Genomic DNA, 56,534 nt, shown 5'->3' with positions numbered 1-56,534 from the left:
GCTCGGCGCCGCCGACGGCGACGGGCGGATGTGGGCGACCCTGCTCACCGGACGGCCCGGCTTCCTCCGCGCCGAGGACGCCGAAACCGTCGTGATCGACGCGCGGGCGGTGCCGGGCGACCCGCTGGCCCCTCGGTTCGCCACGGGCGGCAGGGTCGGCCTGCTGGCCATCGAGCCGGCCCGGCACCGCCGGATGCGGATGAACGGACGGGCCGTCCCCGCCGGGGGCGGCCTGCGGGTCGCGCTCGACCAGGTGTACGCCAACTGCCCCAAGTACATCCAGAAGCGGGAGCCGCGGTGGGAGCCGGGCCCGCCCGGCGAGGCCACACGGTCAAGGACGCTGACGGACGGGCAGCGAACGCTGGTCGGCGGTGCCGACACGTTCTTCATCGCCACCGCCGACCGGGACGGGAACGCCGACGCCTCCCACCGCGGCGGCGCCCCCGGCTTCGTCGAGGTCGCGTCGCCGGGCCTGCTGCGCTGGCCCGACTACGTCGGCAACGCCATGTTCAACACGCTCGGGAACCTGGAGGTCGAGCCCCGGGCCGGGCTCCTGTTCCCCGACTGGCGGACGGGGGCCGTCCTGCAGCTCACCGGCACCGCCCGCACGATCTGGGACGGGGCGGACGCCGTGCCCGGGGCCGAGCGGATGGTCGAGTTCCGCGTCTCCGAGGTCGTCGAGATCCCGGGGGCGAGCCCGCTGCGCTGGACGGACCCTGTCCCGTCCCGGTTCAACCCGCCCCTTGGGTGACGAACCGGAATGGTCCATCCGTCAGGCGGCCACGGTCGAGTTCCAGGTGCCGTCCGGTGAACGACGCCCGCATGCGGCGGTCGTGGGTGACAATGACCAGCGCGCCGGGATAGTCCGTCAGGGCTTCCTCCAGTTCGTCCACGAGCAGGGGTGAGAGGTGGTTGGTGGGTTCGTCCAGGAGGATCAGGTCCGAGCGTCCGGTGACCAGGCGCGCCAGTTCCAGCCTGCGACGCTGCCCGGCCGACAGCGAGCGGACGGGCTTGGGCAGGTCGGACGGCCGGAACAGGCCCAGCGCGAGCAGCTCGTCGGCGTGCTCCTCCAGGTCGCCCGGACGCCCCTCCGCGAATGCCCGCAGGAGCGTCCCGTCCACGGCCTCCGCTTCTTCCTGGCGCAGGTAGCCGACCCTCGGGTGGCGCTGAACGCTGCCCGAGGCGGGAGTCAGCTCCCCCGCCAGGACCTGCATCAACGTCGTCTTTCCCGCGCCGTTCGGGCCGGTGACCAGCACGCGCTGGCCCCGTTCGATGCGCAGCGAGTCGACGTGCAGCCGGTCCGGGACGTCGACGCCCGCCAGTTCGGCGACCGGACCGGACGCGCCGTACGCGGCGGGCGGGGTGGTCGCGAACCGCAGCGGGTCCGGCGGCGGCGCCACCGGGTCGTCGGTCAGCTCCCGGACCCGCTGCCGCGCGCTCCGGATCCGGCTCATCGCACCGTGCGCCCGGGACCGGGCCCGGAAGGCGCCGGCGCCGCTGAAGGCGCTCGGGGCCTTGCGCGGAATCGCCGAGAGCCGGTCGATGTTCGTGTCGGCCAGTGCCTCCTGCCTGCGTTTCTCCTCCCGCCAGGTCTCGTACTCGTGCAGGCGGCGGCGCCGGTCCGCCGCCTTGGCGGCCAGGTAGCCGCTGTAGCCGTTGCCGTACCGGCGGACGCCCCGCTCGTCCACCTCGAGGATCGTCGACGTCACGCGGTCGAGGAACGCGCGGTCGTGCGTCACGGCGACCACGGTTCCGCGGTGGCGGCGCAGATGCTCCTCCAGCCAGGCGACGGCGTCGTCGTCGAGATCGTTGGTGGGCTCGTCCAGCAGGAGCAGTTCGGGGGACGCGGCGAGCGTCGCGGCCAGCATCAGCCGTGACCGCTCGCCCCCGGACAGCGTGCCGAGCGGCCGGGCGCGGTCCAGGCCGGGGACGCCGAGGGCACGGGCCGCGATCTCGACGCGGGTCTCGGCCGCGTAGCCGTCCCGCGCCTCGAACGCCGCGACGAGCTCGGCGTACTCGGCGAGTCCGGCTGTGTCCAGCCCGGCCTCGGCAGCGCGCATCCGGGCCTCCAGGTCCCGGAGGTCGGCGAGGGCGAGGTCGATCGCGTCCTGGACGGTCGCGGAGGGCGGCAGGTCGATCGTCTGGGCCAGGTAGCCGACGCCGCCGGGTGCCGTGATGCGCACGGCCCCGTTGTCGGGGTGTTCCCGTCCCGCGATGAGCCGCAGCAGGGTCGTCTTCCCGGCCCCGTTCTCACCGATCACGCCGACCCGTTCACCGGGCTTGATCGTGAGCGAGACGCGGTCGAGGACGACATGGTCGTCGTAGCGCTTGGTGACGTCGGACAGGACGAATTGGGCGGTGCGCATGGGGCGACCTCCGGATATGAGCCGGGTCAGGGAAGGCGGAACCGCGCACCGGAGACAGAGGTGTCCAGAAGAGGACCGGTCTGGGCGGGAGCGCGGCGACGCGCGGCGGAGCTACGGCTCTACGCCTCGGGCGCGTCGGTCACGACGATCACAGAGTTCCCACGTGCACAGATATACCCAGGAGGTCATTCGCCGTCAACCCCATATTGCGGACACGTTTCGCGATTGTCCGGACACAAGGAGTGGCGGGCCGGTAAGGTCCCCGACCGGGATGGGGGGATCGGACGATGGCATCTCACCGCAAACCGATCATGATTCCGCTGGTGCTGGGGCTGGCCCTGACCGGCTGCGCGTCGCCCGTGCCGTTCCACCGGCCCGGCGAGGGGCCGCCCGACGCGCCCGTGGTGGCGCTCGGGGGCGCGGCGCCGTACGTGCGTCCGCGTCCGGTGGCGACACCCCGCGCGCCGCGGCCGGCGCCGCAGCGGCTGTACGTCGCGAACGCGCGCGGGATCGACATGATCGATCCCGTGGCCGGACGCGCCGTCGGACGGCTGCCGGGCGGCGCGTCCGGCATCGTGCCCGCGTGGGACCCGGGGGGCCTGTGGGCGGTGCGGCACGGCGCTCTCGTTCCGCTCCGGCCGCCCGGCGCGCCGGTCCGGGTGGAGGGCGTCGCGGGCCTCTACTTCACCCCGGACGGACGCCACGCACTCGTCCTCGCGGGCCGCCGCGTCGAATTCCGCGACCCGCGCACGATGGCGCCCCGCGCGGCGGTCCCGCTTCCGTGCGCGCCGGGGCACGCCGCCTTCTCCGCGGACGGGACGTCCCTCATCGCCACCTGCACGCAGGCGGCGCGTCTGGTGCGGGTCGACCTCGCCCGCCGGAAGGCGACCGGCGCGGCCCGCCTGCCCGGCCGCGCCCGGCCGGGCGACCTGCGCCTCGCCCCCGACGGCGCCACCCTGTACGTGGCCGACCCGGGGGCCGGCGGGGTCCGGGTCCTGGACGCGCACCGGCTCACGCAGCGCGGTCTCGTCCGAGCCCCGGCGGCGCGGAGCCTCGCGGTCGCCCCGGACGCGCGCCACCTGTTCGTGTCCGGCGGCTCCACGGTCACGGCGATCGATCTCCGCACCCGCCGCCCGTCGGCCCGGTGGCGGCTCGACCCGCCGCCCCGGGCGGGCGTGACACCGGCCGGTGACCGCCGCACCGCCGCCGCTCCGGGCGGCCGCACTCGCTCCCCGGCTCCCGGCCGCGTTCCCTCGGGGCCCCGCGACCCGGCCTCGGCGCCCGGACCCGGCAGCGGTGCGCCGGGCGGCGCGGCGCCGGGCGGCCGGGAGAGCGATGCTCCGGTGCTGGGCGGTTTCTCGCCGGACGGGCGGCTGCTGTGGCTCGCCGACCCGCGCGGCCTCGTCTACGCGATCTCGACGCGCACCGGCCGCGTCCAGCGCAGGATCTGGGTCGGCGGACGCCCCGCGGGCGTCTGCGTCCACCCCCAAGCCGGTCGCCGCTCCCTGGGCGGCACCGGCCAGTACCGCTGAGAGCCCGCGCGGCTCTGTGCCCGGCGCGGCGCCGGGCGGCCTTCCGGTCGCCGGACCGGGCGGGAGCGCTAGCGGGTCGTCGCGTGGGTCCAGTCGGGAAGCAGTTCTTCCACCAGGGCTTCCGTCTCCGGCTGCAACTGGTCGAGGTACGGGTCGCGGCCCACGCGGTTGCGCAGTTCGTCCACCGCCACCCGCACCTGGGCCGTGTCGCCGGTGGCGTGGGTCGCGCGGAGCAGGTCCCGCCAGAGGCCCTCGTCCTCCGGGGCCAGGCGCAGGCCGGCACGGGCCGCGCCGACCGCGCCGCGCGGGTCGCCCTCGTCCAGGCGCAGGACGACCAGGCAGTGTGCGACGTCGATGACGCGGGCCGTCGACTCGTACTCCAGGGTGTGGGACGCGAGCCATCCGTAGCGGCCGCGAGGGCGGTCGGCGAGGAGCGGGCCGCGGACGAGGTCCAGCGCGTACGACATGTACGCCATCTCGGACGCGGGTTCCGCCGCCGACCGCCACACCAGCCAGCGGAACACGGCGAGGTCGACGCGGACCTCGGAGCCGAGCCGGATGCGGCCCCGGTCGTCGTAGTACAGGTTGGGGCGGCCCCGGGTGTCGCGGCCGAGCCAGTCGGAGACGCGCGCGACGGTCGCGTCGCGGACGCCCGCGGTGACGCCGCGCGGCCAGATCGCGCCGCCGAGCACCGTCGGGTGGACGCCCTCCGGGTGGGCGGCGAGGTAGACGAGGACCTCGGTGCAGAGGGCGCGACGGCTCTCGTCGATCGGGCCGGGCGCGTCCACCTCGATCGGGCCGAGGATCCGGATGTCGGCGGACGACCGCTGCGCCGTCGGCGGCTCCACGGGCGAGGACGGGTCGGGCAGCGGCACCGACTCCAGGCGGGAGGCGGTGCGGAACAGCTCGAACACGCCCCGGTACCGCTCGTCCGGGACGAGCTGCGCGTCGACCTCGAAACCGAGGACCCCGGCGGTCAGCCGGCCGTCGGCGGTGACGTCCCAGGTCCAGGTGGCGCCCTGCACGTCACCGGGGACGATGTATCCGGCCGCCATCCGGGTTCCGGTGCGGGCGAGCGCGACCAGGCGGTCGGCCTCCTCGTCGGTCGGGCGGTCGGCCATGATCAGGTAGTGCGGCATCCACGCCTCGCCGAACACGCCCCTGCACCGCCCGGTGAGGACCGAGTCGACACCGGACGCGGCGAGCGCCTGCCGCACCTCCGCGCCGCGCGCCTCCAGCTCGGGCAGCGCGTCCGCGAGCGCAGGCACCGACCGGACGCGGTCGGGCGCGATCTCCGCGAGGCCCTCGCCGAGTTCGGCGCCGAACCCGACGAGCGTGATCCGCATGTGGTCGGACCAGCGGTTCGTCGCGAGTTCGAGGGCGAGCGCGGCGAGCGCGGCGCGGCGGGTCTCCTCGGGGCCGCGGAGCGCGATCAGCCCGTGCGCCGCCTCCAGGTCGACGAGGATGCGGCCGTTGTCGTTCGTCCCGATCGACACCAGGCCGGGGTAGGGCGCGAGGACGTCGCCGAGGTCGGACGACTCCAGCCGGGCGAGCACGTCGGCGCGCAGCCGCCAGACCTGGCCGTCGTCGAACGCCTGCCAGGGCGCGGGCGGGTTCTGGTCGGCGGGCGCGATCCACAGGTCGAGGCTGCCGCGCCCGAGGTGCACCCCGTAGACGGTGGGCAGGGCGCGCCCGCCCGCGGCGAGGGACTTCGACAGGTGCCGGAGCCCGCGGTCGAGGAGCTGCGCGGCGTCCTCGTCGGCGCCGAACCGCAGCTCCGCCTCGGTGGCCGCGGCGGCCCCCTCCGGCCGGACGATCATGTGCCCGAACGCGCGGTGCCACATCTGGGCCCGGCGGCGGCGGCCGAGGGCGCTGAGCAGCCCGGCGGCGAGCAGCGACGCGGCCGCGAGCCCGTGCGACCAGTCGAGGTCGATCCGCTCGTCGAGGGCGGCCTCGTTGCCGGTCATGCCGTGGCCGGGGAGGGTGTGGCCCGGACGCGGCGTCTCGGCGGGCGGTTTCGGCTGTGCCTGCGCGTTCTCCGAAGGCGCGGGCGTGCTCGGCGCCTCGGTGGACGGCCGCGGTTCCGGGCTCTGCGCGGGCGCGGTCGGTTCCTCCGCGGACGGCCGCGGCGCCGGGCTCTGCGCGGGTGCGGGCTTCTCCGGTTCCGGTTTCGCGGGTGCGGGCTTCTCCGGTTCCGGCTTCCGCGGCTTCGGGTCGGGCGCCGGATCCGGGTCGGGGGCGGCGTGGCCGTAGCGGAAGTAGTCGTCGAGGTCCGCCGACGGGACGATCTTCGCGTGCTTGGCGTCCGCCGGCATCTCCAGGATCCAGCCCGGCCGGATCAGGCTCGCGATGTGCAGCTTCGACCCGTCCGGCTGCACGCGGCCCTTGTTGAGCGAGTAGATCTCCTTGTAGCGGCGGCCCTCGCCGAGGCACTTCTCGGCGATCTCCCAGAGGCTCTCGTGATGCCGCCCGTCCGGTGGCCGCACCTTGTAGATCTTGGTGGTGGCGGCCTTCTCGGTGGGGTTCGCCGTGAGCTCGGTGGCGATCCGGTCGGCGGCGGCGTGCAGGTCCGGCGCGTCCGGGATCCGCTGGTACTCCTGGGTCTGCGGCCGCGGCGGCCCGTAGGGCTGCGCGGCGGCGGGCCGCTGCTGGCTGAGCCCGCCCGACAGCGCGGGCACGATCACGGACGTGGCGGTGAACAGCAGCAGCGCCGCCACGACGAGCCGGTGGACGAGCGACTGCGTGCCCCCGGCGAGCGGCACCCGCGCCGGGACGCCGACGCCGCGGATCCCCGCGTACACCTCGACGACCACGCACGCGGCGAGCTGCAGCCAGGCCAGCCAGACGAGCGTGACGAGGATCGTCATCAGCGCGCCCGGCCCGATCCGCCGGGTCAGGTCGGACGCGGCGGGCAGCGCGTCCGGGACCGGTGAGCCGAAGAACGTGAGCAGCGCGTACGGGACGCCGATGAGCAGGGCCGCGAGCGCCGCGAGCGCCCCCACCCCGGCGAGGACGTCGCCGGGGCTCCGCCCGCTTCCGAGGCGTCCGCCCCGCACCTTGACCGGTGTGCGCCGTCCCTGCCGCGTCACCATCGCTCCCCCAGAGGTTGCGAAGCCCGATTCATCGTAGACGCGAATCTTCTGGCGGTCATGGGGTGTCTGCTCCGGTCACGGGGTGGGCGGTGGCGGACGAGGTCATCGTGAACTCCCCGAAGCCGGGGATGATGCCGAGCAGTTGCGGCCGCACCGTGATCTCGACGGTGACCGCGACCTCCTCCTCGGTGGCGTCGCAGTTCGCGCCGGTCACGTCCGCGTCGTAGGCGCTGAGGAGGTCGCAGGCGGCGGCGCGGGCACGGCCGGGGTCGATGACCGGCTTCCCGGTCTCCCGCAGCGCGGCGGTGTCGATCTCGTTGGCTCCGGCGCGCGCGGCCTGCTCCGCCATGTCGGCGGCGCGCTGCCGGGCGTGGATCGCGAGGCCGCCGTCCACGAGGAGCCCCGCGAGGAGAAGGACGGCGGGGGTGAACAGCACGACGTACAGGGAGACGGAGCCCCGGTCCCTCATTCCAGACCTCCTCCGTCGCCGCCCCGGAAGGTGAACGTGTCGATGGGCGCGAGCGCGTGGCCGCGGAGCCGCTTGGTGCCGGGCAGGCCGATGAACGACAGGTCGCCGAGGTCGACGTCGCAGGTGATGGTGACGCCGACGCGTCCGCCGGGCCCCCAGTCGGTGACGTCCGTGACGACGGTCGGTCCGCCCGCGCACCAGCTCGTCCCGCGCAGGTTCGCGGCGGCGGCCTCGTCGGCGAGGATCTGCGCGGACGACGGGCCGCGGGCGATGGACGCGGCGCGCACCGCGTCCCGGGCGGCGCCGTCCATCTGGCTCTGCGCGTCGACCATGCGCCCGGCGCCGGCGAGGAGCAGCAGGAACGCGACGAAGATCGGCGTGACGAGCACCATCTCCAGCGACATCGACCCCCGGTCGCGCACATCTGCCGCGTCGCCCCGCGTCATGGCGCGCCCTCCTCGCACGCGGTCCCCGGACCGACGTCCGGGCGGAAGCACTCGATCGGTCCCTGCGACCGCTGCCGGACGGTGAACGTCATGAACGGGATGACCCGCACGGCCTGGCCGCTGACCTCGACCCACCGCTCGTCGTCGGCCTCGCCCGCCGCCACGTCCAGGCCCGAGATGAGGTTCGGGCCGATCTTCCGGACGTCGCCGGTGGCCTTCGTGACGGCGGCGTCCTGCCAGCCCCCGCCCGGCGGCTGGGTGCGCGCGACCCGGGCACCGGACTGCGCGGCGGCGAGCGCCACATGGCGGGCGTGGAACACCATCGCGAACTGGACGACGACGAGCATCACGAGGATGAGGACCGGTGTGAGCAGCGCCCACTCCATCGACGACGCCCCCCTGTCTCCTGGGCTGTCTCCTCGGGGGCGCCGGAACCGTTCGCGCGGCATCGGAGCGGTCAGCCCGTGTTGATGCTGTTGGCCTTGTCCTGGATCTTCTTCTGGATCACGGCGCCGATCGTGATGGCGATCAGCGCGAGGATCGCGGTGATGATCGCCCATTCGATGGCGGACGCGCCGCGGCTGCGCTCCTCCTCCGACCGCAGCAGGTCGAGCCGGACGCCGAGCATCGCGCGCAGGTACACGACGGACGGATGGTCGAGGGGGTTCATCGGATACCTCCAGGGGGACGGGGTCACGAGGCCAGCACCCGCATCAGGGCCGGGTACGCCAGGAAGATCAGGAATCCGGCGCAGAGGAACAGCTGCGCGACCAGCATCGACTGGGACCGCTCGCCCGCCTTGCCCTCCAGGTCGGACAGTTCGCGGCTGCGCATGGACGCGGCGCGCGCCCCGAGCGACGCGCGGATCTGGGCGCCGTCGTCGGCGACGAGGGCGAGCGCGCCCGCGAGGTCGCGCAGTTCGGCGATGTCGAGCTCGTCGCCGAGCCGGCCGAGCGCCTGCCAGGGGGTCTGGCCGGTGATGCGGGCGTTGGCGAGGGCGTCCCGGATGCGGTGCATCGCCCAGCCCTCGCCGACGTTCGCGGCGGTCATCAGCGCCTCGGGGACGCCGCGTCCGCCCGCGAGGTTCATCGAGACGAGGTCGAGGAACGCGCCGACGACGTGCCGGAAGTCCTGCCGGCGGGCCTGCGCCTCCTGCTTCAGCTGCATGTCGGGGAAGAAGAAGAACAGCACCGCGAACAGCACGCACAGCCACGCCGGGATCTGCACAGACGAGCCCAGGCCGAGCACCGCGAAGTACGCGACGATCAACGGGATGAACAGCAGCGCGGCGGCCGGGAGCAGGAACTTCGTAGCGAGGAACGCCTCCAGCGACCGCTCCGTCAGGGCGAGGTCGGCGCGCACCGACCGCAGCCGCCAGCCGCGCGCCTCGCAGAGCCGGACGAGTTCCCCGCCGACGCGGGCGCGCATCCCGCCGACGCGCTCGAGGGTCGGGGAGATCCGCCCGGCGGCCTGCGTCTCGGCGAGGTCGCGGCGGCGCGCGGCGTCCAGCGCGGCCATCCGGGCGGCGAGGCCGGGACGGGCCGGGAACAGCGCGCGGGCGAGGACGTACAGCCCGAGCCCGACCACGGCGCCGGCGGCCATCGCGCCCGTCATGACGGACCGCCGCCCTGCCAGCCCGCGACCGTGCTCGGCACCTCGCCCGGAACGCCGGGCCGGGCCTTGCGGGGCTCGCTGAGGAACCGTCCGGGCAGCTCGTACTTCGACAGGCGCCGCAGCCACAGGAACGCCGCCCCGTACAGGGCGACGACGACGCACAGGACGAGCTGGCCGAGGAAGTCGTCGTACGGCTCGACGTAGGAGTGGTTGAACACGGCGAGGGCGAGGGCCGTCCCGACCGACACCCCGACGACGATGCGGACGCTGCGGCGGGTCGAGCGCCGGTCGGCCTCGACGCGGCGCCGCATGTCGAGCTCGGCGCGGGCGGAGTCGGCGAGCGCGCCGAGCATGTCGCGCAGGCCGGGGCCGCGCAGCTTCGCGTTCAGGATCAGCGCCGCGATCACCAGGTCGGCGGACGGGTCGTCCAGGTCGTCGGCGAACCGTCGCAGCGCCTCGGGCATCGGGACGCGGGTGTGCAGCCGGTCGACGAGCGCGCGCAGCGGCTGGCGGAGGGCGGGCGCGGCCGCCCGCTGCGACGCGGGGATCGCCTGCTCCAGGCCGACGGCGCCCGCGATCGTGTCGCGGAGCGATTCGGTCCAGCCGGCGAGGGCCTCCAGGCGCGCCATGCCGGTGCGCTCCTCGGCGGCGCCGCCCGCGAGGCCCTCCCAGGCGAGGACGAGGACGGCCGTCCCGGCGGCGGCGATCGGCCAGCGGGTCACGACCAGCACCGCGACGCCGACGATGACCGCGACGGCCGTGCGGGTGGTGAGGGTCTTGACGATGTCCTCGCGGCTGCGCCCGCGCGCCGGGCGGCTGCGCACCGGCATCCCGCGCAGGGCCGCCGCGAGCAGCAGCACCCCGCCGCCCACCACGGCGCCCGCGATGACGGCGAGCAGCACGTCCGGCGGGAACATCACCAGCCTCCGGCGGACGGATCGTAGCCGTGGTCGGCGAGGTCGGCGGCGCACGCGATCGGCGCGTGCGGCACCGCGACGCCCTCGGGGCCGAGCGCGAACACCTCCGACGACAGGACGCGCCCGTCCACTCCGGTGACCTCCCGGACGGACGCGACGAACCGCCGCAGCCGCCCGCCGCGCGCGTAGTCGTTGCGCTTCTCGATGAACACCACGAAATCGATGGCGCCCGCGATGAGCATGTGGGTCGCCTCGACGGGCAGCCGCTCCTCCGACTGGATCGCGTACGTCGCGATGCGGTTGAACACCTCCACCGAGGAGTTCGCGTGGATCGTGGACAGCGACCCGTCGTTGCCCTGCGACATCGCGTTCAGCATCGTGACGATCTCGTCGCCGAGGACCTCGCCGACGATGACGCGGGAGGGGTTCATGCGCAGCGACCGCCGCACCAGCTCCGCCATCGAGATCGCGCCCTGCCCCTCCGAGTTCGGGAGGCGCTGCTCGAACGCGACGCAGTTCGGATGCAGCTCGGGGAACGCGTCCAGGCCCAGCTCGAGGGCGCGCTCGACGGTGATGAGCCGCTCGACGGGCGCGATCTCGTTGGCGACGGCGCGCAGCAGCGTGGTCTTCCCCGCGTTCGTCGCCCCCGCGATCATGATGTTCTTGCGGGCGTGGACGGCGGCCCGGAAGAACCGCCCGAGTTCCTGGCTGATCGTCCCGTTCCCGACGAGGTCGGCGAGGAACACCTTGCCGAGCCGCGCCCGGCGGATCGACAGCGCGGGCCGGACCGTCACGTCCATCACGGCGGACAGCCGCGAACCGTCCGGGAGCCGCAGGTCGAGCTGCGGGTTCGCGGTGTCGAACGGCCGCGACGACAGCCCGCTGTAGGCGGCGAGGATCTGGATCAGCTCGACGAGCTCCTCGTCGCTCTCGGCGACCGGCTCGCCCATCACCTCGCGGCCGTCGGCGTAGCCGATGAACACGCGGTCGCAGCCGTTGATGTCGATGTTCTCGATCTCGGGGTCCTCCAGCAGCGGCTGGAGCCGCCCCACCCCGAACAGCGCGGCGTGGACGCCCGCGGCGAGGGCCTCCTCCTCCTCCGCGTTCGGCGGGCGCCGCCCGGAGGTGATCTCGCCGCGCGCGAACTCCTCCAGGACCTGGCCGATGAGCGCGCGGGCGAACTGCCGCTCGTCCTCGCCCGACATCGGCGGCAGGCCGTGCGCGGCGTCCAGCCGGCGCTGCTGCGCCAGCCGGTCGCCGACCTCCTGCCGGAGCCGCTTGACGAGCCCGTGATCCACCTACCGGTCCCCCTTCTCGTACGCCGGGACGGGGTCGCCGGGCGGGACGGGCCGGTCGTGGGGCACCGCGGGTGCCGGGCGGGTCGCGGCGAGGCGGCCGATCAGGTCGGCGGCGACCTCGCGGGCGGAGCGGATCAGCAGCGACCGGTCGAGGCGGCCGCCCCAGCCGCCCGACAGCAGCTCGGCGCCCTTCGGGTCGAGGGCGAGGCCGCCGAGGACGGTCACCGGCGGCTGCGGACCGGCGCCGCGGTCGTCCGGCACCGGGTCCCGGCCGCGCCGGCCCGCGCCCGCGACGATCCGGTCGACCTCGGCGATCGAGCCGCGGAAGTCGCGCGGGTCGGCGAGGACGAGCACCCCGATCGGCGGGCCGCCGCGCAGCTCCGCGGTGAGCGCCGCGACCCGTTCCCGCAGGTGCGCGACCTGCTCCAGGGTCGCCCGCGTGAGCAGGACGACGAGGTCGGCCTCGCGCAGCAGGTCGAGCAGCGGGGTGCCGGCGCCGAGCCGCCCGCAGTCGACGATCACGTCGACGGGGGCGAGGCCGGCGAACGCGCGGCCGAGCGGGCTCCACAGCCACGTCATCGCCTGCGCCTGCTCCGCGTTCGTGATCCCCACGAGGACGTCGAGGCCGCCGACGAGGCGCTGGCAGTGCTCCGCGATCTGCTCGGGGCGCAGGCCGCGGCGGGCCGTCGCGGCGAGGCTGAGCAGGCCGCGGGACGGGTTCAGCAGCCCGCCGTCCCCCGCGCCCTCCGGCGCGGCGGCGGGGAGGCGGTACACGAGGTCGCCGCCCGCCTGGTCGCATTCGGCGACGATGACGGGGCGCGGCCAGACGGCGCCGAGGGCGACGGCGGCGGTGGTGACGCCCGGCGCCCCCTTGTCGGCCGCGAGCGCGATGAGTGCCACGGTCAGTTCCCGCCCGGGCCCGGAGTCCGGGGGCCGCCGCTCGGGGGCGGCTCCTCGCCCTGGCCCGGCGGGGTCGCCCCGCCGGGCGGCGGCGCCGGGTTCGTGCCGTCCGGAACGAGGGCGAGCGCGACCGTCCCCGCCGACGCCGCCTGCGTGACGAGCGGCGCGTCGGCGGGCGGGACCGCGACGTCCACGGTGGTCTGGTCGGAGCGGAGCCGGTCGCCGCCGGCGCGCCCCACGTTCACCACGATCGCGTCGGACGACAGGACGGTGCCCGCGCGGGGACCGCCGCCCGTCCCCCCGCCGGCCGCGTACAGCGCGACCCGCTTGCCGATCTCGACGTCGCGGGCCGGGACCTGGCCGGGCTTCAGCGCGAGCCCGACCACGACGCGGCCCTGCGCGGCCTCGGCCGTCTTGCTGATCATGCCGTTGGTGAGCAGCGCGCCCTTGACCAGCGGGACGGCGGAGTAGTACTTCGTCACGTTCACCCGCTCGGACCAGTCGAGGAACTGGATGCCGGTGGCGCCGACCTGGACCTCCTCCAGCGCGCTCAGGGGGATCCGCTGCCCGGCGGCGACCGGTTGCGCGATCCGGATCGCCGACACGCGCTGCCCGCTGGCCATCACGAGATAGGCGCTCGCGAGGGCGCCGCCGAGGATGAGCAGGACCGCGAGCGCGGCGAGGGCGGGCTTGCGTTCGCGCGGCGACGCGGGCAGCCGCTGGCCCCCGGACGCGCCGAGACCGGAGCGGCCGAGACCGGCGGCCCCCGCCTGCGCACCGCCGGCGACGGCCGACTGGTTGGACTTCATCGGACTGGCCACGCGCCCCTTCCCCGCCCGCCGCGGGAGTCCCGCGGCGAATCACCGAGCGATCCATGCTTGCGGGCTTACCGGGTCACGTCAATGGATTCCCGGCGCCCGTACCGCCCCATTCCGCACGCGACCCTTTTGACCTGGGAATTTCTGGATCACTCCCGTACTTACCGGGAGTCACTTACGTCACTCCAGCGTGACGGGGCACGCGCACTGAACTGCACGTGTCCGACATGAGGGATGTGCTCGACTGATCGTCGGAGAATCCGGGGCCGCGGGGCGCGGCGTCTTCGCCGGTTCTGACAGAGGGAGTAATTAAGCTGGCCCGAGCGATGGCGCCGCCCGGCCCGGGGCGGCGCGTTCTGGAGGGGCTCGGATGCGGATCTCGTTCACGGCGCTGACCGGCCAGGGGCCGCGGGACGTCGTGATCAACGTCGATGCCGAGGCGACCGTCGACGGGGTCGCCCGGTCCCTCGCCACCGTGCTCGACGGAGGAAGGCCGGGGCTCGACACGATCCCGGGCGGCGCCAGGCCGCCGGCTCCGCGGTTCTCCAAGGACGCGCTCGCCGCGGCGCGCGCCCCGGAGCGACCCGCGGAACCCCGCGTCCTCTGGCTCGACGGCCGGATGCTCGACCCGCAGGCCCTCGCCGTGAAGGAGCTGCGCGACGGCGCCGTCGTCGCGGTGGAGCGGCGGGGCGCGCCGGCCACGGTGCTCGCGGAACCGTCCGGGCTGATCGAGGTGCGGGTCGTGGGCGGGCCCGCCGCCGGGTCGGTGCACCGGATCGGGCTGGGGACGAGCACGCTCGGGTCCGGCGGTGACGTCGACGTCCGGCTCGACGACCCGTCCGTCCCGTCCCGGTCGCTGCGGATCACCGCGGGCGTCGACGGGGTGCGGATCGAGGCGTCCAACATGACCCTCGAGCGCGGCGCCGCACTCGACGGAGAACCGCTGACCGGCCCGGTGGCCTGGCCTTTCGGCGGAATGCTGACGATCGGCGACAGCGTCCTGACCGTCGCGACGAGCGCCGCGCCGGACACCCATCTGGAGCCGCTGCCGGAAGGCGGGCTCGCGTTCAACCGGCCGCCGCGTCTCAATCCCGGGGACCGCGTCCGCAAACTGGACGTTCCCAAAAGGCCCGAACGGAATCCGAAAGAACGGCTGCGGCTGTTCGGTGCCATCCTTTTCTCCGCTTTCGGTCTCGTCATGGCGTTCGCGCTCGGGCAATGGTGGTGGGCGCTGTTCGCGCTCGCCTGGCCGCTGATGACGGTCGGCGAATGGGTCGGCGACCGGCTGCACGGCCGCAAGTCGTACAAGAAGGCGCTGCAGGAGTACCACCGCAAGGCGGGCGAATTCGACGGCGAGCTCGACCGGCTGCGCCGCGCCGACCAGGCCGAACGCCGCGCCCTGCACCCCGATCCGGCGGAGGTCCTGCTCACCGCGACCGGCCCCCGCCGCCGCCTGTGGGAGCGCCGCCGCGACGACGCCGACACGCTCCACCTGCGCCTCGGCCTCGCCGACCTGCCCGCCCGGATCGAGCTGACCGGCGACGAGGACGGCGAGATCCCGATCCCGTCCGCCCGGCAGGTACCGGTCGCGCTGCCGCTCGCCGACCTCGGCGTCCTCGGCGTGACGGGGCCGCGCGCCGCGTCCCGCGGCCTGGCCCGCTGGCTCGTCGCGCAAGCCGCCGCCCTGCACAGCCCGCGCGACCTCGCGATCGTCGTCCTGTCCGCCGGCCCGGAGGCGGGCGAGGAGTGGAACTGGGTGCGGTGGCTGCCGCACTGCGCGCCGCGCGAGGGCGAGGAGTGCACGGCCCTCGTCGGCGGCGACCCCGAATCCGTCGCGCACCGCGTCACGGAGCTCGCGATCCGCGTGACGGAACGCCGCCGCTCCGCCCAGCCGGACGCGGGCTTCCTGGGCCGCGCCAGGAGCGCCGAGAACGTCCCGTACAACATCCTGATCGTCCTGGACGGGGCGCGCGCCCTCCGCCGCGTTCCGGGCATGCCGATGCTGCTGTCGCGCGGCCCGGAGTTCGGGCTGCACGCCATCTGCATCGACGACGAGGAGCGGCTGCTGCCGGAGGAGTGCCGCGCGGTCGCCGCGTGGGACCCGCAGCACCCGTCCCGCCTCCACCTGCGCGGCCAGGGCCTGGACGCCCTGGGCCCCGTCCTGGCCGACCAGGTGTCCCCCTCCTGGACGGACCGCGTGGCACGCGCTCTTGCGCCCGTCCGCGACGTCTCCCGCGAGGATGCCGAGAGCGCTCTGCCCGCCATCGTCCGCCTTCTCGACCTGCTCGACATGCCCGCCCCCACACCGGAACACGTCCTCCAGTCCTGGCAGCGCACCGGAGGACGGACGACGCGCGTCCCCATCGGCGTCGGCGGCGGCAAGGGCTCGTCCCGGATGTACGAGATCGACCTCCGCGCGGACGGCCCCCACGGCCTCATCGCGGGAACGACGGGCGCGGGCAAGTCGGAACTCCTCCAAACCCTCATCGCGTCGCTCGCCCTCGCCAACCGCCCGGACGAGATGACGTTCGTCCTCATCGACTACAAGGGCGGCGCCGCGTTCAAGGACTGCGCGCGCCTCCCCCACACCGTCGGCATGGTCACCGACCTCGACGGGCACGCCACCGAGCGCGCCCTCGAGTCCCTCGCCGCCGAGCTGCGCCGCCGCGAGGAGATCCTCCTCGACGCTGGCGCCAAGGACATCGACGACTACAACGACCTGCGCCCCTCCGACCCCGGCCTGCCGACGATGCCGCGGCTCGTCCTCGTCATCGACGAGTTCGCCGCGATGGTCACCGAGCTGCCCGACTTCGTCACCGGCCTGGTCGACATCGGCCGCCGGGGCCGCTCCCTCGGCGTCCACCTGATCCTCGCGACGCAGCGGCCCGCCGGCGTCGTCACGGCGGACATCCGCGCCAACACCAACCTCCGCATCGCGCTCCGCGTCACCGACCCGGACGAGTCGACCGATGTCCTGGACGCGCCCGACGCCGCCCACATCTCCAAGACGACCCCCGGCCGCTGCTACGTGCGGTCGGGCGCGGCGGCCCCGCACGCCGTCCAGTCGGCCCGCATCGGCGGCCGCCGCCCCGGCGCCACCGGCCGCGAACCCCTCGTCCTCCCGCTGCCCTGGCAGGGCCTCGGCCGCCCCCTCCCCGCGCCCCGCGAGGCCGCCGACGACAGCACCGTCACCGACCTGTCGACCCTCGTCCAGGCCATCGACGAGGCGGCCCGCCGCGCCGGGATCGACCGGCAGCCGTCCCCCTGGCTGAACCCGCTGCCCGAGCAGGTGCGCCTCAGCCCCCGAACCGCCGCCGGCGGCTCAGTCGTGGACGTCCCGCCCATCGCGTTCGGAATCACCGACCTGCCCGCCATCCAGTCCCGCGAGGAACTGGCACTCGACCTACCGTCCAGCGGCCACCTCTACATTGCGGGCTCGGCCCAGTCCGGCCGCTCGACGGCCCTCCGCACGATCGCGGGTTCCCTCACCGGCGCCGTCTCCCCCTACGACGCGCACCTGTACGCGATCGACTGCGGCGCCGGAGCGCTTCTCCCCCTGATCGGCCTCCCGCACTGCGGCGCCGTCGTCACCCGCGACCAGCTCGACCGCTGCGAGCGCCTCCTCACCGCCCTGACCGCCGAGGTCGCCCGCCGCCAGCAGCTCCTCGCCGAGGCGGGCTTCGCGTCCCTCGCCGAGCAGCGCGCCGCCGTCGCCGCCACCGACCGCCTCCCCTGGATGGTCCTGCTCCTCGACCGCTGGGAGGGCTTCCTCGGCGCGTTCGAGCACTACGACTACGGACGCCTCGTCGACCAGACGCTTCGCCTCCTGCGCGAGGGCGCCGCCGTCGGCCTCCGCGCCGTCTTCACCGGCGACCGCTCCGGCCTGGGCGGCCAGGTCTCCACCGTCTTCGACCGCCGCCTCGTCCTGCGCATGGCCGACCCCAACGACTACGGCTACGCGGGCCTCCAGGAGAAGCAGATCCCCGCCGCGATGCCACCGGGCCGAGCCCTCGAAGCCGCCGCACCGGGCGCCCCACCGGTGGAGTCCCAGATCGGCCTGCTCGGCGACGACCCGTCCGGCACGTCCCAGGTAGCGGCCCTCCAGGAGATCGCCCGCGCCTGCGTCGCCCGCTACGGCCGCCTGCCCCGCAAGCAGCGCCCCCTGCATGTGGACGAGTTGCCCGTCCGCGTCACCTACCGCGAGGCGATGACCCTCGACCCGGAGTTCGTCGCCCCGTCCGCCCTCTGGGCACTGGTCGGCGTCGGCGGCGACACCCTCGCCCCGATGGGCATCGACCTCCTCAACGACGGCCCCGGCTTCGCCGTCGCGGGCCCACCCCGCTCAGGCCGCTCGACAACGCTCCGCACGATCGTCCACTCCCTCCTGGACCCCGCAGTGGGCGGCGGCCAGGTCCCGGTCGTCCTGATCACCCCCCGCCGCTCCCCCCTCCGCCTCCTGGAAGGCCACCCGGGCGTCCTGGGCCTCCTAACAGCCGACTCCGACCAGGACGACCTGGAGAAGGCCGTAGGCGAGGAGAACCGCTACGTCATCGTCGTGGACGACGCCGAACTTCTCGACGAATCAGACCTGGACGACGCCCTGACCACGGCCCTCCGCACCGCCCGCGACGGCGAACACGCGGTGGTCATCGGCGGCACCACAACAGACCTGGGCCGCGGCTACCGAGGCTTCCTCTCCGACACCCGCCGCTCGCGCAGCGGCGTCCTGCTCTCAGTGGAAACCCCCGACGACGGCGACCTCTTCGGCCTGCGCCTCCCCCGCAACGCGCCCCTCGGCGGCCCCACCGGCCGAGGCCTCCTGGTGACCATGGGAACCCCCACCCAACTCCAGGTAGCGCTTCCCCCCACCACCGACTGAGCGCGCTTCGGTCCTGACGTGATCAGCCGGTCCGCGCCGCTTGTCGGCGAACTGCACACCGCAGACACGACAGGCCGTCCCGTCAGTGAGCCCTTTGTCCGAAAACCAACAAGTTGCACAAGCAATCGTTTGTTGAGGGTGAAGTCACCACGTCCCGCCGGGCGGAAACTCATGGGCACCCCTGCCACCCCGAGAAGGGAAACCCCGATGAGAAGGCTCCCTGGGCTTCGCCAGCTGCCGGCGGCCGTGGCTCTGGCCGCCGGGCTCGCGCTGGCCACGCCCGCACAGGCGGCCCCGGCCAATCCGTACGAGCGCGGCCCCGCACCGACCGAGGAGAGCATCACCGCCGAGCGCGGCCCCTTCGCGATCGCGCAGACCACAGTCCCTCGCAGCAGTGTCCGCGGCTTCGGCGGCGGCACGATCTACTACCCGACCGACACCAGCCAGGGAACCTTCGGGGCGGTGGCGATCTCGCCCGGATTCATCTCCCCGCAGTCGGCGATCGCCTGGCTGGGGCCGCGGCTGGCCTCGCAGGGCTTCGTCGTCATCACGATCGACACGCTCAGCCTGTTCGACCAGCCCCGCTCCCGCGGCGACCAGCTCCTGGCCTCCCTCGACTACCTGACCGGCCAGAGCACGGTCCGCAATCGGATCGACGGGAGCCGCCTCGGCGTGATGGGCCACTCCATGGGCGGCGGAGGAACGCTGGAGGCGTCCAACAAACGGCCGTCCCTCCAGGCGGCCGTCCCGCTGGCACCGTGGAACCCGACCAAGTCGTGGCCGGGGGTGGCGGTCCCCACAATGGTCATGGGCGCGGACAACGACACCATCGCCAGCGTCGCGGCCCACTCGGAGCCGATCTACCAGGGCCTCACCGCGACCCCGGAGAAGGCGTACCTGGAGCTGCGGAACGCCGGCCACATGACCTTCAACTCGCCCAACAGGACGATCGCGAAGCACAGCATCGCCTGGCTCAAGCGCTTCATCGACGACGACACCCGCTACGAGCCCTTCCTCTGCCCGCCGCCGCCCAGCGGCCCGACGATCGTCGAATACCGCGACACCTGCCCCACCGGCTGACCCGATCGCCATAGATGGCGGCCGCCACAACCGGCGGCCGCCATCTCGCAACCCTTCTGCACCTATATAACTAGAAACTGGCCAATGGGCATTCTTCGAGGGACGGGTGAGTTCGAGCATGTGAAACTAGCAGCGTAGCCAGATGACGCATCCGCGCAGATGGAGCCCGGCCTGGTAGCTGTCGGGTGTCTTGTCGTAGCGGGTGGCCAGCCCTCGCCATTCCTTGAGCTTGTTGATGCAGCGTTCGACGGTGTTGCGGTCTTTGTAGAGCTCGGTGTCGTGACCGACCGGGCGGCCGCCGCGTGGTCCCTTCTTCTTGCGGTTGGCGGCCTGGTCGGCCTTCTCCGGGATGACCGCTTTGATATGGCGTCTGCGCAGGTAGGCGCGGTTGGCGCGGGAGGAGTAGGCCTTGTCGCCGGCGGCCGCGCGCGGCCGGGTGCGGGGGCGGCCGACCGGTCCACGCACCCGGATCTTGTCCATGACGGGGATGAAGCGTGGGCTGTCGGCTGCCTGCCCGGGGGTGAGCACGATCGACAGCGGGCGGCAGCGCCGGTCGGCCGACAGATGCATCTTGCTTGTCAGCCCGCCTCGGGACCGGCCCAGCTCAGCGGCCTTCAGCCGGGCCTTGCGGCGTCGGCGTACTCGGCGCCGCCGCTCCCGTTCGGGGTCGGGCTCATCGCCGGGCCGCTGGTTTACGGGCCCGGTTTGCCCTTTTGGCGAAGCCCCCTTTCCTCGGCCACGGCCTGCTCCAACTCCTCCAGCCGCTCGGGCGCGACCACCATGCCGGCGGCGTGGTGATGGGCGCGGCAGACGCTGGAGTCCACGCTGACCAGGTCCAGGTCGACATCGCCCCGGACTGCGGCCTCTTCGATCATCGCGTTCATCAGGTTCTCGAAGATTCCCTGGCTTGCCCAGGTCCGGAACCGGTCATAGATGGTCGACCAGTTGCCGTAGGTGGTGGGCACGTCCCGCCACGGGCTGCCGGTCCGGAACCTCCACATCACCGCGTTGAACTGATTGCGCAGGTCAGGGATGGGTCCAGACGCTCCCAGCGGCAGGTGAGGCTCGATCAGTTCCCATTCTGTGTCGGTCACATCACCGCGCGTCATGCACCGGTGATACCGCCCGCCCCCGATCCGGCGTGGGTGAATCACTCGATTGTGACCAGCGGCAACTGATCCAGACTACGAACAGGCCCTAGAGCCCATCACGCTTCAGGGAAACCGACATTAGGCATCAGACGGATACAAAGACCGCACATACAATGCGCGCGGCCCCATGGCGACATCTCGTCCGTCGAGCTGAATGCGGTCGTCCGTGGACACGGTGCGCTTCGCCGGGTGGTCCACGGCATCCGGGCCATCACCAGAGTGGACGAGGCTGCGCCCGTCCTACCGGAGCACGCGTGGAAACTGGCAGGAGGTGGCTGCCATCTGCGGACTCAGCCGACTCTGTGTGGCAGCCGTCCGGCTGCGGCGCGAGTGGTGGAACGGCGGAGGCCGCGCGACATCCTCTGACGAGGTGACGCTCCGGGCCTTGGGGCCACCCTGCCGAGTACGAGTCGGAGGCGTCGGCCATCGGGAATCAGTGAGGTGCGGGGACCGCCTTCATGGCGGTGCGGAGGGCTGCGCGGGTCAGCAGGAGGACAGGGCCGTCCGGGTCCTTGCTGTCCCGGACCGCCACCGCACCGGAAACCCCTGCCAGTTCGACGCACTCAGCACCATTGGAGGCGCTGCGACTGCTCTTGCGCCACTTGGCGTTCGTCAGGTCCATCGCTCTTCAGCCACCTTTCTGATCAGCTCACGCGTCATGTCTTGCGTGAGCGTCCGCGAACGTAGGTCGACCAGCGTCCGGGCCAGTATTGAGAGGTCGGTGGGGTCGTCGGTCGTGATCGAGCGTACGGCCGTCTCGGCATACGCGATCTCGCTCCGATCGTCCATCGTCGCGAGCACGAAGTCTCCCGTGTTGCCGTCGTGCTCGCCGCTGCTCAACACTACTTGAACCGTGACGTTCGGCAGCATGCTGAGCTCGATCAGGTGTTCCAGCTGCCTTTTCATCGTCTCGTTCGTACCCACCTGGTGGTAGAGCACGGGCTCCTCGATAAGGAAGACGACGATGACCGGACCCCGGTCGTTATTCCTGGCGAGGATGGTTTGGCGGTTGATTCTGACATCTGCGGTCTCCTGGTTGCCACCCACGATGGCAAGTGCGTATTCGGGGGTCTGAGCGAGACCAGGGATTACAGAGTGTTGCCAGCAGATCAGCATCGCTGCTTCGGCCTCGATCTTGGGCCAGTCGAACCAGATCGGCACCGGGTGGCCGTCCTTGTTCAGGTCCTCCCAAAGGTTGATGAGTGCGCCGCCCGCGTCCAGGTGATCGTCGACGATCTCCACGAAGGCGCGGGTGGCTCGCCTCTTGCCGTTCTCGATGCGGCTGATCTGGGCGCCGCTCATCTTCGTGATGTGGGCGATGGTCTCCTGCTTGACCTCCTTAGCTTCTCGCATTCGGCGCATTTGGCGACCGAAGGCCACCAAGGCGGGGGACTCGCGAGGGCGCTGACGCCGTGGCGGCATGGGGGCTTACCTCTCGTTGGAAGCTGCCCAGCGTGATCACCAGCTTCCCGAAGCTTTCCAATCACGCTTGGTAGGCAAATCGTAGCCCGGGAAGTGGCTCAATGTGTGCTGAACGCCACAGACGGTGAGGGGGGATCATGGGCGAGACGGCGCACAACGAGATGGTGGTGAAGCAGGACCTCAAGGTCGTTGCGGAGGTTCGGCGGTTCGTCCGGCTGGTGACCGGTCAGTGGGAGGTGGACGACTTCGTGCCGTGCTTGGTGGCGAGCGAGCTCGTCACCAACGCCCTTCGGTACGGGTCCGCGTCCGACGATGACGTGATCCTCCGCCTCGGCCGCGCCAAGGACGGCACCGTCTGGCTGGAGGTCCAGGACGCGACCCCCGACACCCCGCACATGCGCGCCGCCGACACGACCAGCGAGTCCGGCCGTGGACTCTTCCTCGTCGACCAGTTCGCCCGCAACTGGGGCGTCCGCCCCTTGGCCGGTGACGCTGGCAAGGTGGTCTTCGCCGTCCTCAACCCTTGATGCCGACCTGTCGATCTACTGGCCGAGCGCGGGGTGCTGCTCGGCGAGCCGTACACCCCCCAAGCTCCGTGGGAAGCTGCGGGAGTTGCGGTTCCATCTGCACCGTGAGGCGGTAAGGATCACGTACTGGATCGCTCCGGGAGGCGGATCATCATGCTGACGGTGTTCTGCAAGCAGCGGATGCGTGAGCCGGCCGAGGTCGAGCGTGCGTGGCGGGTCTTGCAGCGATGTGTCGCTGAGGCCCGCACTGCGGAAGAGGAGTGAGCGGCATGGCGGAGCGCAGGACTTGGGCGGGCAAGAAGGCCGACATCATGAGCCGTCCCGGTGCGGGAGCAGCGTATGAGGCGGCCAAGATCCGTTTTGAGCTCGGCGAGGCGGTGCGAGTGCGGCGCGAGCAGCTCGGGTTGACCCAGACGGAGCTGGCGGAGCGTACCGGGCTGAAGCAACCGGCGGTGGCGAGGTTCGAAGCCGGCGGAACGATGCCGACGATACCGATGCTGGGAAGGCTTGCGGAGGCCCTCGAGATACGGCTGAGCGTGCAGTTCCAGCCGCTGCAGGAAGCGAGCTGATTTCGCCGCGGTGACGTGTCCGGAGGCGATGGCCGTGGGCTCCTTCGCAGTTGCGTCCGGCTCACGGAATGACGGTTCAGCCCTCCCAGTCGCCGGCCCCGCCCAGCGCCTCGATCCTCTGGGGCGAAAGGCCGGTCAACATCGCCACACTTTCGGTCAGCGAACCGTCCAGTACCTTGAGCGACTCGACCACCCCGCGCCGGGCCTCCTCCCGACGCTGCTCCATGTGCGCTCGCGCAGCCTCGGCCACGAAGTCCTTCTCCGTCAAGATCTCCTCCTGCGTCGATTGACCTCATCGGCGTCCGTAGTACCGCTTGTCGATCGTCCCGAACGACGGATCCATCCAGTTCTCTGACGGGTCCACCAGCTGGGGTCGGCGCCGAAGCGGCCCGGACCGAGCCCGTGGTGTCGTGCTCGCCACGATGAGGAACACGATCGTGAAGCCGAGAGCGATGGTCTGTCCGTGCTCGGCCACGGCCTGCGTCTCGAAGCGGCGCCCGGGGTCGGCGATGAACGCGGCGATCAGCACGTTGGTCACCACTCCGGACGCGCACGCCGCGACCGCCGTCGGACGCGTCCCCGCCGCACCCGCTGCCACGCCCAGCAGCATGGTCAGGATCAGCACCGGATAGAGCAGGAGACCCGCGCCGCTCATCCCCTCCGCCGTCGTCACCTCCCACAGGGAGTACCGCTCACGTCCCCGCTCCAGCCAGGGGATGATCGTCCATCCGAACAGCGCTCCTGTCGCGGCCAACGCCCAGACCGCGACCTGCACACGCCGATGCAGCTCGGCCATGAGAATGGGGACCGGAGGCCACATCATGAGGCCCTTGGTGTGCATTTGTGGAGCTCACCGAATCGCTTCTGCGCGATCCGCATGAAGGCGAACATGTCCTGTACCGCGTCCCTCCCCCGCGTCACTGGCGCGAAGTCGATTCGAATCCATGGCCGATCTTCGCCACAGGTAAAGACCGCTATGACGTAGTTCGGTCGTGCGATCGCACCGGCCGTTGGCTTGACTACGGCAAGTCCCTTTCCCAGTTCCGGGGGAAACGGGTGGGTCGGCTGCTTGCTCCAAGTTTCCTGCTGGAATCGGATGGTCTTGTCCCCGTCGTTGTAGGACCAGTTCACTCCGAGAGAACCTTCGTCTCCGGACACTCCCGCCAAACAAAGCCCGTTGTCGGTTTGCGGTCCCGCCCACCCATCCGATACATGGGCCGCAATACCGGTCACCCTCCGGAAGGAAGACTCGGGAACGAGGTCGCAGAGGTAGGGAGGCTCGTCTGCGACGGGCCGCAGATCAGCAGGTGCATCTTCGATCCGCGACTCTCCTTTGCAGCCGACAGCGAACAGCGCCAGGGCCACCGTTACCAGACAGAAGAGCCTTGCTTCCGCGCTCACCGCAAGCTACTCGGAGGAACGCTCTTACCATCGGCCGATCTATAGTGTCCTGCCGTCATCCTTTGCCCGTTCTCGATCCCTTGCTGCGCTTCGCCGGTCGCGAGATCAATCTTGAACTTGTCACTTGCCCAGCTCAGGAACCGTTCTAGAGCGACAGCGTCCATGGAATTGAGCGGACGCACCCTTGAAGGAGTACCTTCCGTTGCGAAGGGTTTCCCAGCCAGATCCGTCGAGGGAATCTCACGATGAGCCACCATGGAGCTGGCGATCATCTGGTTGAAGAGGCGCTCTACCGCTTCCGTCTCGGTGTGGGGTGCTTTGATGGTGGGTGATACCTCGTCGGCGAGCTTTTTCGCGAACCACTTCGTCAGGCGTCCGGAAAGCTGGCCGACACCTTCGGTGTAGAGCTTGCCCACGACCGGGACGGCGCTGGCCCTCTGGTCGTCCAGCGGGAGGAGACCGATGCCGAGACCGACGAACTTCTCCATGCGCGCCTTGTCCTCGGCGAGACGTCCTTCTTCGGCCCCGACCGCCTGGTGACGGGCTTCCAAGAGGTGGCCGAACATGCGGCCCTCGCCGGCGATGGTGTTGGACAGATCACCGCCCTGTCTGACCGTCCGGTCAACGGCGAGCTTCGCATGGGCGATCTGGCCCAGGAGGAGCTTCTCGTAGGCGGCGGAGTCGCGGGTGAGATCGAGCAGGAGGTAGTCCAGGTCCTCGCCGGTCAGGCCGGTCGAGCCCGCCTTCTCGGTGAAGCCGGAGAGCCGCACGATGTCGTGCAGCTCGTCCATGTGCACGACGAGGACGGTCGCCATGCCGGGACGAAGGCCCGACAACTCGTCATAGTGCCGCGGACGGGAGATCGCGTCTCCTAGATCTCCATCCTTCAACTCGTCGAAGGGCCCCTTCTCGCCGGTGGTGACCTTGCCTTCCTTCACCACGTAGATCTTGCGGGCGTCGTCGGCGAGGATCTTGCTCACGGCGAAGGCGAGCGCGGTGGACTCCTTGTCCTGACCGGTCGCGGCGATCTGGATGGCTTTGCCGAGCGCGGCGCCGTGGTCGCCTTCGCCCCAGACCGGACGGCGGTCGTGCAGGAGGTACTTGAGGTTCGTCGTCGTGAGCTGGGACGGGGTGCCCTTCTCGAAGGGGCCCGCCACCGGACGATGATTGAGGAGGGTCTGCGACGCCTCCTTGCCGGAGTTCGCCGCCGCCAGGAGAAGCGGGACGAGGAAGTCCGTCTTGCGGTCGTCCGGCTTCACCTTCGTCGTCGACGGGTCCAGGGCGTTGCCCAGCCCGGCCTTGCCGGCCAGGTCGGGTAGAGGCAGCTGTCCCAGGTCCTTACGGAGGGCGCCGTCGTAGGCGATCATGTCGTTGCCGACGATCTCCATGAAGCGGGTGGAGAAGCGGGCGCCTCCGGCCGACCCCAGCAGGGTCGCCAGCGATTGGTAGCCGGACGTGCCGTTCGGCGGTTGGCTCAGCGGCGGGAGGTTCGTCCGGCCGGCAAGGCGGAGCGCTTTGAGGTAGTCGTCGCCCACATAGCCCCTTTTGCCGGGGTTCGTAGCCAGAGCGAGACTCCCGCTGAGAAGCGCCAGAATCGCTCGGGTGACGGCGGCTGAGGCGTCCACGCCGTCGCGGTGCTGCCTGACTTCTCCCGCCAAGCGCTGGACGAGGGCCATCGGCAGCTTCAGCAACTCCTCGGGCCCGAGCGCTTCCAGGAGGCCCTTCGCGAACGCCGGAGTGAGGTCGTCCGAGGTCATGCGGCGCAGCGCACTGACGGCGGTGGCGTCGCCGGACGCGGCGCGGCGGAAGAGGTCGGCGGTGCGGCGGCCGTTCGCGTTCGCGACCTGGTCGGTGTAGCGGTCGGGGAGCTTCAGGTAGTTGCCGTCCTGGCGGCACACGACCATGGCGGTCTTCTGGCGGTCGAGGTCGTGGGCGAGCCTGCTGCGGCGCCGGAGATCGGTGGCGGCGCGGTCGGCCCAATCGGCGATCCGCTTGATCTCCATCGCCGGCGCCGTGGATGCTCCGGCGCCGTGCAGCGCCTGCCAGAGGGCGTCGGCCAGGTCGGCGAGTTTCGGAGCCGCCGTCGACATCTGGCGGGTCATGTGCTCGAACTCAGTGAGCTTCACGCCGCAGGTGTCCGGGCCGAGCCAGCCTTCGTCTCCCATGGCCGTCCTCTATTGATCGATGGGGTCTACAGGAGCGGGCCGCGGTTCTGCTTCTCCCGAAGAAGCCGCAGCGCCTTGCGGAGTTCGGCGTGCAGAGCCGCGTCGTTGCGTTGCAGCTGAGCCGCGAAGACCTTGGCGGACGGGCCGACCCAGGCGTGTCCGTCCATGGCCTGACGCGATGAGGTGAGCAGGTGCCAATATTCGTCCGAAAGTGTCTGAATGCGACTCAAGAGCAGCCGGAGCTGTGTGTCGTTGGGCGCTGTCACAGCGTTCCTCAGGCGTGGGGGAAGGGTGCGGGTCCCGACCTCGGGGGGATGGGTCGGGACCCGCTGCTCTGGGGAGGACGCCTCAGCGAGTGGCGGCCTCGATGTTCTGCTGCGACTTCTTGATGTCCTGGCCGCCCTGTTCGAGGGCGATCGCCATCTTGTCGAAGGCCGTCTTCGCCTCGGCCCAGGCGGCGCGGAAGCGGTCGGCGCCGGGGCCCCACCAGGCGTTCGTGCTGCTGACCGTGCGGCCGTTCAGGTCCTTGATCAGGGCGTCCAGGTTGCGGGAGTGCTTGCTGAAGATCCTGGAGAGTTCTTCGAGTTCGCCGATGTTGGCGCCGCGCTTGTCTCCGCCCATCGCCTGGCCCTTTCGTCTTCGCTGGGAGTTCCGACGTACTGCCGTTGCTGCGAAAGAATGGCGCCAGCCTACGCCTCGGCGTTCACTGTGATCCAGCCGTACACCGCTGATCCGTATCCGAAACGACCATAATCCAACCATTGCGACTTGTCCGGATGTGGCCACCCACCTGCGATAACGGTATTTATGACCGTCCGGTCAAGGGCTTTTCAGCGGGTCGGGGCGTCGGGATCGTTCACCGGGCGGGCGCCCGGGTCGAGGACGTGCTCGGCGATGAGGGTGATCTGCTCGCCGCGCGTCGAGAAGTCGAACCGGCGCCGCACCTGCTGGGTCAGCTTGCCCGTCCCGTAGCGGACCTCGGTGTGCTCGACCGCCTCCAGGGTGATGCGGTCGCCCTCGCGGGTGGCGCGTCGGGCGTCGAGCCGGGTACGGGCCCCGGTGTAGGCGGGGCCGCCCTGGACGGGCGCGCGGTTGCGGTGCTCGAGTTCGCGGACGGCCCGCTCCTGCACCCGCGCCACCCCCGGCGCGATCCTCACGCCGAGGATCTCGGTGGGGGCGCGGCGGTCGCGGTGGTGCTGCGGGACGAGCGCCTGCGAGCGGTGTTGAAGAAGGGTGTTCGCGGCGATGGTCAGCTGCCGCGTGGTCGCGGCGTCCACGACGGGGGAGGCCTGCACCGCGGACGACGAGGGCGGCAGCGCGCAGCCCGCCAGTACGGCCGCCAGCACGATCCGGCGCTTCGCCATCGCCCCTCCTCCCGACTCAGACGCAACATACACGCCGCGGAGGCCCGTATCCGGCGGATGCGAGCCTCCGCCTCAGCCGGTGCCGCTCGTGCTCCGCCGAGAGGCGCGCTCAGCGGGCGGCACGGGCCACCACCGCCGGGATGACGATGGCTGCGCGGGCTCGGCGCGCGGTCCGGCGGGGCTCTCCGCGCGCGTCCCCTCGCGCCCATCCCATTCAGTGAGACCGTCGGTTACTGGTCAGGAACCCCTTACAGGCAGGGGATTCCCCCTATATGGAGGGGGTTTGCGAAATCGCGGACCGCCGATTATCTAGACTGCGCGTGCGAGGTTAGGGAGGAGACCCACGTGCGCAAGGTCCTGATCGCCAACCGCGGTGAGATCGCGGTACGTATAGCCCGTGCCTGTCGTGACGCTGGGTTGGCCAGTGTGGCGGTGTACGCCGAACCGGATCTGGACGCGCTGCATGTTCGGGTCGCCGATGAGGCGTACGCGCTGGGCGGCCAGACCGCGGCAGAGAGCTACCTGGACATCGAGAAGCTGCTGAGGATCGCCGCGGACGCCGGGGCGGACGCCGTCCACCCCGGTTACGGTTTTCTCGCGGAGAACGCCGATTTCGCGGCGGCGGTGGAGAACGCCGGGTTGACCTGGATCGGTCCGCCGCCCGCCGCGATCGTCGCGCTGGGCGACAAGGTGCAGGCGCGGCACATCGCGCAGAAGGTCGGCGCGCCGCTGGTCGCCGGGACGAAGGACCCGGTGTCCGGCGCGGACGAGGTGGTGGAGTTCGCGAGGGAGCACGGCCTGCCGATCGCCATCAAGGCGGCGTACGGCGGCGGCGGCCGCGGGCTGAAGGTGGCGCGGACGCTGGAGGAGGTGCCGGAGCTGTACGAGTCCGCCGTCCGTGAGGCGGTGGGCGCGTTCGGGCGCGGCGAGTGCTTCGTCGAGCGGTACCTGGACAAGCCGCGGCATGTGGAGACGCAGTGCCTGGCCGACCGGCACGGCAACGTGGTCGTGGTCTCGACGCGCGACTGCTCACTGCAGCGCCGCCACCAGAAACTGGTGGAGGAGGCCCCGGCGCCGTTCCTGTCGGAGGCGCAGCTGGAGCTGCTGTACACCTCGTCCAAGGCCATCCTGAAGGAGGCCGGGTACGTCGGCGCGGGCACCTGCGAGTTCCTCGTCGGCCAGGACGGGACGATCTCGTTCCTCGAGGTCAACACGCGCCTCCAGGTGGAGCACCCGGTGACGGAGGAGGTCGCGGGCGTCGACCTCGTCCGGGAGATGTTCCGGATCGCGGACGGCGAGGAGCTCGGCTACGGCGACCCGGAGCTGCGGGGCCACTCGATCGAGTTCCGGCTGAACGCCGAGGACGCGGGCCGCGGGTTCCTGCCGGCGGTCGGCACGCTGACCGCGTGGGAGCCACCGTCCGGCCCGGGTGTGCGGCTCGACAGCGGCTATGTGGCGGGGCAGACGGTCCCGCAGGCGTTCGACTCGCTGATCGCCAAGCTGATCGTGACGGGTGCGACCCGGCGGCAGGCGGTGGAGCGGGCCAGGCGCGCGCTGGACGAGTTCGTCATCGACGGCATGCCGACCGTGCTGCCGTTCCACCGGACGGTCCTGGACGACCCGGCGTTCGTCCCCGCCGACGACGAGACGCCGTTCTCCGTCCACACCCGGTGGATCGAGACCGAGTTCGACAACACGATCGAGCCGTTCGCCGCGCCGGTCGCCGGTGAGGAGGACGAGGCGGGCGAGCGCGAGCGCGTCACCGTCGAGGTCGGCGGGAAGCGCATCGAGGTCGTCCTGCCGGCCGGGCTCGGCGCGGGCGCGGCTCCGGCGGCGGGCAAGGCGGCCCCGGCGAAGCGGCGCGGCGGGAAGAAGGGCGGCGGCGCCCAGGCGTCCGGCGACTCCCTGGTCAGCCCGATGCAGGGCACGATCGTGAAGGTCCTCGTCGAGGACGGCGCGGACGTCGCGGCGGGCGACACGATCGTCGTCCTGGAGGCGATGAAGATGGAGCAGCCGCTCACCGCGCACAAGGCCGGGACGATCACGGGCCTGGCGGCGGAGGTCGGCGCGACGGTCTCCAGCGGTGCGGTCCTCTGCGAGATCAAGGATTCCTGAGCGAGATCCCAGACGCCTCCGTCCACAGCCCTGTGGACGGGGGCGTTCCGCGTTCACCCCCTGGAACGAACCCCGGAACGAGAGCGTCAGAATGGGATAGAGGGGGCATGTTGCCATGATGAGTTCACGAACCGTCGCCGGCCGCGGGGTTCTCGCGATCCTCGCCGCCGCCGTCCTGGTGCTGCTGTCCGGCCTCGCGGCGCCCGTGCGCGCGGACGACACCGTCGGGCAGATCGCCAAGGGCCTCACGGGCTCTCGGCTGTACGTGACCTCGGGCGCGGGGTCGCCGCTGTCGGCGGCCGAGCGGACGCGGGTCGAGGCCGCCCTGGCGAGCGCCGGTGACGCCGACATCCGGGCGGTCGTCATCAAGAACGACGCCACCGGGCCGGCCGTCGGCCGGATGCTGGACGCCGTCGCCGAGCGGGTCGGCAAGGGCAAGACGTACGTGGCGGTCACCGCCGACGGTCGGCGGATGGGCGCGATCTCCAAGGAGCTCGACCGGGCGGAGATCAACCAGTTGATCACCCGGACGAACGGCGCGTCCCTCGCGGACCGGCTCGTCCAGTTCGGCGACCTCACCGAGAAGAAGGTGGACGACAAGGCCCGGTCGGGCGCGGTCGCCGGATTCGTGGTGCTGGGGCTCATGGTCACGGTCGCCGCCGGGATCATCGGGGCGCTCCTGCTCGTCCGGAAGCGGAACCGCGGCCGTCAGGCGCAGCAGATGGCGGAGCTGAAGAGCGGCGTGGAAGAGGACGTCACGCTCCTCGGCGAGGACATCGCCCGCCTCGACCTCGACGTCATGGACAAGGACCTCGCCCCCGAGATCCGCTCCGACTACGAGCACGCCATGAACTCCTACGACGCGGCCAAGACCGCGACGGCCCGCGCGGCCCGTCCGGAGGACATGCAGGCCGTCACGGCGGCACTGGAGGACGGCCGCTACCACATGACCGCTACCCGGGCGCGGCTCGCCGGTGAGCCGGTGCCCGAGCGGCGCGCCCCCTGCTTCTTCAACCCGCAGCACGGGCCGTCCGTCCAGGACGTGACGTGGGCGCCGCCGGGCGGGGCGGCACGGTCGGTGCCGGCGTGCGGAGCGGACGCGCACGCCGTCCTGAACGGGATGGACCCGGATGTCCGGATGGTGCCGTACGGCGGCGGGCGGCGCCCGTACTGGGACGCCGGGCCCGCGTACGGGCCCTACGCCGGTGGCTACTACGCCCCCTACGGCGGAATCGACCTGATCAGCGGCATGATGATCGGCACCATGCTCGGCTCGATGATGGGCGGCTGGGGCGCGGGCGGCGCCGGACAGGCCGTCGGCGGCGGGTTCACCGGGGACGGCGGCGACATCGGCGGCGGCTGGGACTTCGGCAGCGGCGACTTCGGCGGCGGCGGGGACTTCGGCGGCTTCTGACGGCCCGCGATCAGTACGCGTGCTCGGTCATCAGGCGCCGCGACGCCTCCGTGATGCTGCCCGACAGCGACGGGTACACCGCGAACGTGTGCGCCACCTGCTCGACGGTGAGGTGCTGCTGGACGGCGACCGACACGCCGAGGATCAACTCGCTCGCTCGGGGCGCGACGATGACGCCGCCGAGGACGATCCCGGTGGACGGGCGGCAGAACAGCTTGACGAAGCCGTCCTCGAAGCCCTGCATCTTGGCGCGCGCGTTCGTGAACAGCGGCAGCATGACCGTGCGGGCGTTGACCTCGGCGGCGTCGACCATCTGCTGGGTCACGCCGACGGAGGCGACCTCCGGGTCGGTGAAGATGTTGGACGAGACCCACCCGAGCTTCAGCGGCTGGACCGCCTCGCCGAGCGCGTGCCACATCGCGATGCGGCCCTGCATGCCCGCGACGGACGCCAGCATCAGCACACCGGTGCAGTCGCCGGCCGCGTAGATGTGCGGGACGGACGTCCGGGACACCTTGTCGACCTCGACGAAGCCGCGGGAGTCGCAGCGGACGCCGACGTCCTCCAGGCCGATCCCGGCCGTGTTGGGGATCATGCCGACGGTCATCAGGCAGTGCGAGCCCTCGACCTTCGTGCCGTCCTCCAGGGTGACGACCACGCCGTCGCCGGACCGCTCCACCCCGGCGGCCCGCGACCGCGACATGACGTTCATGCCGCGCCGCAGGAAGACGTCCTGCAGGACGGACGCGGCGTCGGCGTCCTCCGACGGCAGGATCCGGTCGCGCGACGACACCAGCGTGACCTTCGAGCCGAGCGACAGGTACGCGCCCGCCAGCTCCGCGCCCGTCACACCCGACCCCACGACGATCAGGTCGGACGGCAGTGCGGGCAGGTCGTACAGCTGCCGCCAGTTGAGGATGCGCTCCCCGTCCGGCTCCGCCCCCGGCAGGACGCGGGGCGTCGCCCCGGTCGCGAGCAGCACGATGTCGGCCTGCATGCGCCGGTCGCCGACCGCGACGACGTGCGGCTCCACGAGCCGCGCCGCACCGCGGACGATCTTCACTTCCTCGTAGGCGAGGCGCTCGGCGACGTCGAACGACTGGGCGCGGGCGAGGTCCTTCACCCGCTTGTTGACCACGGCCATGTCGGCCTCGAGGCCGCCGACGATGCCGTCCGGGCCGCCGCTGAACCGCAGGCCCAGGCGCTCCGACTCCGACATGACCGCCATGCGGGTGGACGTGGCGATGAGCGTCTTGGAGGGCACGCAGTCGGTGAGCACGCACGCGCCGCCCGGGCCGTCGCGTTCCACGACGGTCACGTCCGCGCCGAGCTGCGCCGCGACGAGGGCGGCCTCGTAACCGCCCGGGCCTCCTCCGATGATCACGATGCGGGTCACGTCGTCCATTGTTTCCTACTCGGGGCACTGGCGCGTCCCGGCCACGGTCCGTGGCGTACCCTTGGCGAACGTGGCACTGTACGCGGCGTACGCCTCCAACATGGACCCGGACCAGATGGCGAGCCGGGCCCCGCACTCGCCCATGCAGGGGACCGGCTGGCTGACGGGCTGGCGGCTCACCTTCGGCGGGCAGGACAAGGGCTGGGAGGGCGCTCTCGCGACCGTCGTCGAGGACGAGAAGGAGCAGGTCTTCGTCGTCGTCTACGACGTGCCCGCCTGGGACGAGAAGGAGCTCGACGCCTGGGAGGGCGCCGAACTCGGCGTCTACCGCAAGATCCGCGTCCGGGTGCAGACCCTCGACGGTGACGCGCTGTGCTGGTTGTACGTCCTGGACGACTACGAGGGCGGGCTGCCGTCCGCGCGCTACCTCGGCATCCTGGCCGACGCGGCGGAGCGGGCGGGCGCGCCGGACGACTACGTCAAGGATCTGCGCAACCGCCCCTGCGCCTCCCTCGGCGACTGACCCGAGTTTCCGGATCACGGCCGAGGGTTCACCTGACCAGGGGACACCCGGCGGTAGTGTCGCGATGTGAGCAACGACGCTTTTGCACAGGCCGGCGCCGCCGCCGACGAGCTGCGCGCCCGCACGTCCTTCGACTCCTTCGACGTCGCCCTGGTGATGGGGTCCGGCTGGGTCCCGGCCGCCGACGCGCTCGGCGCGCCGGTCGCCGATATCGCGGTGACCGACCTGCCGGGCTTCGCGCCGCCCGCCGTCGAGGGGCACGCGGGACGGATCCGGGTCGTCGAGGTGGGCGGCCGGCGCGCCCTGGTCTTCCTCGGCCGCACCCACCTGTACGAGGGACGCGGCGTCGCCCCGGTCGTCCACGGCGTCCGCACGGCCCTCGCGGCCGGTGTCCGGGCGGTCGTCCTCACGAACGCCGCCGGGGGGCTGCGGCCCGAGCACCAGAGCATCGGCGACCCGGTGCTGATCTCCGACCACATCAACCTGTCGGGCGCGAACCCGCTGACCGGCGCGACGTTCCTCGACCTGTCCGAGGCGTACTCGCCGCGGCTGCGGGCGCTGGCGAAGGACGCCGACCCGACGCTGGCGGAGGGCGTGTACGCGGCGTTCCGCGGCCCGACATACGAGACCCCGGCCGAGATCCGGATGCTGCGGACGCTGGGCGCCGACATGATCGGCATGTCGACCGTGCTGGAGGCGATCGCGGCGCGCGAGGGCGGCGCGGAGGTGCTCGGCATCTCGCTCGTCACGAACATCGCCGCCGGGCTGTCGGACGAGCACCTCGACCACGAGGAGGTCCTCGCCGCGGGCAGGGCCGCCGCCGGACGGATGGGGACGCTGCTCGGCACCGTCCTCGCCAAGGTGTGAGGACGCCATGAGCGATCTTCGCGAGTACGCGGAGGACTGGCTGTCCCAGGACCCCGACGCCGGGACCCGCGCCGAGCTGCGCGCGCTCCTGGACGCGGGCGACGACGCCGCCCTCGCCGCCCGGTTCGGCGCCCGGCTGGAGTTCGGGACGGCGGGGCTGCGCGGTGAGCTCGGCGCGGGCCCGAACCGGATGAACCGGGTGACCGTCATGCGAGCCGCCGCCGGTCTCGCGGCCGTCCTGCCGCCGGGCGGCCGGGTGATCGTCGGGTTCGACGCGCGGCACGGGTCCCGGCGGTTCGCGCAGGACACGGCGGCCGTCCTGAGCGGCGCGGGGCTGCGGCCCGAGGTGTTCGCCGATCCGGTGCCGACACCGGTCGTCGCGCACTTCGCCCGGACGTTCGACGACGTCGTCGCGGGCGTCATGGTCACCGCCAGCCACAACCCGCCCCGCGACAACGGCTACAAGGTCTACTGGGCGGACGGCGCGCAGATCGTCCCGCCGACCGACGCGGTGATCTCCGCCGCGATCGACGCGGTCGGCCGGGTCGACGAGCTGCCGCTGGGCGCGGAATGGCCCGTCCACACGTCCGTGGACCTGTACCTGGACGCCGTGTCGTCGCTGGACCTCGGCGCCGACCGCGACATCTCGATCGTCTACACGCCGATGCACGGCGTGGGGCGGGACGTCCTGCTGGAGGCGTTCTCCCGGGCCGGGTTCGCGGTGCCCGCCGTCGTCGCGGAACAGGCCGAGCCCGACCCGGACTTCCCGACCGTCGCGTTTCCGAACCCGGAGGAACCGGGCGCGCTGGACCTGGCGCTGGCCCTGGCCGCCGAGACGGGCGCCGGCCTGCTGATCGCGAACGACCCGGACGCGGACCGCTGCGCCGTCGCCGTCCCCGGCCCGGACGGCTGGCGCGCCCTCACCGGCGACGAGGTCGGCGGCCTGCTGGCCGAGCACGTCCTGCGGCACACCACCGGCGAGGACCGCCTGGTCGCCACCACGATCGTGTCGTCGTCGCTGCTGCGGTCGATCGCCGCGGCGCACGGCGTCCGGTTCGCCGAGTCGCTCACCGGCTTCAAGTGGATCATGAAGGCGGGGGCGCCCGGCGACCGGCTCGTCTTCGGCTACGAGGAGGCCCTCGGCTACAGCGTCGGCGACGACCGCGGCGTCCTCGTCAACGACAAGGACGGCATCGGCGCGGCCCTCGCGATCGCCGCCCTCGCCGCCGAGGCCGCCCGCGACGGCCGCACCCTCCTCGACCTGCTGGACGACCAGGCGCGCCGGTACGGACTGCACGCCACCGCCCAGCTGTCCGTCCGCGTCGAGGACCTGTCGCTGATCACGGCCGCGATGGCCCGGTTCCGCGCCACCCCGCCGACGTCCATCGCGGGCTACGCGGTCGAGGCGTTCGACGACCTCGCCGTGCCGTCCGGCGGCCTGCCCGCCACGGACGGGCTGCGGTTCCGCCTCTCCGGCGGCGCCCGGGTCGTCGTCCGGCCGTCCGGGACGGAACCGAAGCTGAAGTGCTACCTGGAGGTCGTCCTGCCCGTCGAAGGCGACGACGTCGCCGCGACCCGCGTCCGGGCCGCGCAGGCCCTGGAGGCGCTCCGCACGGCGCTCGCCGCGCTGATCAGCTGACGGCCGCGACGGCCGCCAGCACCGCCAGCGCGACCAGGGGCACGCCCAGCGCGGCCAGGGCGGGGACCGACCATGTGACGGTCCCCGCCCCGGTCGGCGCGGGCCCGGCGGTCCGGCCCGTGGGGCGCTGCCGGTCCCACAGGTCGTTCAGCCGCTCCGCCGCGTAACCCGCCGGCGTGCGGCCCCGCACCAGGTGCGCCCGCCCACCATGCAGGCCCGCCCGCCGCTCCGCCTTCGCCTGCGCGCGCGGCGACGTCTGATGCACCCACGCGCGCGTCTTCCGCTCCGCCCCGTCCGGCCCGGCGAACCGCACGGCGAGCACATGCGTGCCCTCGATCGCCCGGACGGCCGGCCACGGCGCCCGCGTGTCCCGCAGCGGGTTGCGGATCACGACGCCCTCGTCGTCCCCGACGATCGCCGGACGCAGCCCGACCGCGTACGCGATCCCGCAGCCCAGCAGCAGCACCACCGCGATCGACACCGACAGCACCGACAGCCGCGCCGTCCCGGTGATCCCGAAGGCGAGGTCCACCAGGTTCAGCACGGTGATCGCAAACCAGACGTACGCGGCGATGCGTGCGCCGGTGGCGCGGATGTCGATCATGCGACCGGCCGGGCCTTGTTCCACCGCAGCTGCGCGAACCCCGGCTTGATCACGCCGTTGATCAGCTCCAGCCGGTCGGTGAACGGCGCGAACGCCGACTTCATGGCGTTCACCGTGAACCACTGGAGCTCGTCCCAGCCGTAGCCGAACGCCTCCACCAGCTTCGCGAACTCCTCCGACAGCGTCGTCCCGCTCATCAGCCGGTTGTCGGTGTTGACCGTGACCCGGAAGCTGAGGTCGCGCAGCAGCCCGATGGGGTGCTCCGCGATCGACTTCGCCGCGCCCGTCTGGATGTTCGACGTCGGGCACATCTCCAGCGGGATCCGCTTGTCCCGGACGTAGTTCGCGAGCCGCCCGAGCTTCGGCACGTCCCCATCGGTCTCGATGTCGTCGATGATCCGCACCCCGTGCCCGAGCCGGTCGGCGCCGCACCACTGGATCGCCTGCCAGATCGACGGGAGCCCGAACCCCTCCCCCGCGTGGATCGTGAAGTGCGCGTTCTCCCGCTGCAGGTACTCGAACGCGTCCAGGTGCCGGGTAGGCGGGTACCCGGCCTCCGCGCCCGCGATATCGAACCCCACGACCCCCGCGTCCCGGTACCGGACGGCCAGCTCCGCGATCTCCATGGACCGCGCCTGGTGCCGCATCGCCGTCACCAGGGTCCCGACCCGGATCCCGTGCTCGCGCCCGCCCCGGTCGAACCCCGCCAGGACGGCCTCCACGACCTGCTCCAGCGACAGGCCCGTGCTCGTGTGCAGCTCCGGCGCGTACCGGACCTCCGCGTACACGACGCCGTCCTTCGCGAGGTCCTCGGCGCACTCGTAGGCGACCCGCGTGAGGGCCTCCTCCGACTGCATCACCCCGACGGTGTGCGAGAAGGTCTCCAGATACCGCTCCAGCGACCCCGAATTGGACGCCTCCGCGAACCACGTCCGCAGGCTGTCCGGATCCGTCGAGGGCAGCTCCCCGTACCCGGCGTCCCGGGCGAGCTCCACGATGGTCTCGGGACGCAGCCCGCCATCGAGGTGGTCGTGCAGCAGCACCTTGGGTGCGCGCCGGATGTCGTCAAGCGTCGGCCGATCGTCCATCCTCTGAAACTACCGCCCCGGACGGGTACTCTCACCTCGCATTTCTCCGGCACGGTCCCCGGCGCCGGCCCGCCGAGGGGCCGGCGCCCGGCGGGATCAGTAGCTGAAGGTCGTGGCGCCCTCGTCGCCGATCCACTCCCACATGGGGATGGTCCCGGCCAGCTCCGCGCCGTCGATCAGCCGCTCCTTGTCGAGCTTCCTGGCATCGAAGCAGATCGGGCAGACGAAGTACCGCCCGCCCGCCTTCGCGTACCGCTCGACGAGGTCGGCGAGCTGCGGGCAGCCGTCGCACGCGACGGCCGTCGCCACCCCGTCCAGCGCGAGCCGCACGGCCTCCTTCGTCAGGAACATCAGCGTCGGACGCCCCGTCTCCGCGGCCCCGACCGCGACCAGGAACGCCACGGTGACGCGCTCGGTGTCCTCCATACCCGTCGTCAGGCTGACGACTGCTTTGCCTGGCATGTCATACCTCCTCGGTGTCCGCCCCAGACTGCGTGACGGGCTCGCCTGCGCCCAGTACGTTTTCTGTAGTGCCGAGGGGACGAGGGCCATGAAGCGCTACCACCAGTACTGCCCCGTCGCGCGGGCGGCGGAGATCCTCGCCGAGCGCTGGACGCTCCTCGTCGTCCGGGAACTGCTCGACGGCGAGGCGCGGTTCAACGCGATCCAGCGCGGCGTCCCCCGAATGTCGCCGTCCCTGCTGGCCACGCGCCTCCGCGAGCTGCAGCGGACGGGGATCGTGGAACGCCGACTGGTCGACGGCGAGCCCCGCTACCGCCTGACCGAGGCCGGCCGCGAGCTCGAGCCGGTGTTAAGGCAGATGGGCGCCTGGGGCGTCCGGTGGATGCAGAACCTGCGCCCGGACGAGTTCGACCCCGTCCTGCTCATGCTCGACATCCGCCGCAACGCCTCCCCGGACCGCCTGCCGGAGAAGGCGGCGACCGTCCAGGTGCTCTTCCGGGACGCGCCGTCCGGCAGCGACCGCTGGTGGCTCGTCCTGTCCCGCGCCGGCGGCGCCGAGGTGTGCGACGTCGATCCAGGCCACCCGGTGACCGTGTGGCTGGACACCGACGTCCCGACCCTGACCCGCGTCTGGACGGGCGACCTGCCCTGGCCGACGGCCCTCCGCGACGAGGCCGTCCGCCTGCACGGCGACCGCCCCGCCTGCCGGGCCCTGCCTGAATGGCTCGTCGGCCCCTTCACCCCCGTCCCCCGCGCCGAGAACCCCCTCCCCCGCTAGGCGTCATGCGCTGATCCACCGCCGCGCGATTCCGGCTCCTCCAGCCGTTGCTGGCGACGGCGGAGTCCTCCCTGACCGAGCCCGTATCGACCTCGTCAGGGGCCGCCGACCAGAGGATCGACACCTGTAGAGTCGGCGCGGAAGGCCGGTCGGAGAGCATGGGAGTACCAGTGGCGAAATGGCAGGCGCCGGTCGGTCGCGTGTTCCCCGAAACCCGGCGGCGTGCGATGGAGCTGGTCGTCGAAGGCAAGCTGATCCACGCGATCAAGCTGGTCCGAAAGGCGACGGGAGCCGACCTCGTGTCCGCCAAGCAGTACGTCGACGGGCTGCAGCTCGAACTGCTCGTGCAACGGGTGCCGCCCGAGGTGGCGGACCAGGCACGTGCCCTGGTCGCCGGCGGCGACCCTAAAGCGGCGGGCGAACACGTGAGGAAGGCCGCCGGCCTCTCCCGGTCCGAGGGCAGGCAGTACGTCGAAGCACTGCAGACGGGTGTCCTGCCGGCAGAACCGCCGGTGGTCGGAGACCTCGGCAGGCCCCTCTCAGAACGGGTGCGGAGCTTCACCGCGGCAGGGGACCGGCCATCGGCGGTCGCCCTGGTCCGAGCCGAGACCGGCCTGGGCCCCGCCGAAGCGGAACGTTTCGTCGATGCGCTGGAGCAGGACGGGCCGTGAGTCAGGGCATCCCGCACCCGGCGGCTGCGGCCGACGGCGGTGATGCCTTCCTCCCGCGACGGCGACTTCGAGGCCCTGACGTCGCGTTCCCCACACCGCCCCGGCCCTGGTGAACGGCGCCGTAGGCCTGGTCATGGCCCCCCGAGGCCACCTGCGCCTGGCCCCTTCCTTCACCATCGAGCACGACACGATCACCGCGATCGACGTCATAGCCGACCCCGACCGCCTCAAGACCCTGGATCTCTGGCCCTCCTGGACGCATGACAGGCCCGAGGCGGCCCGTTACCGGCCGAAGAGGCCGGTGACGGCCTTGTCGACCTGCGTGGCGCGGGCGGCGTCCGTCCTGGCCTTGAGGATGGGCAGCACGAGGAGATAGCGCGCGGTCTTGTCGAGCGACTCGAACCGCGCGGCGGCCTGTGGATTCGCTGACAAAGCCGCTGCCAACTCGGGTGGGACTGGGGCGTCGCGCTGCGCGGCGTAGGCGGCGTCCCAGCGTCCGTCCGCCTGGGCGGCGGCGACCGCGGCCAAGCCCGGCGGACGCATCCGCCCCGCGGCGGTCAGGGCCTCCACCTTCTCGACGTTCACCCGCGACCACGGGCTCGTCTTGCGGCGCGGCGAGTACCGCTGCAGGTACCAGTGCTCGTCCAGGCCCTTGCGGTGGCTGTCGATCCAGCCGTGGCACAGCGCGGTCTCCAGTGCCTCCACGATGGTGAGCGACCGGACGGACGCGCCCTTCTTGGCGATCTTGAGCCAGGCCCCGCCCGCGTCCCCGTGATGCTCGGCCAGCCACGCCTCCCATCCGGCGACGTCCGGGAAGTGCAGTGTCGGCTCGTCCTGCGCCATCGCCGGTCCTCCGTCGGGTTCGGGGTATACCCCCGACGATAGGGGCCGGTACTGACACTTCCTTGACAGCGGCGGGACGCGGAGCGCCGACGCTCCCGTTCCGTCAGCGGACGTCCACGTAGTCGGTGGCTCGCGCCGGGAAGTCGGTCTTGTTGCTCTCCGGGCCGGCGTAGTGGTTGAGGTAGTACGCCATCCAGGTCGCGTCGGCGGGCGTCTTGCACTGCATCCGGAACCATCCGGAACCGTCGGTCGCGTCGCCACCGTTGGAGCAGTACGGGTCACGCCACGTCGTCTGCCCCTTGAGGCGGTATTTCGCGGAGACCCACTTGTTCTTGATGGGAATCCAGCCCGTCGACGCCGACCACCGCATCAGCCGGCCCTTGAGCGTCAGGTACCGGCCCTTGCGCGCCGGTTCCGGGGAGGCGTTGAAGCCCGTGATCGCGGTTTGGTAGAACGAGCGGAAGGGGTACCCCGAGTCGACCTTGCTGTATGTGGCGTCACCCGCGTAGCCGGTGCGCAGCCACCCGTCCTTCCACGCCGTCAGCCGGATCACCACCCGCCCGTTGGCGTCGGTGGTCCCCGAACCGACCTGCTTCCACCCCGTCTTCGGGTAGGCCGTGCTCTTGGGCGCGAACCACAGCGTGACCTTCCGTCCAGGCAGAACCTCGCCGCGCGCCGCCCTCAGCGTCCGGCGCACCTCGAACGCCTTGCCACGGAACGGGTAGGCCGGATTGGTCTCCTGATCGCCCCGCGCGTGGTCGATGTGCAGCCGGCTGAACCAGCCGACGACCCGAGTCGAGGTCTCCAGGACCTGCCCATATCCTGCGACCCGGGCGATGATGTTGCCCGGCCCGGGATCGAATGTGGCTTTGAACCGCCCTCCGGTCTGCACCGTCGCCGTCGCGTCCAGTTCCGCCCTGGGGTCGTCGAAGTGCACCACGAGCCCCGCCGGGGCCGCCACCCACCCCGCTCCGCGATCTTGCTGGACCTGACCGGTCACCGTGATGTCCTGATCCCAGTTATGCACCGTCACCGGATCCACCACGATCCGCTGCGGAATCTGCACCTGCTCCGCCTGCGCCGGGACGGCCGCCATCCCCGCCACCGTCGCCAGCACCCCGCTGGACGCCACCAAGAGCACAAGGTTCTTCATATTGCGAAACACCAACCATCGAGCGACGGATCTCCTGAGGGGACCGACCGCACGCGACTCAGTCTTCCCATCGAGTCCGACGGGCTGCTTCGCCGCTGACGACCTCGTCGGGAGAACTGGTACGAAGCATTTGCAGGGCGCCTATCACGCACAGGGACTCACGGACGTGATGAGCATGATCAGAGCCAGCCAAAGATAACGAGATCAACTCTGGCGCGGAAGATCACCACTTCCCCGAGCACATGTGATTCGGCGCACAAAGGTTGCGGCTCTGGTTGAGGGCGCTCCCTACGGCGCGGCCGGTGAGTTTCCGGGCTCGCCGGCCGCGTTCGTCAGCGGCTCAGGTGCTGGTAGCGGCGGACGGCGAGGGGCAGGAAGATCGCCGTGAGGACGATCGGCCAGATGACGGCCATCAGCAGGGCGTTCTGCTCTACCCAGGTGTCGCCCACTGCCGCCGGGTTGCCGAAGAGTTCGCGGGACGCCGTGACCGTGGCGGAGACCGGGTTCCACATCGCGATCGTGCCCAGCCAGTCCGGCATGAGGGACGGGGCCACGAAGGCGCTGGAGATCATCGCGAAGGGGAACGCGAGCGCGAAGAGGCTGCCGGCGGCCTCCTCGTTCGGGACGAGGAGGCCGAGGAGGACGCCGAGCCAGATCAGCGAGAAGCGCAGGAGGAGCAGCAGCCCGAAGGCCGCCAGGGTCCCCAGGACTCCGCCGCTGGAGCGCCAGCCGATCGCGAGGGCCGTCAGCGCCAGGACGGTCAGGTCGACGGTCGCGGCGATGAGGTCGCCCACGCCGCGTCCGGTCACCACGGCGGACGGGGCCATGGGCATCGAGCGGAAGCGGTCGGTGACGCCTCGCGTGCTGTCGTAGACGACCACGTAGGAGGTGTTCATGAAGCCCATCGCCATCGTCATGCCGAACATGCCGGGCATCAGGAATTCGCGGTAGTCGCCGCCGCCGGGGACGGACATCGCGCTGCCGAACACGTAGCCGAACAGCAGTACGGAGACGATGGGGAAGCCGAGCTGCCAGGCGATGTTGCTCGGTTGGCGGATGTAGTGGGTCAGGCCGCGCAGGACGATCGTCCAGCAGTCGGCGACGGCCCAGCGGAACCGCTCGCGGAGCGTCTCGTCGGCGGGTGTCTTCGTCAGGGCGGTCATGCCTTCTTCTTCTCCTCCTCGTCGGCGGTGTGGCCGGTGAGGCGCAGGAACACCTCGTCCAGGGTGGGGCGCCTCAGGCCGATGTCCTCCACCGCGATGCCGTCGTCCTGGAGGGTGCGGGCGACCTCGGTCAGGGCGGCCACCCGGTCGGTGACCGGGGCGTGGACACGGGCGGCGGTCTCGTCGATGTGCGGTTCGGTGGACGCGACGCGCGCCACCACGGCGGCCGTCGCGGGGAGGGTGGCGGGGTCGCGCACCACCACCTCGATGCGGTCGCCGCCGATCAGGCGCTTCAGGGCGTCCGGGGTGTCGTCGGCGATGACGCGGCCGCGGTCCAGGACGGCGATGTGATCGGCGAGCTGGTCGGCCTCGTCCAGGTACTGGGTGGTCAGCAGGACGGTCGTGCCCTGCGCCACCAGCGCGCGGACGGCCTCCCACACCTCGTTCCTGCCGCGCGGGTCGAGGCCGGTCGTCGGTTCGTCCAGGAAGAGGATGTCCGGTGCCAGGATCATGCTGGCGGCGAGGTCGAGGCGGCGGCGCATGCCGCCGCTGTACTCCTTGACGCCCTTGTCGGCCGCCTCCACGAGGTCGAACCGTTCCAGGAGCTCGTCGGCGCGGGCGGCGGCCCGTTTCTTGCCCAGGTGGTACAGGCGGCCGAACATGCGCAGGTTCTGCCGCCCGGTCAGGACCTCGTCCAGGGCGGCGTGCTGGCCCGCCAGCCCGATCCGGCGGCGCACCTGCCGGGGCCGGGTGGCCACGTCGATCCCGGCGACCTCGGCTCGTCCGCCGTCCAGCCGGACGAGCGTGGTCAGGATGCGCACGGCCGTCGTCTTCCCCGCGCCGTTCGGACCGAGCAGGCCGTAGACGGCGCCCTTCGGGACGGCCAGGTCGAAGCCGTCGAGCGCGCGTTTCTCTCCGTAGTTCTTGCGGATCCCCGCGGCGAGGATCGCGTTCTCGGTCATCGTCGCCCCTTCGCGTATGGCATACGCTATTTAACGTACACCATACTCTAAGTGGGCGGACGCGGCTCGGGGACGGGGCGGTAGCGTCGGGTGGCGACACAGGGAAAGAGCAGGGCACGGATGACGACCGACGAGCGGGACCTGGGGCGGAGCCTGAAGCTGCTGTGGGGCGGCCGGACGCGCCCCGGCCGCGGACGGCCGCCCGCGCTCAGCCTCGAGCGCATCGTCGCGGCCGCCATCGAGGTCGCCGACGAGCTCGCCCTCACGGAGGGCTTCGAGGCGCTCTCGATGCGCGCCATCGCGCAGCGTCTCGGCGTCGGGACGATGTCGCTGTACCGCTACGTCCCCGGCAAGAGCGAACTGCTCGATCTGATGCTCGACCACGTCATGGACGTCCCGGACGAGACCGGAGGGCCGGACCGGGGCTGGCGGGAGATCCTCTCGGCGGCGGCCCGCCAGCACTGGCGGCTGTGCCTGGACCACCCCTGGTACCCGTTCGTCGACCAGAGCCGCCCCCTGCTCGGCCCCAGGTCGATGCTGGGGCTCGACCGGCTCCTCGCCCTGCTGCGCCCGTCCGGCATCGACGACCGGACGCTCCTCATGATGATCAGCGTGCAGAACGACCATGTGGAGAGCGTCGCGCGAAGGTACGTCAACGAGCGCCGCGTCGAGCGCCGGACCGGCGTCACCACCGAGGAGTTCTGGGCCGCGCAGGCGCCCACCCTGGAGAAGGCCATGAACAGCGGCGACTACCCCGTCATGGCCGACCTGGCCGACGACACGTTCGACTTCTCCTACGAGCAGCTCTTCGAGTTCGGCCTCGCCCGGCTGCACGACGGCTTCGCCGCCCACGTCGATCTCTGATCGGGGCGGCGCGGGCGGCCGAACGCGTCAGGCGATGCGGTCGATGACCAGGGGCAGGAGGTCCGGGGCGCCGCTCGCCTCGACCTCGTAGGCGCCCTCCAGGGACTCCAGGGCGCGGTCGAAGCGGGACGGGTCGTCCGCGTGCAGGGTGAGGAGGGGCTGGCCCTCCTTGACCTCGTCGCCGGGCCTGGCGTGGCAGGTGATGCCCGCGCCGAAGGAGACGGGGTCCTCCTTGCGGGCGCGGCCCGCACCGAGGCGCCAGGCGGCGACGCCGACGCCGAACGCGTCCAGCCTCGTCAGGGTGCCGGAGGAAGGCGCGAAGACCTGGTGGGTCTCGTTGGCCGTCGGCAGCGGGGCGTCGGGGTCGCCGCCCTGAGCGGCGATCATGCGGCGCCAGACGTCCATGGCGGAGCCGTCGCGGAGGGCGTCGGCCGGGTCCTTGCCCGAGATCCCCGCCGCGGCGAGCATCTCGCGCGCCAGGGTGAGGGTGAGTTCGACGACGTCGGACGGCCCGCCGCCGGCCAGCACCTCGACCGACTCGGTGACCTCCAGGGCGTTGCCGACGGCGTTGCCGAGGGGGCGGTCCATGGCGGTCAGGAGCGCGACCGTGCGCAGGCCGTGGTCGGAGCCGATGGCGACCATGGTCTCGGCCAGCTCACGGGCCTTCTCCGGGGTCTTCATGAAGGCGCCCGAGCCGACCTTCACGTCCAGCACCAGCGAACCGGTGCCCTCGGCGATCTTCTTCGACATGATCGAGGACGCGATCAGCGGGATCGACTCGACCGTGCCCGTGACGTCGCGGAGCGCGTAGAGCTTGCGGTCGGCCGGGGCGAGGCCCGCGCCGGCGGCGCAGATGACCGCGCCGGTCGAGCGCAGGACGTCCAGCATCTCCTCGTTCGACAGCGACGCCCGCCAGCCGGGGATCGACTCCAGCTTGTCGAGGGTGCCGCCGGTGTGGCCGAGGCCGCGGCCCGAGAGCTGCGGGACGGCCGCCCCGCACGCGGCGACCAGCGGCGCCAGCGGCAGGGTGATCTTGTCGCCGACGCCGCCGGTGGAGTGCTTGTCCGCGGTCGGACGGGAGAGGGCCGACCAGTCCATGCGCTCGCCCGAACGGATCATCGCCTCCGTCCAGCGGGCCACCTCCGGGCGGGTCATGCCGTTCAGCAGGATCGCCATCGCGAGGGCGGACATCTGCTCCTCGGCGATCGCGCCCCGCGTGTAGGCGTCGACCGCCCAGTCGATCTGGGCGGGGGTCAGCTCGGCGCCGTCCCGCTTCGCGCGGATGACATCGATGGCGTCCACGGAAGGTCCCCTCAGGCTCGGTCGATGAGGTCGTCGGGGCCGAACGCGTCCGGCAGGACCTCGGTCATGGGCAGGATGCCCCGGACGGTCTCCAGCAGCATCTCGGGCCCGCCGTGCTCCCAGAGGAGCTGGCGGCACCGCCCGCACGGCATGAGGGGGGCGCCGTGCCGGTCGACGACGGACACCGCGACGAGGCGCGGCCGCTCCGGCTTGCCGGGGCCGTGCAGGGCGGAGACAAGGGAGCACTCGGCGCACAGGCCGACGCCGTAGGAGGCGTTCTCGATGTTGCAGCCGGTGACGATCCGGCCGTCGTCCGCGAGCCCGGCGGCCCCCACGGGGAAGCCGGAGTACGGCATGTAGGCGCGGGTCATCGCCTCCCGCGCGGCGGCGCGCAGGGCGTCCCAGTCGATCATCGGGCCTCCCCCCGGCGGTAGATGAGGCCGTCCGCGGCGGGCATGCGCAGGCGCTGGCTGGCCAGGGCCAGGACGAGCAGCGTCGTGAGGTGCGGGGTGAACGAGACGAGCTCGCCCGCGACCTCCTCGCTGCCGAGGAACCAGACCAGGAGGGCGGCCGCCGCGACGAGGGACAGGACGGAGCCCAGCCAGGCGTTGCGGATCTCGCGGCGGGTGGCGTCCGTGACGATCTGCGGACGGATCCGCATGGCCCGGACGGCCTGCCACACGGCCACGCCGACGAGCAGGATCGCCACGAACAGCAGCAGGGCGTGGACGGAGCCGCCGCCACCGCGCGCGTTCATCGCGTCGGTGTACCCGAACAGCAGGGATCCGGCGGCGAGGCCGCCGGGCCGCCAGTTGCCGAAGATCATGGCGGCGAGGCCGATGAAGCCGCGGCCGCCGGTCTGGCCGTCCTGGTACAGGGGCGCGGCGACGGTCACGAGGAACGCGCCGGCGAGGCCGGAGCACGCACCGGAGATCGTGACGGCCGCGTACTTCATCCGGTAGACGTTCACGCCGAGGGACTCGGCGGCGTACGGGTCCTCCCCGCAGGAGCGGATGCGGAGGCCGAACGCGGTCTTCCACAGGACGAAGAACGTCACCGGGACGAGCAGCAGCGCCACGAGGGTCAGCAGCGACATGCCGCTGGTCAGACCGCGCAGGATGCCGGCGAGGTCGGAGACCAGGAACCAGTGGTGCTTCTCCAGCGAGCCGAGCCAGTCGGGGCTCTTCCAGCCGCCGATCTGCCCGCCGGACAGGACGGGCAGCGTCAGCGTCGCGATCGGGTCGATCGGCGGCGACTGGCGGGGGCCGCCGCCGAGCGCCTTCGCCTCGCCGGTGTTGAAGATCAGCCCGGCGAGGAACTGGGTGAGGCCGAGCCCGAGGATGTTGATCGCGACACCGGAGACGATGTGGTCGACGCCGAACGTGATGGTCGCGAACGCGTGCAGGAGCCCGCCGAGGGCACCGCCGATGATGCCGGCGAGCACGCCGATCCAGGGCCCCCACTGGTAGCCGGCCCAGGCGCCGGTCCACGTGCCGAGGATCATCATGCCCTCGAGGCCGATGTTGACCACGCCGGCGCGCTCGGACCACAGGCCGCCGAGCCCCGCGAGGAAGATCGGGACGGCGAGCCGGAGCGAGGCGCTGACCGTCCCGCTGGAGGTGACGTCGTTGGCGTCGTCGAGCGTCCGCACGAACGACAGCAGGACGAGCAGCCCCGCGCCGATCAGCAGGTAGTGCGGCCAGCGCAGCCGGCCGCGGGTCACTCTCGCCTGCACCGAGGCGACGGCTTCGGTCGCGGTCACGAGGCACTCTCCTCACGGGCCAGGTCGCGTCCGGTGGCCAGCTCGGCCGCCACCGTGTGCTGCTGCAGCCGGATCTCCCACCGCCGCACCAGCTCGTAGACGATCACGACGGTGAGGACGATGACGCCCTGCATCACCCCCACGATCTCCTTGGGGACGTCGACCTCCTGCAGCACGTCGGAGGTCTGGTCGAGGAACGCGAACAGCAGCGCGGCGAGCGCGATGCCGACCGGGTGGTTGCGGCCGAGCAGTGCGATCGTGATGCCGGTGAAGCCGAGCCCCGCCGGGAAGTTCAGCGAGTACTCGTAGGACTCGCCGAGCAACTCCGGCATGCCGATCAGCCCGGCGGTCGCGCCGGACAGCACCATCGTGGCGACGATCATCTTGGGGGCGCTGATGCCGCTGGACTGCGCGGCGGACGGGGACAGGCCCGACACCTTCAGGTCGAACCCGAACCGGCTGAAGTTGATGACGATGTAGAAGACGATGCCGACGACGATCGCGAGCGGCAGCAGCCCGTACATCCGGCCGGGCAGGTCGATCCCGATGGAGGCGAGGAACCCGTTCAGCGGGTCGACCCGCCCCGACTCGGGGATCTTCGGGGTGGCGACGTTGTTGCTGCCCGGCCGGACGTCGGCGAGCCGCTTGTCGTTCAGCAGGTAGGCGACCAGGCCGGTGGCGATCGCGTTCAGCATGATCGTGGAGATCACTTCGCTGATCCCGCGGGTCACCTTGAGGATGCCGGCGATCGAGGCCCACAGGCCGCCGATCAGCATCGCGGCGAGGATGGTGAGGATCTGCCCGAACGGCGCGGGCAGGGTGAGCGCGCCGCCGAGCGCGGCGGCGAGCATGGCGGCGAGCCGGTACTGGCCGTCCACACCGATGTTGAACAGCGCCATCCGGAACCCGATGGCGACCGCGACCGCGGACAGGTAGTAGCGGGTGGCGCGGTTGACGGTGTCGACGATCGAGTTCTCGGTGGTGCCGTAATCGATCATGCTCTGCACGGAGCTGACCGGGTCGGCGCCGGTGATCCGCAGCAGGATCATCGTGATGCCGAGGGAGATCAGCAGCGCCAGGACGGGGGCGCCGATCTTCAGGCCGAGCCCGCGCGGGCCGAGGCCCCGCAGGATCGCCTGCCATGCCGGGACCGGCTCCGGCGCCGCGGGCGGCTTCGCCGCCGTCCCGGGCTCCTTCGGCTCGCTCATTGCGTGCCTCCGGCGCCCGTCATGGCGGAGCCGAGCTCCTCCGGGGTGACCGTCCGCGGATCGACCTCCGCGACCAGCCGGCCCCGCAGGATCACGTGCAGGGTGTCGGACATTCCGATGAGTTCCTCTAGATCTGCGCTGATCAGCAGGACGGCAAGCCCGTTCGCGCGGGCCTGCCGCAGGTGGTCCCAGATGGCGGCCTGGGCGCCGACGTCGATGCCGCGGGTCGGATGCGCCGCGATCAGCAGCTTCGGATCGCCGGACATCTCCCGCCCGACGATGAGCTTCTGCTGGTTGCCGCCCGACAGGGAGGCGGCCAGCACCTCGATGCCGGGGGTCCGGACGTCGTACTCCTGGACGATCCGGGTGGTGTCGCGGCGGGCGCCGCGCCGGTCGATCCAGGGGCCGCGGACGTTCGGCCGCTGCGTCTGGTGCCCGAGGACGCGGTTCTCCCAGATGGTGCCCTCGAGGATGAGCCCGTGCCGGTGCCGGTCCTCGGGGATGTAGGCGATGCCGGCCTCGCGGCGCCGCCGCGTCGACCACTGGGTGATGTCGTCGCCGCCGTAGACGACGGTCCCGGCGTCGGCCTGCCGGATGCCCATGATCGTCTCGATGAGCTCGGACTGGCCGTTGCCCTCGACGCCGGCGAGCCCGACGATCTCGCCGCGCCGGATGCGCAGCGACACGCCGTCCACGATGGTGCGGCCCTCGGGACTGCGGACGGTCAGGCCGCCGACGTCGAGTTGGACGTCCTCGGTGACGGTGGACTCGTGGAGCTCCGGGGTGGGCAGCTCCGAGCCGACCATCAGCTCGGCGAGGCGCCGCGAGGTGACCTCGGACGGGTCGAGGCGGGTCGCGACGGTGGTGCCGCGCCGGATCACCGAGATGGCGTCGGCGACGGACAGCACCTCGTCCAGCTTGTGGGAGATGAACAGGACGGTGAGGCCCTCGGCGCGGAGGTCGCGCAGGTTGCCGAACAGCTCGTCGACCTCGTGCGGGACGAGGACGGCGGTCGGCTCGTCCAGGATCAGGACGCGGGCGCCGCGGTAGAGGACCTTGAGGATCTCGACGCGCTGCCGGTCGCCGACGCCGAGCATCTCGACAAGCAGGTCGGGGTCGACGTGGAGCCCGTAGGCGTCCGACATCTCCTTGATCCTGGTGCGGGCGGCGGCGAAGTCGATCCGGCCCCGCTTCTTCGGCTCCGCGCCCAGGATGACGTTCTCCAGGACGGTCAGGTTGTCGGCCAGCTTGAAGTGCTGGTGCACCATGCCGATGCCGCGCTCGATCGCGTCGGCGGGCGTCTTGAACGACACCTGCTCGCCGTCGATCTCGATCGTGCCCTCGTCGGGCCGCTGCATCCCGTAAAGGATCTTCATCAGCGTGGACTTGCCGGCGCCGTTCTCACCGACCAGCGCGTGCACCTCGCCACGCTCGATGGTGAGGTTGACGTCGCTGTTGGCGACCACACCGGGGAACCGCTTGGTGATCGATGTCAGCCGCACGGCCGGCGCCTGATCGGGCACGAGCCCTCCTCCTGCCTCGTCATTAAGACAGCACAGCTCTTGGACAGCACAAGCGTCGCGACAGCGCAGCACGGGGACGGCTGCGCGGCGTGACGCGCACGCCAGGCCCTTCCGGGCGCGGCGCGCGCGTCACGCCGGTCGGACGAACCGGGTCAGGGCTTCGTCGGAACCGTGATCTTGCCGCCGGCGATGTCGGCCTTCAGCGCGTCCAGCTTGGTCTTGATGTCGTCGACCTTGCCGCCGGACGTCGAGTAGCCCACACCGTCGTTGCTGAGGTCGTACTTCTTCGTGCCGCCCTGGAACGTGCCCTTGGCGACGGCGTCGACGAAGTCGTACACGGCCACGTCGACGCGCTTCAGCATGGAGGTCAGGATGTAGTCCTTGACCTCGGCGACCGCGGGCTGGTTGTACTGGTCGGAGTCGACGCCGATGGCCCACGCCTTCGCCGCGCCGGCGGTCTTGATGACGCCGATGCCCGCGCCGCCCGCCGCGTGGTAGATCACGTCGGCGCCCGCGTCCAGCTGGCCCTTGGCGGCCTCGTTGCCGAGCGCCGGGTTCTTGAACCCGTCGAAGTTCGGCGGCTGGGTCAGGTACTTCGCCGGCAGGATCTTGATGCCGGGCTTGGCGGCCTTGGCGCCCGCCTCGTAGCCGGCCTGGAACTTGTGGATCAGCGGGACGTTCACGCCGCCGATGAAGCCGATCGTGCCGGTCTTCGACTTCAGCGCCGCGGCGGCGCCGACGAGGAAGGAGCCCTGCTCCTCGGAGAAGCAGGCGCCGAGCACGTTCGCGCCCTCGACCTTGCACTGGTCGGCGTCGACGACCAGGAACTTGGTGTTCGGGAAGTCCTTGGCGACCTTGACGATCGAGTTGGTGTAGGCGAAGCCGACACCGATGACCGGGTTGTAGCCCTTGTTGGCGAGCAGCCGCAGGCGCGACTCCTTGTCCGAGTCGGGCTCGTCCGGCTTGGCGGAGATCTCCTCCAGCGTGACGTTCAGGTCCTTCTTGGCACGGTCGAGACCGGCGGCGGCGGAGTCGTTGAACGACTGGTCGCCGCGTCCGCCGATGTCGTACGCGAGACCTACCTTGACGGTCTTCTTGTCGCCGCCGGCGTCACCGTCGTCGGCCTTCTTGCCACCGCACGCGGAGGCGCTGAGCGTCAGCGCCGCCCCCGCCACGGTGACGAGCGAAATCTTGAGTCCACGGCGCACTGCTGCGCTCCTTCCGTTCCCCACCCACGGCACGGTGGCCGGACCGACCACCGAAATCCAGCAGACGCTATCCCGCCGCAAAGGTAAAAGATCCGGATTGCACTATTTCGCAATAGGTCCGTTACCAATGCGTAGGCAAGTCGCCACAGGTCAGAGCCATGGTGCCGCGATCATGGGGAGAGCGCTCACCGGCGCGCCGTCAGCCGAGCGTTTCGCTCTCGATCCGATCCTCGTCCCCCGGGCGTCCCGCCTCCCACAGGGCGGTCAGCGCGGTCCCCGTCAGGACGCGGACGCCGACGGCGATGCACCGCTCGTCCACGTCGAAGTCGCCCCGGTGCAGGTCGTACTCGCCGGGCGAGCCCGGCGTGCGGACCCCGAGCCGCGCCAGCGCCCCCGGGACCGACTCCAGGTACCAGCCGAAGTCCTCGCCGCCGAGGCTCTGCGGGGTCGGCACGACGCCGTCCTCCCCGATCACCTGGACGGCGGCGTCCCGGAACATCTGCACGCTGGCCGCCTCGTTCACGGTCGGCGGGACGCCCCGGACGTAGTCGAGGGACGCCTCCACGTCGTAGGCGGAGGCGACCGACTGCAGCAGCGACTTCATCATGTCCGGCGCCCGGTGCCACGCCTCGTCGTCCAGGCAGCGGACGGTGCCCTCGGCGATCCCGTCGTCGGGGATCGCGTTCGCCACCGACCCCGCCGACACCCGCCCCCACACCAGCGACAGGCTGGAGCGCGGGTCGACCCGCCGGGACAGCGCCGCCGGCAGCTCCGTCACGATCTTGGCGAGCGCGTAGACGAGGTCGGCGGTCAGATGCGGCCGGGCGGTGTGCCCGCCGGGGCCGGTCACCTTCACGAACACCTTGTCGCAGGCCGCGGTGATCGGGCCGGTGCGCAGCCCCAGCTGCCCCACCTCGATCCGCGGGTCGCAGTGCAGCGCGAACGCCCGGTCGACGCCCGCGATGCCGCCCGCCGCCATCACGTCCAGGGCCCCGCCCGGCGTCTCCTCGGCGGGCTGGAACAGCAGCCGGACCCGGCCGGGCAGCAGCCCCGCCGCCGCCTGCTGCGCGAGGAACAGGCCCGCGCCCAGCACCATCACGGTGTGGACGTCGTGCCCGCACGCGTGCGCGACGCCCGGCACCGTCGACCGGTACGGCACGCCCTCCTTCTCGTCGTGCAGCGGCAGCGCGTCGATGTCGGCGCGGAGCGCGATCGTCGTGCCGTCGGCCGGGCCGATGTCGCAGAACAGGCCGGTGCCGCGCGGCAGGACCCGCGGCTCCAGGCCCGCCGCCATCAGCCGCTCGGCGAGCAGCTTCGTCGTCCGGTACTCGTTGTAGCCCAGCTCGGGATGCATGTGCAGGTCGCGGCGGAACGCGATCAGCTCGTCCTCGGCCGCGGCGAGGAACGCGTCCAGCTGCGGCTGCAGCGCCGCGCCCACGGGCTCGGCGACGGGACCGGCCGGTCCGGACGCCCCTCCGGGCCGTCCCGGCGCCGGCACGCCGGCGCCGTCCAGGGACGGCACATCGGCGGCGTCCAGGCCGGGCACGCCGGCGGCCTCCGGGGACGGTGCGGCCGAGATGGCCGGGCCGCCCCCGGCGGTGGATGGTTCCAGACCGGGCATCACCCCGGGTCCCGGATGGGTCATGTGCGCCCCCTGCGCGATGGCGGAACAGGAAATGCCCCGTTCCCTGGTCGAGTCGTTCTCCGGGCCGGGCTCGGTGCCCGGCGGTGCGGCGGGTCCCGCGGCCGACTCGGCGGCGGGTTCCGCGGCGGATTCGGTGGCGGGTTCACGGACGGATCCGGCGCGGGGCGGCGGCACGTCGCCGCCCGCCCGGCCGGCGGGCCCGTCAGCGTCCGGCATGCGCCACCTCCCCCAGCGTGACGAACCTGTCCTCGGCGAGCTCGGTGACCGCCGCGTCGACGACGTCCTCCAGCGTCCCGCCGGCGGCGCGGATCGCGCGCTGCCGCTCGTAGGGGGCGCCGTGCTCCAGAACCTCTCCAGCCACCTTCAGCTCCTCCGCGCAGCCGAGCCGGTCGGCCACCGGCTCCAGTTCGCGGACGAGCTCGTACAGATCATCGCGCAGCGGGACGGTGTGCCCGCCGTCGTCGGTGATGACGACCGCGTCGAGGCCGTACCGGGTCGCGCGCCACTTGTTGTCGCGCACCACCCAGGCGGCCGGTCGAGGCAGGGTATAGCCCCGGTCGAGCTGCTGCTCGAACAGCGTGACGAGGCTTTGGCAGAGGGCGGCGGCCATGCCCACCTCCCGCATGGTGGGAATGCCGTCGAACATCCTGATCTCGATGGTGCCGAAATCAGGATGCGGGCGGATGTCCCACCAGACCTCCTTGATGCTCCGGATGGTTCCGGCGCGCATCAGCGTGTCCATGTAATCCTCGAACGCCGCCCAGTCGTCCAGCAAGTGGGGAGGACCGGCCGTCGGCAGCTGGCCGAAGACGACGGCCCGGCTGGACGCCAGGCCGGTGTCGGCGCCGCTCCAGTACGGGCTGGACGCGGTCAGCGCGAGGAAGTGCGGCAGGTAGGAGGACAGCGCGTTCACGATGGGGATCGCCTTCGCCACGTCGGACACCCCGACATGGACGTGGACGCCGAAGGTCTGGATGCGGCGGGCCAGCCACTGCATCTCCTCGACCAGCTCGGCGTACCGGCTGGACGGCGCCATCACCGCGTCCCGCCAGTCGCTGATCGGGTGGGTGCCGGTGCAGGCGAGCCGGAGACCGCGCTCGGCGGCGGCGGCCCGCAGCGCGGCGAGGCTGCCGCCGAGGTCCCGCTTGGCCTCGCCGACCGTGTGGCAGATGCCGGTCACGACCTCGACCGTCGACTCCATCAGCTCGTGCCGCAGCCGCGGGTTGTCGTTGCCCTCGCTGAGGGACGGCAGGGCGGCGAGCACCTCGCGCGCGTCCTGGCGCAGGTGCCGAGTCTCCGCATCGACGAGCTGGATCTCCCATTCGACGCCGAGCGTCGCGCCGTTCGATGCGTTGAAGTCAATGGCCACCGCCAACCTCCGTCCACAATCCTTGCAGGTCGCTGCGTGGCACGTGGCGCGAATTCCGCCAGCGGGTCGCTAAGCGTGGACCAATCCCGGGTCCGGCTCGTGTTTCGCTCTCATGATGGCGCCGTGCCCCGCGCCCCCGCCCGGACTCCATGCCCCTCGTGGATCAATTGACTCTTCCGGGCCGTGATGGACCGCCGCCCGACCCGTATCGCGGTCATGCGGGACCATCCGATGGAACTAGTCAGCCGTTCCACGGCGTGCGCGCCGACGGACGGTCACCCGTATCGTCCGTCTCATACGCTCCGTTAGCACCATACGCCCTATGCGCCCCGCATGTCCTCGGGATCATGCTGTTGGGTTCCGGGTACCTTCTCTCCGGATACGTCGTTTGCTCTCGGGGATCCCGGCGCACGGAACCCGATGGATCGAGGAGCGTCAGAGCTTGCGTCCAGTGCGAGGAAAGCACGCCGCCGCCCGCCGTCTCGCGGCGGCCGCCGGCGCGCCGCTGCTGTGCCTTCCGCTGCTTGCCGGTCCCGCCGTCCCCGCCGCCGCGCCCGCCGCCGCGGCGGCCCCGGGCGAGCCGGTCGGCGGGACGCGGCTCGGCGAGCGCGGCATCGTCGTCGACACGACGACCACGGGCCTGCCAGCGCTTCCGAAGATCAAGGCCGCGTCCTATCTGATCGCGGACGGCGGCACCGGCGAGGTGCTGGCCGCCAAGGACCCGCACGGCCGGTACCTGCCGGCGAGCACGCTGAAGGCGCTCACCGCCCTCACCCTCGTCGCGAAGCTGGACCCGGACCGGCGCGTCCGGCCCACGCAGCACGCCTGCGACGTCGAGGGCACCAAGGTGGGGATGACCCCGAAGATGGAGTACCGGGTCTCCGACCTGTTCCACGCGCTGATGATGATGTCGGCCAACGACGCGGCCGTCGCGCTCGCCGAGGCCAACGGCGGCATGAGGAAGACCCTCGCCGACATGAACGCCGAGGCCCGCCGCATCAACGCGCTCGACACGCTCGCCGGCTCGCCGAACGGCCTCGACGTGGACCTCGGGCTGAACGTCCGGACGCAGCACACCTCGTCGTACGACCTGGCCCTCATCCTGCGCGAGGCGATGAAGAACGCCGAGTTCCGCGGCTACGTGCAGAAGCTGTCGCACCCCTTCCCGGCGCCGCCCACCAAGAAGCAGCGCAAGAAGGGCAAGAAGATCGGCGGATACCCGATCTACACGCACAACCGGATGCTGCCGGGCCAGCCGTTCGCCTACCAGGGCATGCTCGGCGGCAAGAACGGCTACACGATCGCGGCCGGCCAGACGTTCGTGGCCGAGGCGCAGCGCGGCGGCCACACGATCATCATCGCGCTGATGAAGGCGGACCGCCCCCCGTCCCGCTACGCCGCCGCGCTGCTGGACTGGGGGTTCGCCGCGCGCGGCAAGGCCAGGCCGGTCGGTGTGCTCGTCCCGCCGGGCGATCCGGAGGCCGCGAAGAAGGACACCGGCTCGCCCGGCCTGCTGCCGGACGCGCCGCTCGCCACCGACGACTCCACCCGCCGGTGGCTGCTCGTCGGCGGCGGCGCCGTCGGCGCGGTGCTCGCCGTCACCGTGCTGACCCTGGTGCTGCGCAGGCGCCGCCGGTACTCCGCACCGGCCGCCCCCTCCGCACCACCCGTCCCGCCCGTTCCGCGGGAGGACACCGGGCCGTGACCGGGGTCTCGGCGGGGTGCCTGGCCCAGCGCCCGCCACCCGGCATACGCTCGTGGTGAGCGCCGGTTACCTCGCCACCGCCCGCCGGACGGCGAACCGGTGCAGCATGGAGGCATCGCCATGCACACCCTGCAGACCATGGAGAACCCGAGGCAGCGCACCGGGCACCTCGGGCAGTGCACCGAGCATCCGAACGTCCTGCTGCTCGAGGACGGCTACACGGCCTTCGCCAAGGGGGACATGGAGATCATCCGGTCCCT

At 72.0% G+C, this 56,534-nt stretch carries 52 protein-coding genes and 1 pseudogene (2 of these 53 only partly in view); 16 read left to right on the top strand and 37 right to left on the bottom strand.

From position 1 onward, the window contains the following. Positions 1–751 carry the 3' portion of a pyridoxamine 5'-phosphate oxidase family protein gene (locus IE99_RS0123360; protein ID WP_030174820.1) on the top strand. 140 nt of this gene lie to the left of the window's left edge, so the window shows 751 of its 891 coding nt (coding positions 141–891); its start codon lies off the left edge, out of view; its stop codon occupies positions 749–751. Here the strand turns inward: IE99_RS0123360 and IE99_RS0123355 are convergent. Then, positions 732–2,366: a TlrC/CarA/OleB/SrmB family ABC-F type ribosomal protection protein gene (locus IE99_RS0123355; RefSeq protein ID WP_037559955.1), complete on the bottom strand. Its 1,635-nt coding sequence runs from the start codon at positions 2,364–2,366 to the stop codon at positions 732–734. The genes IE99_RS0123360 and IE99_RS0123355 overlap by 20 nt on opposite strands. 287 nt (positions 2,367–2,653) lie before the next feature. Here IE99_RS0123355 and IE99_RS29670 point away from each other — a divergent pair, with 287 nt between their 5' ends. Next, entirely contained in the window at positions 2,654–3,898 is a 1,245-nt protein-coding gene (locus IE99_RS29670) for a YncE family protein (protein WP_169744472.1), read from the top strand. A gap of 68 nt (positions 3,899–3,966) precedes the next feature. Here the strand turns inward: IE99_RS29670 and IE99_RS0123345 are convergent, their stop codons facing one another. The 10 genes from IE99_RS0123345 to IE99_RS0123300 all read right to left on the bottom strand — a co-directional run bounded on the left by IE99_RS0123345 (position 3,967) and on the right by IE99_RS0123300 (position 13,455). After that, a complete protein-coding gene (locus IE99_RS0123345) occupies positions 3,967–6,990 on the bottom strand; it encodes a BTAD domain-containing putative transcriptional regulator (protein ID WP_030174811.1) in 3,024 nt (1,007 codons plus the stop codon). Positions 6,991–7,045: 55 nt separating this feature from the next. Then, positions 7,046–7,459, bottom strand: coding sequence for a pilus assembly protein TadG-related protein (locus IE99_RS0123340; RefSeq protein ID WP_037559953.1), 414 nt, complete (start codon positions 7,457–7,459; stop codon positions 7,046–7,048). Then, positions 7,456–7,905: a TadE/TadG family type IV pilus assembly protein gene (locus tag IE99_RS0123335; protein WP_030174806.1), complete on the bottom strand. Its 450-nt coding sequence runs from the start codon at positions 7,903–7,905 to the stop codon at positions 7,456–7,458. Before IE99_RS0123335 ends, IE99_RS0123340 begins: the two co-directional genes overlap by 4 nt. Further along, on the bottom strand, positions 7,902–8,291 hold the full coding sequence (locus IE99_RS0123330; protein WP_245623317.1) for a TadE/TadG family type IV pilus assembly protein: 390 nt from the start codon (positions 8,289–8,291) through the stop codon (positions 7,902–7,904). Before IE99_RS0123330 ends, IE99_RS0123335 begins: the two co-directional genes overlap by 4 nt. Positions 8,292–8,362: 71 nt before the next feature. Then, positions 8,363–8,575, bottom strand: a complete 213-nt coding sequence (locus IE99_RS0123325; RefSeq protein ID WP_030174800.1) for a Flp family type IVb pilin — start codon at positions 8,573–8,575, stop codon at positions 8,363–8,365. 23 nt (positions 8,576–8,598) lie between these two features. Further along, positions 8,599–9,519 (bottom strand): type II secretion system F family protein, encoded by a 921-nt coding sequence (locus tag IE99_RS0123320; RefSeq protein ID WP_030174797.1) that lies wholly within the window; start codon positions 9,517–9,519, stop codon positions 8,599–8,601. After that, on the bottom strand, positions 9,516–10,436 hold the full coding sequence (locus tag IE99_RS0123315) for a type II secretion system F family protein (RefSeq protein WP_051713089.1): 921 nt from the start codon (positions 10,434–10,436) through the stop codon (positions 9,516–9,518). The genes IE99_RS0123320 and IE99_RS0123315 overlap by 4 nt, the downstream gene beginning before the upstream one ends. Next, on the bottom strand, positions 10,436–11,734 hold the full coding sequence (locus IE99_RS0123310) for a TadA family conjugal transfer-associated ATPase (protein WP_030174791.1): 1,299 nt from the start codon (positions 11,732–11,734) through the stop codon (positions 10,436–10,438). The genes IE99_RS0123315 and IE99_RS0123310 overlap by 1 nt, the downstream gene beginning before the upstream one ends. After that, the gene (locus IE99_RS0123305) at positions 11,735–12,634 is read right to left on the bottom strand and encodes a hypothetical protein (RefSeq protein ID WP_051713087.1); all 900 of its coding nucleotides are present in this window, start codon (positions 12,632–12,634) and stop codon (positions 11,735–11,737) included. A gap of 2 nt (positions 12,635–12,636) precedes the next feature. Further along, the gene (locus IE99_RS0123300; RefSeq protein ID WP_084219847.1) at positions 12,637–13,455 is read right to left on the bottom strand and encodes a hypothetical protein; all 819 of its coding nucleotides are present in this window, start codon (positions 13,453–13,455) and stop codon (positions 12,637–12,639) included. Between the two features lie 367 nt (positions 13,456–13,822). On the opposite strand from IE99_RS0123300, the gene IE99_RS0123295 reads away from it, so the two are divergent. After that, the gene (locus IE99_RS0123295) at positions 13,823–18,331 is read left to right on the top strand and encodes a type VII secretion EssC family protein (protein WP_030174783.1); all 4,509 of its coding nucleotides are present in this window, start codon (positions 13,823–13,825) and stop codon (positions 18,329–18,331) included. A gap of 207 nt (positions 18,332–18,538) precedes the next feature. Then, positions 18,539–19,411 carry an alpha/beta hydrolase family protein gene (locus IE99_RS0123290; RefSeq protein ID WP_157610457.1) on the top strand — a complete coding sequence of 291 codons (873 nt, stop codon included), beginning with the start codon at positions 18,539–18,541 and terminating at the stop codon, positions 19,409–19,411. A gap of 126 nt (positions 19,412–19,537) precedes the next feature. On the opposite strand, the pseudogene IE99_RS31450 reads toward IE99_RS0123290, so the two are convergent. From IE99_RS31450 to IE99_RS0123275, 3 genes and pseudogenes are all read right to left on the bottom strand, one after another. Then, positions 19,538–20,520: pseudogene (locus IE99_RS31450) on the bottom strand (IS5 family transposase). Positions 20,521–20,995: 475 nt separating this feature from the next. Then, complete coding sequence (locus IE99_RS31445; RefSeq protein WP_084219845.1) at positions 20,996–21,184, bottom strand: DUF397 domain-containing protein; 189 nt, start codon at positions 21,182–21,184, stop codon at positions 20,996–20,998. Beyond that, positions 21,175–21,984 (bottom strand): helix-turn-helix domain-containing protein, encoded by an 810-nt coding sequence (locus tag IE99_RS0123275; RefSeq protein ID WP_084219843.1) that lies wholly within the window; start codon positions 21,982–21,984, stop codon positions 21,175–21,177. The genes IE99_RS31445 and IE99_RS0123275 overlap by 10 nt, the downstream gene beginning before the upstream one ends. A 137-nt stretch (positions 21,985–22,121) precedes the next feature. Here IE99_RS0123275 and IE99_RS0123270 point away from each other — a divergent pair, with 137 nt between their 5' ends. Beyond that, complete coding sequence (locus IE99_RS0123270; RefSeq protein WP_051713081.1) at positions 22,122–22,511, top strand: ATP-binding protein; 390 nt, start codon at positions 22,122–22,124, stop codon at positions 22,509–22,511. A 269-nt stretch (positions 22,512–22,780) separates the two neighbouring features. Next, on the top strand, positions 22,781–23,080 hold the full coding sequence (locus tag IE99_RS0123260; RefSeq protein WP_030174767.1) for a helix-turn-helix domain-containing protein: 300 nt from the start codon (positions 22,781–22,783) through the stop codon (positions 23,078–23,080). 76 nt (positions 23,081–23,156) lie between these two features. On the opposite strand, the gene IE99_RS0123255 is transcribed toward IE99_RS0123260, so the two are convergent. From IE99_RS0123255 to IE99_RS0123230, 7 genes are all read right to left on the bottom strand, one after another. Beyond that, positions 23,157–23,348, bottom strand: coding sequence for a hypothetical protein (locus tag IE99_RS0123255; RefSeq protein WP_051713079.1), 192 nt, complete (start codon positions 23,346–23,348; stop codon positions 23,157–23,159). A gap of 24 nt (positions 23,349–23,372) precedes the next feature. Continuing rightward, entirely contained in the window at positions 23,373–23,876 is a 504-nt protein-coding gene (locus IE99_RS0123250) for a hypothetical protein (RefSeq protein WP_157610456.1), read from the bottom strand. Between the two features lie 23 nt (positions 23,877–23,899). Further along, positions 23,900–24,481, bottom strand: coding sequence for a hypothetical protein (locus tag IE99_RS32105; RefSeq protein ID WP_157610455.1), 582 nt, complete (start codon positions 24,479–24,481; stop codon positions 23,900–23,902). After that, entirely contained in the window at positions 24,478–26,646 is a 2,169-nt protein-coding gene (locus IE99_RS0123245) for a hypothetical protein (protein ID WP_030174759.1), read from the bottom strand. Before IE99_RS0123245 ends, IE99_RS32105 begins: the two co-directional genes overlap by 4 nt. A gap of 26 nt (positions 26,647–26,672) precedes the next feature. Then, a complete protein-coding gene (locus IE99_RS32100) occupies positions 26,673–26,813 on the bottom strand; it encodes a hypothetical protein (RefSeq protein WP_157610454.1) in 141 nt (46 codons plus the stop codon). Between the two features lie 181 nt (positions 26,814–26,994). Next, positions 26,995–27,267, bottom strand: coding sequence for a WXG100 family type VII secretion target (locus IE99_RS0123235; protein WP_030174756.1), 273 nt, complete (start codon positions 27,265–27,267; stop codon positions 26,995–26,997). 209 nt (positions 27,268–27,476) lie between these two features. Further along, positions 27,477–28,010 carry a hypothetical protein gene (locus IE99_RS0123230; RefSeq protein ID WP_030174753.1) on the bottom strand — a complete coding sequence of 178 codons (534 nt, stop codon included), beginning with the start codon at positions 28,008–28,010 and terminating at the stop codon, positions 27,477–27,479. A gap of 345 nt (positions 28,011–28,355) precedes the next feature. On the opposite strand from IE99_RS0123230, the gene IE99_RS0123225 reads away from it, so the two are divergent. Both IE99_RS0123225 and IE99_RS0123220 read left to right on the top strand, forming a co-directional pair. Beyond that, on the top strand, positions 28,356–30,125 hold the full coding sequence (locus IE99_RS0123225; RefSeq protein WP_030174750.1) for an acetyl/propionyl/methylcrotonyl-CoA carboxylase subunit alpha: 1,770 nt from the start codon (positions 28,356–28,358) through the stop codon (positions 30,123–30,125). A gap of 118 nt (positions 30,126–30,243) precedes the next feature. Continuing rightward, on the top strand, positions 30,244–31,539 hold the full coding sequence (locus IE99_RS0123220; RefSeq protein WP_030174747.1) for a hypothetical protein: 1,296 nt from the start codon (positions 30,244–30,246) through the stop codon (positions 31,537–31,539). A 10-nt stretch (positions 31,540–31,549) separates the two neighbouring features. Here the strand turns inward: IE99_RS0123220 and IE99_RS0123215 are convergent, their stop codons facing one another. Beyond that, positions 31,550–32,935, bottom strand: a complete 1,386-nt coding sequence (locus IE99_RS0123215; RefSeq protein ID WP_030174744.1) for an NAD(P)H-quinone dehydrogenase — start codon at positions 32,933–32,935, stop codon at positions 31,550–31,552. Positions 32,936–33,005: 70 nt separating this feature from the next. On the opposite strand from IE99_RS0123215, the gene IE99_RS0123210 reads away from it, so the two are divergent. The 3 genes from IE99_RS0123210 to IE99_RS0123200 all read left to right on the top strand — a co-directional run bounded on the left by IE99_RS0123210 (position 33,006) and on the right by IE99_RS0123200 (position 35,964). Next, positions 33,006–33,458, top strand: a complete 453-nt coding sequence (locus tag IE99_RS0123210; protein ID WP_084219839.1) for a gamma-glutamylcyclotransferase family protein — start codon at positions 33,006–33,008, stop codon at positions 33,456–33,458. 66 nt (positions 33,459–33,524) lie between these two features. Then, complete coding sequence (locus IE99_RS0123205; protein WP_030174738.1) at positions 33,525–34,325, top strand: purine-nucleoside phosphorylase; 801 nt, start codon at positions 33,525–33,527, stop codon at positions 34,323–34,325. Between the two features lie 7 nt (positions 34,326–34,332). Further along, positions 34,333–35,964, top strand: a complete 1,632-nt coding sequence (locus tag IE99_RS0123200) for a phospho-sugar mutase (RefSeq protein ID WP_030174735.1) — start codon at positions 34,333–34,335, stop codon at positions 35,962–35,964. Here the strand turns inward: IE99_RS0123200 and IE99_RS0123195 are convergent. The 3 genes from IE99_RS0123195 to IE99_RS0123185 form a co-directional block, all read right to left on the bottom strand. Beyond that, complete coding sequence (locus tag IE99_RS0123195) at positions 35,957–36,568, bottom strand: PH domain-containing protein (RefSeq protein WP_030174732.1); 612 nt, start codon at positions 36,566–36,568, stop codon at positions 35,957–35,959. The genes IE99_RS0123200 and IE99_RS0123195 overlap by 8 nt on opposite strands. Beyond that, positions 36,565–37,656, bottom strand: coding sequence for an adenosine deaminase (locus tag IE99_RS0123190; protein ID WP_030174729.1), 1,092 nt, complete (start codon positions 37,654–37,656; stop codon positions 36,565–36,567). Before IE99_RS0123190 ends, IE99_RS0123195 begins: the two co-directional genes overlap by 4 nt. 96 nt (positions 37,657–37,752) lie before the next feature. Beyond that, entirely contained in the window at positions 37,753–38,118 is a 366-nt protein-coding gene (locus IE99_RS0123185) for a DsrE family protein (protein ID WP_030174726.1), read from the bottom strand. A gap of 88 nt (positions 38,119–38,206) precedes the next feature. Between IE99_RS0123185 and IE99_RS0123180 the strand changes: the two genes are divergently transcribed. Both IE99_RS0123180 and IE99_RS0123175 read left to right on the top strand, forming a co-directional pair. Further along, positions 38,207–38,896: a winged helix-turn-helix transcriptional regulator gene (locus IE99_RS0123180; protein ID WP_030174722.1), complete on the top strand. Its 690-nt coding sequence runs from the start codon at positions 38,207–38,209 to the stop codon at positions 38,894–38,896. Between the two features lie 170 nt (positions 38,897–39,066). Beyond that, positions 39,067–39,567: a hypothetical protein gene (locus tag IE99_RS0123175; protein WP_030174719.1), complete on the top strand. Its 501-nt coding sequence runs from the start codon at positions 39,067–39,069 to the stop codon at positions 39,565–39,567. A 282-nt stretch (positions 39,568–39,849) separates the two neighbouring features. Here IE99_RS0123175 and IE99_RS0123170 read toward each other — a convergent pair whose 3' ends face one another. From IE99_RS0123170 to IE99_RS0123155, 4 genes are all read right to left on the bottom strand, one after another. After that, positions 39,850–40,410 carry a YdeI/OmpD-associated family protein gene (locus IE99_RS0123170; RefSeq protein ID WP_030174716.1) on the bottom strand — a complete coding sequence of 187 codons (561 nt, stop codon included), beginning with the start codon at positions 40,408–40,410 and terminating at the stop codon, positions 39,850–39,852. A gap of 103 nt (positions 40,411–40,513) precedes the next feature. Then, positions 40,514–41,563, bottom strand: coding sequence for a hypothetical protein (locus tag IE99_RS0123165; RefSeq protein ID WP_030174713.1), 1,050 nt, complete (start codon positions 41,561–41,563; stop codon positions 40,514–40,516). Positions 41,564–41,895: 332 nt separating this feature from the next. Then, positions 41,896–42,726: an ABC transporter permease gene (locus IE99_RS0123160; protein WP_030174710.1), complete on the bottom strand. Its 831-nt coding sequence runs from the start codon at positions 42,724–42,726 to the stop codon at positions 41,896–41,898. After that, positions 42,723–43,688 (bottom strand): daunorubicin resistance protein DrrA family ABC transporter ATP-binding protein, encoded by a 966-nt coding sequence (locus tag IE99_RS0123155; protein WP_030174709.1) that lies wholly within the window; start codon positions 43,686–43,688, stop codon positions 42,723–42,725. Before IE99_RS0123155 ends, IE99_RS0123160 begins: the two co-directional genes overlap by 4 nt. Before the next feature lie 120 nt (positions 43,689–43,808). Here IE99_RS0123155 and IE99_RS0123150 point away from each other — a divergent pair, with 120 nt between their 5' ends. Beyond that, positions 43,809–44,552 (top strand): TetR/AcrR family transcriptional regulator, encoded by a 744-nt coding sequence (locus tag IE99_RS0123150; protein ID WP_030174708.1) that lies wholly within the window; start codon positions 43,809–43,811, stop codon positions 44,550–44,552. 27 nt (positions 44,553–44,579) lie between these two features. Here the strand turns inward: IE99_RS0123150 and IE99_RS0123145 are convergent, their stop codons facing one another. The 8 genes from IE99_RS0123145 to IE99_RS0123110 all read right to left on the bottom strand — a co-directional run bounded on the left by IE99_RS0123145 (position 44,580) and on the right by IE99_RS0123110 (position 54,569). Beyond that, positions 44,580–45,854 carry a thymidine phosphorylase gene (locus tag IE99_RS0123145; protein ID WP_030174707.1) on the bottom strand — a complete coding sequence of 425 codons (1,275 nt, stop codon included), beginning with the start codon at positions 45,852–45,854 and terminating at the stop codon, positions 44,580–44,582. Between the two features lie 11 nt (positions 45,855–45,865). Then, positions 45,866–46,267 carry a cytidine deaminase gene (locus tag IE99_RS0123140; RefSeq protein ID WP_030174706.1) on the bottom strand — a complete coding sequence of 134 codons (402 nt, stop codon included), beginning with the start codon at positions 46,265–46,267 and terminating at the stop codon, positions 45,866–45,868. Further along, positions 46,264–47,616, bottom strand: a complete 1,353-nt coding sequence (locus IE99_RS0123135; protein WP_030174705.1) for an ABC transporter permease — start codon at positions 47,614–47,616, stop codon at positions 46,264–46,266. The genes IE99_RS0123140 and IE99_RS0123135 overlap by 4 nt, the downstream gene beginning before the upstream one ends. Then, positions 47,613–48,824, bottom strand: coding sequence for an ABC transporter permease (locus IE99_RS0123130; RefSeq protein ID WP_084219835.1), 1,212 nt, complete (start codon positions 48,822–48,824; stop codon positions 47,613–47,615). The genes IE99_RS0123135 and IE99_RS0123130 overlap by 4 nt, the downstream gene beginning before the upstream one ends. Next, positions 48,821–50,347 carry an ABC transporter ATP-binding protein gene (locus IE99_RS0123125; protein ID WP_030174702.1) on the bottom strand — a complete coding sequence of 509 codons (1,527 nt, stop codon included), beginning with the start codon at positions 50,345–50,347 and terminating at the stop codon, positions 48,821–48,823. Before IE99_RS0123125 ends, IE99_RS0123130 begins: the two co-directional genes overlap by 4 nt. Positions 50,348–50,499: 152 nt before the next feature. Beyond that, a complete protein-coding gene (locus tag IE99_RS0123120) occupies positions 50,500–51,555 on the bottom strand; it encodes a BMP family lipoprotein (protein WP_030174699.1) in 1,056 nt (351 codons plus the stop codon). A 199-nt stretch (positions 51,556–51,754) separates the two neighbouring features. Further along, positions 51,755–53,200: an amidohydrolase gene (locus IE99_RS0123115; RefSeq protein WP_425423852.1), complete on the bottom strand. Its 1,446-nt coding sequence runs from the start codon at positions 53,198–53,200 to the stop codon at positions 51,755–51,757. A gap of 202 nt (positions 53,201–53,402) precedes the next feature. Further along, the gene (locus IE99_RS0123110; RefSeq protein WP_030174688.1) at positions 53,403–54,569 is read right to left on the bottom strand and encodes a glutamate--cysteine ligase; all 1,167 of its coding nucleotides are present in this window, start codon (positions 54,567–54,569) and stop codon (positions 53,403–53,405) included. 451 nt (positions 54,570–55,020) lie between these two features. Between IE99_RS0123110 and IE99_RS0123105 the strand changes: the two genes are divergently transcribed. Together IE99_RS0123105 and IE99_RS0123100 are read left to right on the top strand one after the other, a co-directional pair. Continuing rightward, positions 55,021–56,274 carry a D-alanyl-D-alanine carboxypeptidase family protein gene (locus IE99_RS0123105; protein ID WP_245623316.1) on the top strand — a complete coding sequence of 418 codons (1,254 nt, stop codon included), beginning with the start codon at positions 55,021–55,023 and terminating at the stop codon, positions 56,272–56,274. A 120-nt stretch (positions 56,275–56,394) separates the two neighbouring features. Then, positions 56,395–56,534, top strand: the 5' portion of a protein-coding gene (locus IE99_RS0123100; protein WP_051713077.1) for a nuclear transport factor 2 family protein. It continues 310 nt past the right edge of the window; only the first 140 of its 450 coding nucleotides appear in the window; its start codon is at positions 56,395–56,397; the stop codon falls past the right edge of the window.

The sequence above is a fragment of the Spirillospora albida genome (genome assembly GCF_000718255.1).
GTDB classification, from domain to species: Bacteria; Actinomycetota; Actinomycetes; order Streptosporangiales; family Streptosporangiaceae; genus Spirillospora; species Spirillospora albida.
This window is presented reverse-complemented; position numbering and strand designations above follow the sequence as displayed.

What these genes read in the sequence shown, in the direction of transcription:
- IE99_RS0123355 (WP_037559955.1), bottom strand. Translation starts at nt 2,366, where the DNA reads ATGCGCACCGCCCAATTCGTCCTGTCCGACGTCACCAAGCGCTACGAC.
- IE99_RS29670 (WP_169744472.1), top strand. Translation starts at nt 2,654, where the DNA reads ATGGCATCTCACCGCAAACCGATCATGATTCCGCTGGTGCTGGGGCTG.
- IE99_RS0123345 (WP_030174811.1), bottom strand. Translation starts at nt 6,990, where the DNA reads ATGGTGACGCGGCAGGGACGGCGCACACCGGTCAAGGTGCGGGGCGGA.
- IE99_RS0123340 (WP_037559953.1), bottom strand. Translation starts at nt 7,459, where the DNA reads ATGAGGGACCGGGGCTCCGTCTCCCTGTACGTCGTGCTGTTCACCCCC.
- IE99_RS0123335 (WP_030174806.1), bottom strand. Translation starts at nt 7,905, where the DNA reads ATGACGCGGGGCGACGCGGCAGATGTGCGCGACCGGGGGTCGATGTCG.
- IE99_RS0123330 (WP_245623317.1), bottom strand. Translation starts at nt 8,291, where the DNA reads ATGGAGTGGGCGCTGCTCACACCGGTCCTCATCCTCGTGATGCTCGTC.
- IE99_RS0123325 (WP_030174800.1), bottom strand. Translation starts at nt 8,575, where the DNA reads ATGAACCCCCTCGACCATCCGTCCGTCGTGTACCTGCGCGCGATGCTC.
- IE99_RS0123320 (WP_030174797.1), bottom strand. Translation starts at nt 9,519, where the DNA reads ATGACGGGCGCGATGGCCGCCGGCGCCGTGGTCGGGCTCGGGCTGTAC.
- IE99_RS0123315 (WP_051713089.1), bottom strand. Translation starts at nt 10,436, where the DNA reads ATGTTCCCGCCGGACGTGCTGCTCGCCGTCATCGCGGGCGCCGTGGTG.
- IE99_RS0123295 (WP_030174783.1), top strand. Translation starts at nt 13,823, where the DNA reads ATGCGGATCTCGTTCACGGCGCTGACCGGCCAGGGGCCGCGGGACGTC.
- IE99_RS0123290 (WP_157610457.1), top strand. Translation starts at nt 18,539, where the DNA reads ATGAGAAGGCTCCCTGGGCTTCGCCAGCTGCCGGCGGCCGTGGCTCTG.
- IE99_RS31445 (WP_084219845.1), bottom strand. Translation starts at nt 21,184, where the DNA reads ATGGACCTGACGAACGCCAAGTGGCGCAAGAGCAGTCGCAGCGCCTCC.
- IE99_RS0123275 (WP_084219843.1), bottom strand. Translation starts at nt 21,984, where the DNA reads ATGCCGCCACGGCGTCAGCGCCCTCGCGAGTCCCCCGCCTTGGTGGCC.
- IE99_RS0123270 (WP_051713081.1), top strand. Translation starts at nt 22,122, where the DNA reads ATGGGCGAGACGGCGCACAACGAGATGGTGGTGAAGCAGGACCTCAAG.
- IE99_RS0123260 (WP_030174767.1), top strand. Translation starts at nt 22,781, where the DNA reads ATGGCGGAGCGCAGGACTTGGGCGGGCAAGAAGGCCGACATCATGAGC.
- IE99_RS0123250 (WP_157610456.1), bottom strand. Translation starts at nt 23,876, where the DNA reads ATGGCCGAGCTGCATCGGCGTGTGCAGGTCGCGGTCTGGGCGTTGGCC.
- IE99_RS0123245 (WP_030174759.1), bottom strand. Translation starts at nt 26,646, where the DNA reads ATGGGAGACGAAGGCTGGCTCGGCCCGGACACCTGCGGCGTGAAGCTC.
- IE99_RS32100 (WP_157610454.1), bottom strand. Translation starts at nt 26,813, where the DNA reads ATGGACGGACACGCCTGGGTCGGCCCGTCCGCCAAGGTCTTCGCGGCT.
- IE99_RS0123235 (WP_030174756.1), bottom strand. Translation starts at nt 27,267, where the DNA reads ATGGGCGGAGACAAGCGCGGCGCCAACATCGGCGAACTCGAAGAACTC.
- IE99_RS0123230 (WP_030174753.1), bottom strand. Translation starts at nt 28,010, where the DNA reads ATGGCGAAGCGCCGGATCGTGCTGGCGGCCGTACTGGCGGGCTGCGCG.
- IE99_RS0123220 (WP_030174747.1), top strand. Translation starts at nt 30,244, where the DNA reads ATGAGTTCACGAACCGTCGCCGGCCGCGGGGTTCTCGCGATCCTCGCC.
- IE99_RS0123200 (WP_030174735.1), top strand. Translation starts at nt 34,333, where the DNA reads ATGAGCGATCTTCGCGAGTACGCGGAGGACTGGCTGTCCCAGGACCCC.
- IE99_RS0123195 (WP_030174732.1), bottom strand. Translation starts at nt 36,568, where the DNA reads ATGATCGACATCCGCGCCACCGGCGCACGCATCGCCGCGTACGTCTGG.
- IE99_RS0123190 (WP_030174729.1), bottom strand. Translation starts at nt 37,656, where the DNA reads ATGGACGATCGGCCGACGCTTGACGACATCCGGCGCGCACCCAAGGTG.
- IE99_RS0123185 (WP_030174726.1), bottom strand. Translation starts at nt 38,118, where the DNA reads ATGCCAGGCAAAGCAGTCGTCAGCCTGACGACGGGTATGGAGGACACC.
- IE99_RS0123180 (WP_030174722.1), top strand. Translation starts at nt 38,207, where the DNA reads ATGAAGCGCTACCACCAGTACTGCCCCGTCGCGCGGGCGGCGGAGATC.
- IE99_RS0123170 (WP_030174716.1), bottom strand. Translation starts at nt 40,410, where the DNA reads ATGGCGCAGGACGAGCCGACACTGCACTTCCCGGACGTCGCCGGATGG.
- IE99_RS0123165 (WP_030174713.1), bottom strand. Translation starts at nt 41,563, where the DNA reads ATGAAGAACCTTGTGCTCTTGGTGGCGTCCAGCGGGGTGCTGGCGACG.
- IE99_RS0123160 (WP_030174710.1), bottom strand. Translation starts at nt 42,726, where the DNA reads ATGACCGCCCTGACGAAGACACCCGCCGACGAGACGCTCCGCGAGCGG.
- IE99_RS0123155 (WP_030174709.1), bottom strand. Translation starts at nt 43,688, where the DNA reads ATGACCGAGAACGCGATCCTCGCCGCGGGGATCCGCAAGAACTACGGA.
- IE99_RS0123150 (WP_030174708.1), top strand. Translation starts at nt 43,809, where the DNA reads ATGACGACCGACGAGCGGGACCTGGGGCGGAGCCTGAAGCTGCTGTGG.
- IE99_RS0123140 (WP_030174706.1), bottom strand. Translation starts at nt 46,267, where the DNA reads ATGATCGACTGGGACGCCCTGCGCGCCGCCGCGCGGGAGGCGATGACC.
- IE99_RS0123130 (WP_084219835.1), bottom strand. Translation starts at nt 48,824, where the DNA reads ATGAGCGAGCCGAAGGAGCCCGGGACGGCGGCGAAGCCGCCCGCGGCG.
- IE99_RS0123115 (WP_425423852.1), bottom strand. Translation starts at nt 53,200, where the DNA reads ATGACCCATCCGGGACCCGGGGTGATGCCCGGTCTGGAACCATCCACC.